Source organism: Andreprevotia chitinilytica DSM 18519 (assembly GCF_000711875.1).
Lineage (GTDB): Bacteria > Pseudomonadota > Gammaproteobacteria > Burkholderiales > Chitinibacteraceae > Andreprevotia > Andreprevotia chitinilytica.
The window spans coordinates 1-54728 of the sequence record NZ_JONM01000010.1 but is presented as its reverse complement, the minus strand read 5'-3'; the positions used below and the strand labels follow the sequence as shown (position 1 = coordinate 54728).

63 protein-coding genes (1 of these 63 running past the window's edge) are annotated in these 54728 nt (G+C 60.7%); 31 read left to right on the top strand and 32 right to left on the bottom strand.

Annotated elements, in window-relative coordinates; translation table 11 throughout:
- The 11 genes from BR41_RS14065 to BR41_RS14015 form a co-directional block, all read left to right on the top strand.
- Window positions 1-663, top strand: partial view of a KpsF/GutQ family sugar-phosphate isomerase gene (locus BR41_RS14065; RefSeq protein WP_035057876.1) — the 3' portion only. 312 nt of this gene lie to the left of the window's left edge; only the last 663 of its 975 coding nucleotides appear in the window; its start codon lies off the left edge, out of view; its stop codon occupies window positions 661-663.
- A 64-nt stretch (window positions 664-727) separates the two neighbouring features.
- Window positions 728-1243: a KdsC family phosphatase gene (locus BR41_RS14060; RefSeq protein WP_084187199.1), complete on the top strand. Its 516-nt coding sequence runs from the start codon at window positions 728-730 to the stop codon at window positions 1241-1243.
- Window positions 1244-1254: 11 nt separating this feature from the next.
- Window positions 1255-1830: an LPS export ABC transporter periplasmic protein LptC gene (gene lptC / locus BR41_RS14055; RefSeq protein ID WP_035057870.1), complete on the top strand. Its 576-nt coding sequence runs from the start codon at window positions 1255-1257 to the stop codon at window positions 1828-1830.
- A complete protein-coding gene (lptA, locus tag BR41_RS14050) occupies window positions 1805-2326 on the top strand; it encodes a lipopolysaccharide transport periplasmic protein LptA (protein WP_035057867.1) in 522 nt (173 codons plus the stop codon). The genes lptC and lptA overlap by 26 nt, the downstream gene beginning before the upstream one ends.
- The gene (gene lptB / locus BR41_RS14045) at window positions 2323-3063 is read left to right on the top strand and encodes an LPS export ABC transporter ATP-binding protein (protein ID WP_035057864.1); all 741 of its coding nucleotides are present in this window, start codon (window positions 2323-2325) and stop codon (window positions 3061-3063) included. The genes lptA and lptB overlap by 4 nt, the downstream gene beginning before the upstream one ends.
- A 165-nt stretch (window positions 3064-3228) precedes the next feature.
- A complete protein-coding gene (locus BR41_RS14040) occupies window positions 3229-4614 on the top strand; it encodes an RNA polymerase factor sigma-54 (RefSeq protein WP_245615905.1) in 1386 nt (461 codons plus the stop codon).
- A 28-nt stretch (window positions 4615-4642) separates the two neighbouring features.
- Window positions 4643-4966, top strand: a complete 324-nt coding sequence (hpf, locus tag BR41_RS14035; RefSeq protein ID WP_035057858.1) for a ribosome hibernation-promoting factor, HPF/YfiA family — start codon at window positions 4643-4645, stop codon at window positions 4964-4966.
- A 169-nt stretch (window positions 4967-5135) separates the two neighbouring features.
- Window positions 5136-5603: a PTS IIA-like nitrogen regulatory protein PtsN gene (gene ptsN, locus BR41_RS14030; protein ID WP_035058207.1), complete on the top strand. Its 468-nt coding sequence runs from the start codon at window positions 5136-5138 to the stop codon at window positions 5601-5603.
- 17 nt (window positions 5604-5620) lie between these two features.
- Window positions 5621-6565: an HPr(Ser) kinase/phosphatase gene (gene hprK, locus BR41_RS14025; RefSeq protein WP_035057853.1), complete on the top strand. Its 945-nt coding sequence runs from the start codon at window positions 5621-5623 to the stop codon at window positions 6563-6565.
- On the top strand, window positions 6566-7426 hold the full coding sequence (rapZ, locus tag BR41_RS14020; RefSeq protein ID WP_035057850.1) for an RNase adapter RapZ: 861 nt from the start codon (window positions 6566-6568) through the stop codon (window positions 7424-7426). It abuts the gene before it with no gap.
- Window positions 7427-7457: 31 nt separating this feature from the next.
- The gene (locus tag BR41_RS14015; protein WP_035057847.1) at window positions 7458-8060 is read left to right on the top strand and encodes a flavin prenyltransferase UbiX; all 603 of its coding nucleotides are present in this window, start codon (window positions 7458-7460) and stop codon (window positions 8058-8060) included.
- A gap of 161 nt (window positions 8061-8221) precedes the next feature.
- On the opposite strand, the gene BR41_RS14010 is transcribed toward BR41_RS14015, so the two are convergent.
- From BR41_RS14010 to BR41_RS13995, 4 genes are all read right to left on the bottom strand, one after another.
- Window positions 8222-9616 (bottom strand): MATE family efflux transporter, encoded by a 1395-nt coding sequence (locus tag BR41_RS14010; protein ID WP_051710983.1) that lies wholly within the window; start codon window positions 9614-9616, stop codon window positions 8222-8224.
- A complete protein-coding gene (locus tag BR41_RS14005; RefSeq protein WP_156970703.1) occupies window positions 9574-9882 on the bottom strand; it encodes a hypothetical protein in 309 nt (102 codons plus the stop codon). The genes BR41_RS14010 and BR41_RS14005 overlap by 43 nt, the downstream gene beginning before the upstream one ends.
- 317 nt (window positions 9883-10199) lie before the next feature.
- A complete protein-coding gene (dtd, locus tag BR41_RS14000) occupies window positions 10200-10652 on the bottom strand; it encodes a D-aminoacyl-tRNA deacylase (protein ID WP_035057842.1) in 453 nt (150 codons plus the stop codon).
- A 27-nt stretch (window positions 10653-10679) separates the two neighbouring features.
- Window positions 10680-11090, bottom strand: coding sequence for a hypothetical protein (locus BR41_RS13995; RefSeq protein ID WP_035057839.1), 411 nt, complete (start codon window positions 11088-11090; stop codon window positions 10680-10682).
- Window positions 11091-11239: 149 nt separating this feature from the next.
- On the opposite strand from BR41_RS13995, the gene asd reads away from it, so the two are divergent.
- From asd to BR41_RS13980, 3 genes are all read left to right on the top strand, one after another.
- Window positions 11240-12346 carry an aspartate-semialdehyde dehydrogenase gene (asd, locus tag BR41_RS13990; RefSeq protein ID WP_211251753.1) on the top strand — a complete coding sequence of 369 codons (1107 nt, stop codon included), beginning with the start codon at window positions 11240-11242 and terminating at the stop codon, window positions 12344-12346.
- A 132-nt stretch (window positions 12347-12478) separates the two neighbouring features.
- Window positions 12479-12874: a hypothetical protein gene (locus tag BR41_RS13985; RefSeq protein ID WP_051710981.1), complete on the top strand. Its 396-nt coding sequence runs from the start codon at window positions 12479-12481 to the stop codon at window positions 12872-12874.
- 31 nt (window positions 12875-12905) lie between these two features.
- Entirely contained in the window at window positions 12906-13976 is a 1071-nt protein-coding gene (locus BR41_RS13980; protein WP_051710979.1) for an HPP family protein, read from the top strand.
- A gap of 348 nt (window positions 13977-14324) precedes the next feature.
- Here the strand turns inward: BR41_RS13980 and yaaA are convergent, their stop codons facing one another.
- The 3 genes from yaaA to BR41_RS13965 all read right to left on the bottom strand — a co-directional run bounded on the left by yaaA (window position 14325) and on the right by BR41_RS13965 (window position 16629).
- Window positions 14325-15089 (bottom strand): peroxide stress protein YaaA, encoded by a 765-nt coding sequence (gene yaaA, locus BR41_RS13975; protein ID WP_035057834.1) that lies wholly within the window; start codon window positions 15087-15089, stop codon window positions 14325-14327.
- 61 nt (window positions 15090-15150) lie between these two features.
- The gene (locus tag BR41_RS13970) at window positions 15151-15984 is read right to left on the bottom strand and encodes a substrate-binding periplasmic protein (protein WP_051710977.1); all 834 of its coding nucleotides are present in this window, start codon (window positions 15982-15984) and stop codon (window positions 15151-15153) included.
- A 90-nt stretch (window positions 15985-16074) separates the two neighbouring features.
- Complete coding sequence (locus tag BR41_RS13965) at window positions 16075-16629, bottom strand: NADPH-dependent FMN reductase (RefSeq protein WP_035057831.1); 555 nt, start codon at window positions 16627-16629, stop codon at window positions 16075-16077.
- A 130-nt stretch (window positions 16630-16759) separates the two neighbouring features.
- Here BR41_RS13965 and tsaA point away from each other — a divergent pair, with 130 nt between their 5' ends.
- Window positions 16760-17458 carry a tRNA (N6-threonylcarbamoyladenosine(37)-N6)-methyltransferase TrmO gene (gene tsaA, locus BR41_RS13960; protein ID WP_035058196.1) on the top strand — a complete coding sequence of 233 codons (699 nt, stop codon included), beginning with the start codon at window positions 16760-16762 and terminating at the stop codon, window positions 17456-17458.
- A 239-nt stretch (window positions 17459-17697) separates the two neighbouring features.
- Window positions 17698-18600 (top strand): patatin-like phospholipase family protein, encoded by a 903-nt coding sequence (locus BR41_RS13955; protein WP_035057829.1) that lies wholly within the window; start codon window positions 17698-17700, stop codon window positions 18598-18600.
- Window positions 18601-18619: 19 nt separating this feature from the next.
- On the opposite strand, the gene BR41_RS13950 is transcribed toward BR41_RS13955, so the two are convergent.
- The 10 genes from BR41_RS13950 to BR41_RS13905 form a co-directional block, all read right to left on the bottom strand.
- Window positions 18620-18829, bottom strand: coding sequence for a hypothetical protein (locus BR41_RS13950; RefSeq protein ID WP_156970702.1), 210 nt, complete (start codon window positions 18827-18829; stop codon window positions 18620-18622).
- Window positions 18830-18851: 22 nt separating this feature from the next.
- A complete protein-coding gene (locus BR41_RS13945; protein ID WP_084187177.1) occupies window positions 18852-19415 on the bottom strand; it encodes a substrate-binding periplasmic protein in 564 nt (187 codons plus the stop codon).
- 8 nt (window positions 19416-19423) lie between these two features.
- On the bottom strand, window positions 19424-20995 hold the full coding sequence (locus BR41_RS13940) for a GGDEF domain-containing protein (protein ID WP_035057824.1): 1572 nt from the start codon (window positions 20993-20995) through the stop codon (window positions 19424-19426).
- Window positions 20996-21152: 157 nt separating this feature from the next.
- A complete protein-coding gene (locus BR41_RS13935) occupies window positions 21153-22322 on the bottom strand; it encodes an FAD-dependent monooxygenase (RefSeq protein WP_035057822.1) in 1170 nt (389 codons plus the stop codon).
- A complete protein-coding gene (locus BR41_RS13930) occupies window positions 22319-23620 on the bottom strand; it encodes an aminopeptidase P N-terminal domain-containing protein (RefSeq protein ID WP_035057820.1) in 1302 nt (433 codons plus the stop codon). Before BR41_RS13930 ends, BR41_RS13935 begins: the two co-directional genes overlap by 4 nt.
- Before the next feature lie 91 nt (window positions 23621-23711).
- A complete protein-coding gene (locus BR41_RS13925; RefSeq protein WP_051710974.1) occupies window positions 23712-24638 on the bottom strand; it encodes a M48 family metalloprotease in 927 nt (308 codons plus the stop codon).
- A complete protein-coding gene (locus BR41_RS13920; protein WP_156970701.1) occupies window positions 24635-25207 on the bottom strand; it encodes an SH3 domain-containing protein in 573 nt (190 codons plus the stop codon). Before BR41_RS13920 ends, BR41_RS13925 begins: the two co-directional genes overlap by 4 nt.
- Window positions 25208-25209: 2 nt before the next feature.
- Window positions 25210-27051: a CHASE2 domain-containing protein gene (locus BR41_RS13915; protein WP_169741306.1), complete on the bottom strand. Its 1842-nt coding sequence runs from the start codon at window positions 27049-27051 to the stop codon at window positions 25210-25212.
- Window positions 27052-27237: 186 nt separating this feature from the next.
- Window positions 27238-28296, bottom strand: a complete 1059-nt coding sequence (locus BR41_RS13910; protein ID WP_035057816.1) for a hypothetical protein — start codon at window positions 28294-28296, stop codon at window positions 27238-27240.
- Window positions 28297-28652: 356 nt separating this feature from the next.
- Window positions 28653-29381 (bottom strand): YebC/PmpR family DNA-binding transcriptional regulator, encoded by a 729-nt coding sequence (locus BR41_RS13905; RefSeq protein ID WP_035057814.1) that lies wholly within the window; start codon window positions 29379-29381, stop codon window positions 28653-28655.
- Between the two features lie 128 nt (window positions 29382-29509).
- Here BR41_RS13905 and BR41_RS13900 point away from each other — a divergent pair, with 128 nt between their 5' ends.
- Window positions 29510-30418 (top strand): cation diffusion facilitator family transporter, encoded by a 909-nt coding sequence (locus tag BR41_RS13900; RefSeq protein WP_035057811.1) that lies wholly within the window; start codon window positions 29510-29512, stop codon window positions 30416-30418.
- A 3-nt stretch (window positions 30419-30421) separates the two neighbouring features.
- Window positions 30422-30667, top strand: coding sequence for a hypothetical protein (locus BR41_RS13895; RefSeq protein WP_035057808.1), 246 nt, complete (start codon window positions 30422-30424; stop codon window positions 30665-30667).
- A gap of 6 nt (window positions 30668-30673) precedes the next feature.
- Here the strand turns inward: BR41_RS13895 and BR41_RS13890 are convergent, their stop codons facing one another.
- The 8 genes from BR41_RS13890 to BR41_RS13855 all read right to left on the bottom strand — a co-directional run bounded on the left by BR41_RS13890 (window position 30674) and on the right by BR41_RS13855 (window position 36584).
- Window positions 30674-31510, bottom strand: coding sequence for a hypothetical protein (locus BR41_RS13890; protein ID WP_035057806.1), 837 nt, complete (start codon window positions 31508-31510; stop codon window positions 30674-30676).
- Between the two features lie 11 nt (window positions 31511-31521).
- Entirely contained in the window at window positions 31522-32097 is a 576-nt protein-coding gene (locus BR41_RS13885) for a dual specificity protein phosphatase family protein (protein WP_035057802.1), read from the bottom strand.
- 13 nt (window positions 32098-32110) lie between these two features.
- On the bottom strand, window positions 32111-32614 hold the full coding sequence (locus BR41_RS13880) for a hypothetical protein (RefSeq protein WP_035057800.1): 504 nt from the start codon (window positions 32612-32614) through the stop codon (window positions 32111-32113).
- On the bottom strand, window positions 32614-33753 hold the full coding sequence (locus BR41_RS13875; RefSeq protein WP_035057797.1) for an MGDG synthase family glycosyltransferase: 1140 nt from the start codon (window positions 33751-33753) through the stop codon (window positions 32614-32616). The genes BR41_RS13880 and BR41_RS13875 overlap by 1 nt, the downstream gene beginning before the upstream one ends.
- A gap of 152 nt (window positions 33754-33905) precedes the next feature.
- A complete protein-coding gene (locus tag BR41_RS13870; protein ID WP_156970700.1) occupies window positions 33906-34565 on the bottom strand; it encodes a hypothetical protein in 660 nt (219 codons plus the stop codon).
- A gap of 86 nt (window positions 34566-34651) precedes the next feature.
- Window positions 34652-35521, bottom strand: coding sequence for a 4-hydroxybenzoate octaprenyltransferase (gene ubiA, locus BR41_RS13865; RefSeq protein ID WP_035057784.1), 870 nt, complete (start codon window positions 35519-35521; stop codon window positions 34652-34654).
- Window positions 35518-36105 (bottom strand): chorismate--pyruvate lyase family protein, encoded by a 588-nt coding sequence (locus BR41_RS13860; protein ID WP_051710971.1) that lies wholly within the window; start codon window positions 36103-36105, stop codon window positions 35518-35520. Before BR41_RS13860 ends, ubiA begins: the two co-directional genes overlap by 4 nt.
- Complete coding sequence (locus BR41_RS13855) at window positions 36102-36584, bottom strand: GNAT family N-acetyltransferase (RefSeq protein WP_051710969.1); 483 nt, start codon at window positions 36582-36584, stop codon at window positions 36102-36104. The genes BR41_RS13860 and BR41_RS13855 overlap by 4 nt, the downstream gene beginning before the upstream one ends.
- A gap of 141 nt (window positions 36585-36725) precedes the next feature.
- Between BR41_RS13855 and BR41_RS13850 the strand changes: the two genes are divergently transcribed.
- From BR41_RS13850 to BR41_RS13835, 4 genes are all read left to right on the top strand, one after another.
- Window positions 36726-37430, top strand: a complete 705-nt coding sequence (locus BR41_RS13850) for an AzlC family ABC transporter permease (RefSeq protein ID WP_245615903.1) — start codon at window positions 36726-36728, stop codon at window positions 37428-37430.
- Window positions 37427-37753 (top strand): AzlD domain-containing protein, encoded by a 327-nt coding sequence (locus BR41_RS13845; protein WP_035057782.1) that lies wholly within the window; start codon window positions 37427-37429, stop codon window positions 37751-37753. Before BR41_RS13850 ends, BR41_RS13845 begins: the two co-directional genes overlap by 4 nt.
- 66 nt (window positions 37754-37819) lie before the next feature.
- Window positions 37820-38035, top strand: coding sequence for a hypothetical protein (locus tag BR41_RS13840; RefSeq protein WP_035057779.1), 216 nt, complete (start codon window positions 37820-37822; stop codon window positions 38033-38035).
- 2 nt (window positions 38036-38037) lie between these two features.
- Window positions 38038-38367, top strand: coding sequence for a type II toxin-antitoxin system RelE/ParE family toxin (locus BR41_RS13835; RefSeq protein ID WP_051710967.1), 330 nt, complete (start codon window positions 38038-38040; stop codon window positions 38365-38367).
- Window positions 38368-38460: 93 nt separating this feature from the next.
- Here the strand turns inward: BR41_RS13835 and BR41_RS13830 are convergent, their stop codons facing one another.
- On the bottom strand, window positions 38461-38748 hold the full coding sequence (locus BR41_RS13830) for a hypothetical protein (RefSeq protein ID WP_035057776.1): 288 nt from the start codon (window positions 38746-38748) through the stop codon (window positions 38461-38463).
- A 452-nt stretch (window positions 38749-39200) separates the two neighbouring features.
- Between BR41_RS13830 and BR41_RS13825 the strand changes: the two genes are divergently transcribed.
- From BR41_RS13825 to BR41_RS13800, 6 genes are all read left to right on the top strand, one after another.
- Window positions 39201-40217 (top strand): TraB/GumN family protein, encoded by a 1017-nt coding sequence (locus tag BR41_RS13825; protein ID WP_169741305.1) that lies wholly within the window; start codon window positions 39201-39203, stop codon window positions 40215-40217.
- A 249-nt stretch (window positions 40218-40466) separates the two neighbouring features.
- Window positions 40467-41438, top strand: a complete 972-nt coding sequence (locus tag BR41_RS13820; protein ID WP_051710959.1) for an ABC transporter substrate-binding protein — start codon at window positions 40467-40469, stop codon at window positions 41436-41438.
- Window positions 41439-41448: 10 nt separating this feature from the next.
- Window positions 41449-42270, top strand: a complete 822-nt coding sequence (locus BR41_RS13815) for an ABC transporter permease (RefSeq protein ID WP_035057774.1) — start codon at window positions 41449-41451, stop codon at window positions 42268-42270.
- Window positions 42271-42390: 120 nt separating this feature from the next.
- Entirely contained in the window at window positions 42391-43185 is a 795-nt protein-coding gene (locus BR41_RS13810) for an ABC transporter ATP-binding protein (protein ID WP_035057772.1), read from the top strand.
- Window positions 43186-43205: 20 nt separating this feature from the next.
- Window positions 43206-45032 carry a sensor histidine kinase gene (locus BR41_RS13805; RefSeq protein ID WP_035057769.1) on the top strand — a complete coding sequence of 609 codons (1827 nt, stop codon included), beginning with the start codon at window positions 43206-43208 and terminating at the stop codon, window positions 45030-45032.
- A gap of 120 nt (window positions 45033-45152) precedes the next feature.
- Window positions 45153-46466: a sigma-54-dependent transcriptional regulator gene (locus tag BR41_RS13800; protein WP_035057767.1), complete on the top strand. Its 1314-nt coding sequence runs from the start codon at window positions 45153-45155 to the stop codon at window positions 46464-46466.
- Window positions 46467-46707: 241 nt separating this feature from the next.
- Here the strand turns inward: BR41_RS13800 and BR41_RS13795 are convergent, their stop codons facing one another.
- Window positions 46708-48105 carry a DUF1996 domain-containing protein gene (locus BR41_RS13795; protein ID WP_051710957.1) on the bottom strand — a complete coding sequence of 466 codons (1398 nt, stop codon included), beginning with the start codon at window positions 48103-48105 and terminating at the stop codon, window positions 46708-46710.
- Between the two features lie 231 nt (window positions 48106-48336).
- On the opposite strand from BR41_RS13795, the gene bioF reads away from it, so the two are divergent.
- From bioF to BR41_RS23020, 3 genes are all read left to right on the top strand, one after another.
- Window positions 48337-49554 carry an 8-amino-7-oxononanoate synthase gene (gene bioF, locus BR41_RS13790; RefSeq protein WP_245615901.1) on the top strand — a complete coding sequence of 406 codons (1218 nt, stop codon included), beginning with the start codon at window positions 48337-48339 and terminating at the stop codon, window positions 49552-49554.
- On the top strand, window positions 49551-50318 hold the full coding sequence (bioH, locus tag BR41_RS13785; protein ID WP_035057762.1) for a pimeloyl-ACP methyl ester esterase BioH: 768 nt from the start codon (window positions 49551-49553) through the stop codon (window positions 50316-50318). The genes bioF and bioH overlap by 4 nt, the downstream gene beginning before the upstream one ends.
- A 216-nt stretch (window positions 50319-50534) precedes the next feature.
- On the top strand, window positions 50535-51203 hold the full coding sequence (locus BR41_RS23020; protein ID WP_051710955.1) for a hypothetical protein: 669 nt from the start codon (window positions 50535-50537) through the stop codon (window positions 51201-51203).
- A gap of 6 nt (window positions 51204-51209) precedes the next feature.
- On the opposite strand, the gene BR41_RS13775 is transcribed toward BR41_RS23020, so the two are convergent.
- The 5 genes from BR41_RS13775 to grxC all read right to left on the bottom strand — a co-directional run bounded on the left by BR41_RS13775 (window position 51210) and on the right by grxC (window position 54242).
- Window positions 51210-51944 (bottom strand): metallophosphoesterase family protein, encoded by a 735-nt coding sequence (locus tag BR41_RS13775; RefSeq protein WP_051710952.1) that lies wholly within the window; start codon window positions 51942-51944, stop codon window positions 51210-51212.
- A gap of 72 nt (window positions 51945-52016) precedes the next feature.
- Window positions 52017-53009 (bottom strand): NAD(P)H-dependent glycerol-3-phosphate dehydrogenase, encoded by a 993-nt coding sequence (locus tag BR41_RS13770; protein WP_035057761.1) that lies wholly within the window; start codon window positions 53007-53009, stop codon window positions 52017-52019.
- The gene (locus BR41_RS13765; RefSeq protein WP_035057759.1) at window positions 53006-53452 is read right to left on the bottom strand and encodes an SH3 domain-containing protein; all 447 of its coding nucleotides are present in this window, start codon (window positions 53450-53452) and stop codon (window positions 53006-53008) included. The genes BR41_RS13770 and BR41_RS13765 overlap by 4 nt, the downstream gene beginning before the upstream one ends.
- Window positions 53433-53906 (bottom strand): protein-export chaperone SecB, encoded by a 474-nt coding sequence (gene secB, locus BR41_RS13760; protein ID WP_035057757.1) that lies wholly within the window; start codon window positions 53904-53906, stop codon window positions 53433-53435. Before secB ends, BR41_RS13765 begins: the two co-directional genes overlap by 20 nt.
- Before the next feature lie 75 nt (window positions 53907-53981).
- Window positions 53982-54242, bottom strand: coding sequence for a glutaredoxin 3 (gene grxC / locus BR41_RS13755; protein WP_035057755.1), 261 nt, complete (start codon window positions 54240-54242; stop codon window positions 53982-53984).
- Window positions 54243-54728 lie beyond the last annotated feature (486 nt).

Here is a 54728-nt window from a genome sequence, read left to right as displayed (position 1 = left end):
AGCGACGAACTGCTCACGCTGCTGCCCAGCCTGAAATTGCTCGGCGTGAAATTGATCGCCATGTGTGGTGCAGGCGATTCGACGCTCGCCAAGGAAGCTGCCATCTGGCTGGATGCCCGCGTCACGCAGGAAGCTTGCCCGCTGAACCTCGCCCCAACTGCCAGTACGACCGCTGCATTGGCGCTGGGCGATGCGCTGGCGGTGGCCCTGTTGGACGCGCGCGGCTTGAATGCTGAAGACTTCGCCCGTTCGCACCCCGGCGGCAGCCTTGGCCGCAAGTTGCTGGTTCGTGTGCGTGATCTGATGCATATCGGCGATGCGCTGCCGGTGGTGCGTGAAGATGCTGTATTGCGTGATGCCCTACTGGAAATGAGTCAGAAAGGGTTGGGCATGACGGCCGTCGTCGATGCCGCTGGCGCACTGGCCGGCGTCTTTACCGATGGCGATTTGCGCCGGGCGCTGGATCACGGCGTTGATGTGCGGGAAACGCCGGTATCGGTCGTGATGGGCAAGAAGCCTGTGACCATCGAAGCCAGCCATCTGGCCGCCGAAGCAGTCAAGATCATGGAAAATCGCCGCATCTTCGGTTTGCTGGTTGTCGATGAAGGGCGGCTGGTCGGCGCTCTCAATATGCACGACTTGTTGCGCGCCCGGGTTGTTTGAAACCAATCGGCCCCCAACTAGACCCGAACTTTCAATACAAAGGCTGTGTGAACAAAAGATGGATATGAGCGATCGAGCCCGCGCGGTGCGGATGATGATTTTCGATGTCGACGGCGTGATGACCGACGGCAGTCTGTATTACACCGACGAAGGCCAAGAGATAAAAGCCTTCAATTCGCTCGACGGACATGGTTTGCGCATGCTGCAAAACACCGGCGTGAAGATCGCAATCATCACCGGCCGCCAATCGAAGCTGGTGGCGCATCGGGCCAAGAATCTGGGCATCGATTTCATTTATCAGGGCGCGCACGACAAACGCTCCGCCTTCGAATCGCTACTGGCGGCCTCTGGCGTTACCGCTGACCAATGCGGTTATATGGGCGACGACGTGATTGATCTGCCGGTGATGATCCGCGTGGCCTTCGCCATTGCCGTACCGCGCGCCCCCGATATCGTGCGCAAGCACGCGCACTATGTCACGACGCTGCAAGGCGGCCACGGTGCCGTGCGCGAAGCGTGCGAATTCATCATGCAGGCGCAGGGCACGCTCGATGGCGTGCTGGCGCAATATCTCAAGTAGCCCCGGCCCTGATGCGCGGTTCAACCCGGATTCTCCCCGTTACCTTGCTCACCCTGCTGGGCGGGCTGGTCTGGCTGCTCAACGATGCCGCCAACTTGCCCGCGCTCGGCCGTCTGGCAAGACCGAACGACCCCGATCTGATCGTCAATACGGCCACCAGCGTGCGTTTCGGCGAGGATGGTTCGCCGCTGGCGCACCTGACCGCTGATCGCGTGCGGCATTTTCCGGAATCCGATACCGCCTGGTTCGATCAGCCGCGTCTACACTACACCGCACCGGGCGAGCCCGCGCTGGATGTGGAAAGCCCGACCGCTCGCGCCGAGCAAAAAGGCGAGCGACTCTGGTTTCCCAACGACGTAAAGCTGCATCGCGCCGCGCCGCCGGATGGCAGCCCGCTCAATATCGAAAGCAGTGGCGTGTGGCTGAACACCAAGCAGCAACTGGCATGGTCGTCAGAGGCCATGCGCTCGGACATGGGCAATTACCAGGTTTCGTCGGTTGGTTTTGAAGCCGACCTCGCGCAGCAGACGCTGCTTCTCAAATCGAAAGTGAAGGGCATTTATGAGCCATTGCCACCCCGCCGTTAAGGCGCTGTTCGCATCCTTGCTGTTGGCGGCAGGCTTGGCGCATGCCGAGAAGGCCGACCAGACCAAACCGATGACGATCGATGCCGATCAAGGCTTCGTCGACCAGAAAAACCAGACCCGCACGGCTACCGGCAACGTGATCGTCAAGCAAGGCACGATGACGCTGACCGCGACCAAGCTCATCAGCAAGGAAGACAAGGCCGGCAATCAGTCCATGAACGGCAGCGGCAATCCGGTGAAGTTTCGCCAGAAGCTCGATAGCGGCGAATGGCTGGATGCCGAGGCGCTGCGCGTCGAATACAACGCATCGACTGGCGAAATGCGCTTGCTCGACAAGGCGTGGGTCAAGCGCGGGCAAGATGAAGTATTCAGCGATGTGATCACCTACAACACGACCACCGAAATCTATCAGGCGCAAGGCGCGAAGGGCGGTAGTGGCCGGGTCAGCATCACGATTCAACCCAAGAAGACCGCTAGCCAGCCGGAGGCAAAATGAGCGGAATCGCTGCTGCCAGCGCGCTTTCGGCACGCGGGCTGATGAAGCGTTACAAGAAACGCGCTGTGGTGCGCGATGTATCGCTTGATGTTGCGGCCGGCGAAGTCGTGGGCTTGCTTGGGCCGAACGGTGCCGGCAAAACCACCAGCTTCTACATGATCGTCGGCCTCGTCGCCAAGGATGGCGGCGAGATCAGTCTGGACGGCGAAGATATTGGCCAGATGTCGATGCATCAGCGCGCGCGCTTGGGCTTGGGCTATCTGCCGCAAGAGGCGTCGATTTTCCGCAAGATGACCGTGGCGGAGAACATCCGTGCCGTGCTCGAGTTGCATGAGAAGGGCGAAGAAGCGATCGAAAAGCGGCTCGATTCGCTCTTGCATGACCTGCACGTGAGCCATCTGCGCGAAAGTGGTGCGATGAGTTTGTCGGGCGGCGAGCGCCGTCGCGTGGAAATCGCCCGCGCGCTAGCGGCCAAACCGCGCTTCATTTTGCTGGATGAGCCATTCGCCGGTGTTGACCCGATCGCGGTCATGGACATCCAGCGCATCATTGCCTTCCTCAAGAAGCGCGGCATTGGGGTCTTGATCACTGACCATAACGTGCGCGAAACGCTTGGTATTTGCGACCGTGCCTACATCATCTCTGAAGGTGCGGTGATGGCGTCCGGCCACCCGGATGAGATCGTCGCCAACGAGCAGGTGCGCAAGGTGTACCTCGGCGAGCACTTCAAGATGTAACGCCGCGATATTCCGCCGGGCGCTCGTGCCTCGGCGGATGCGCCGCTTCTACTCCCGAACCAAGCTGATTACGTGCGTTGAAATCGATGTAAGGCGTTTAGGGCACGGTTCTTGCCTGCGGCTTCGGTTATTATCGGTGTAATGAAGCAAGCACTGCAGCTGCGCATGTCGCAGCAACTCAATCTGACCCCGCAATTGCAGCAATCGATCAAATTGCTGCAACTCTCCACGCTCGACTTCCAGCAGGAAATCGACCGTTTCGTGGCCGAGAACCCGCTACTGGAAGCCGGCGAGGCACAAAGCGAACAAGACGCGCCGGCTGGCGACGAAGTGAATGTCGCCGAGCCGAGCAGCGAAGACGGCCCCGCCCCGGATACCGATTTCGGCGACGAATGGACGTGGGAATCCCGTGGCGAGCGTAGCGGCGATGACGACGATTCCTTCGACCCGGCCACGAATGTGGCGCGCGAGCTCAGCCTGCGCGAGCACCTGCTGGCACAAGCCGGTCTCTTGAGCATTCCGCAACGTGACCGTGTCGTGCTGACCGCCTTGATCGAAATGGTCGATGAAGACGGCTTCCTGCCTTACACGCTGGATGAATTGTTCGAGCAATTGCCGGTTGAACTGATCGAAGCGGCGGAGTTGGAGGTCGACGACGTCGCCATCGCGCTGGCCAGATTGCGTCAGCTCGAACCCTTGGGGGTTGGTGCATACGATATGCCCGCGGCCTTGGCCTTACAGCTTGCGGCGCTGCCAGCCGACCCCGCTCGCGATCTTGCCCTGGCGCTAGTAAAAAACTGTCTCGATTTATTGGCCGCACGGGACTACATTAAGCTTAAAAGGCAGCTGAAATGCGATGACGCCGGTCTCAAGGCCGCGCAATCGCTGATTCTTAGCCTCAACCCCCGTCCGGGGGCGCAGTGGTCGACCGAGTCCGCGCGTTATGTGGTTGCGGATGTCCTGGTCTACAAGCAGCGCAGCCGGTGGCGAGTGCGGCTCAATACAGCTGCGATACCAAAGCTCAGGGTCAACCGGATGTACGCAGAAATTTTGCAACGCAACGAGGGCGGCTCGCTCGCCCGGGAACTGCAGGAAGCCAAATGGCTGGTGAAAAGCGTGCAACAGCGCTTCGAAACCATTCTGCGAGTGGCCGAGGCCATCGTGGAAAAGCAGCGTGCGTTCTTCGAACATGGCGAAATCGCCATGCGCCCCTTGGTGTTGCGTGACATCGCTTCCGAGCTTGATCTGCACGAATCCACCGTCTCCCGCGTGACCACCCAGAAATACATGCTCACGCCGCGTGGCATCTTCGAATTCAAATATTTCTTCGGCAGTCATGTCGAAACCGAGGCCGGTGGCGAAGCGTCTGCAACCGCCATCAAAGCTCAAATCCGTCAAATGATCTCTGTGGAGGACACTCAAAAGCCGTTATCGGACAGCGCCATCGCTGACGCGTTGGCCAGGCAAGGGATCGTTGTTGCGCGACGAACCGTTGCCAAATACCGGGAGGCGATGCAAATCCCCCCCGTCAATCTGCGCAAGACCTTGTAGCAGGGCTTAACCCCGAAGGAGTAACGCCATGAACCTCAACATCAGCGGCCATCACCTCGAAGTCACCCCGGCAATCCGCGAATATGTCACCACGAAGCTGGAACGCGTTACGCGCCACTTCGATTCGGTGATCGACGTGGGCGTCATCCTGTCGGTCGAGAAGCTGAATCAGAAGATTGAGGTTACCGTGCACGTGCGCGGCAAGGATATTCATGTCGAAGCGATTGATGAAAATCTGTATGCAGCGATTGATCTACTGGCCGACAAGCTCGACCGGCAGGTCGTCAAGCACAAGGAGAAGTTGATGGATCACCGCGGCGAGGCGCTCAAGCACCAGGCCGTGGCTGAATAAGCGGGCGTCTGTCGCCGGCGACAAAACGGGAGCCTGCGGGTTCCCGTTTTCGTTTCTGGTGCATGAATACGAAACCCCTGTCAACGAAACCCAGCGGCGCTACAATGCACTCTCTTTTTCTTACATCAAGGCTTCGCGCCCCGATGACGGTGCGAAGCGGGTAGTCCGGATGAGCCTGATTTCCAAGATTCTGCCTAGCGGCAATGTATTTCTCGACCTTGAGCTTGGCAGCAAGAAACGCGTGTTCGAGCAGGTCGGCATCCTGTTCGAGAACAGTCACGGCATCGCGCGCAGCGTGATTTTCGATAGCCTCTTCGCGCGTGAGAAGCTCGGCTCGACTGGCCTTGGCCAAGGCGTGGCGATTCCGCATGGCCGTATCAAGGGGCTCAAGGACGCGACGGGCGCCTTTATCCGCCTGCAAACGCCAATCCCGTTCGATTCGCCGGATGGCAAACCGGTTTCGTTGATCTTCGCGCTGCTGGTGCCGGCCAATGCCACCGATTTGCACTTGCAGATATTGTCCGAACTGGCGCAATTGTTTTCGGACAAGACCGTGCGCGACCAGCTTGCCGTATTGACGGAGCCGGGCGAAGCCTGGAAGCTGATTTCCACCTGGGAGCCCTACGCGGGCTTCTGATTCGCCACCGAGACGTTATGCCGCAGCTCACAGTTCGCCAGCTCTTCATCGATAACGCCGAGAAACTGCGGCTCACCTGGGTCGCCGGTCAGTCTGGCGCCAACAACCTGCTCTCGAACGACGCGTCGGAGCAGAAGCCGATCCTGGCATTGGTCGGCCACCTTAACTTTATCCACCCGAACCGTATCCAGGTGCTCGGCATTGCCGAGACCAAGTACTTCCTTGGCCTATCGCCCGAGGCGCAGAAGGAATCGGTTGGTCGGCTGTTCGCCAGTGAAATGGCGGCGATGATCGTTGCCAATGGCCAGACCGTGCCGGATGCGTTGCGTGAGGGGGCGGAGCGCCACCATGTGCCGCTGCTGACCAGCCCCGAGCAGTCACCCTATTTGATGGATGTGCTGCGTTACTACCTCGCCAAGGCGTTGGCGGTTTCGACCCACTTGCACGGCGTGTTCCTGGATGTACTCGAAGTTGGCGTATTGCTGACCGGCGAGTCATCGATGGGTAAAAGCGAGTTGGCGCTGGAATTGATCTCGCGCGGCCATGGCCTGGTGGCCGATGACGTGGTCGAGGTCTACCGCACTAACCCGGAAACGCTGGAAGGCCGTTGTCCGCCGATGCTGCGGGATTTTCTGGAAGTACGCGGGATTGGTGTGCTGAACATCCGCACCATCTTCGGCGAAACAGCGGTGCGGCCCAAAAAGACCCTCAAGCTGATCGTGCATCTGGCCAAGGCCGGCGGCGATGCGCTGGCGCCGATCGATCGCCTGCAGATGCAGGCCGCTACGCAAGACATCCTTGGCGTGCCGGTGCGCAAACTGGTGCTGCCTGTGGCCGCCGGTCGCAACCTGGCCGTTCTGGTCGAAGCTGCGGTGCGGAATTACATCCTGCAGCTGCGTGGCATCGATTCGACACGCGAATTCATCGAGCGCCATCAGCGCTTCATGGAAATGGGCGAATAAATGAAGGGCAAGCGACAACAGGTCGTCCTGTTATCGGGCTTGTCCGGCGCGGGCAAGAGCGTAGCCTTGCGTGCGCTCGAAGACCTTGGCTACTTCTGTATCGACAATTTGCCGGTGCCGCTGCTGGCGCAAACCACCGCCTTGCTCGATGAAGATGGCTATCCGCGTATCGCCATCGGCATCGATATGCGCAGCTCGCACTCCTTCGGCTTGTTTCCGGCTCATTACGAGGCGCTCACCGAGCTGGATATCGATCTGCGCTTGCTGTTTCTGGAAGCCAATGACGAAACATTGATCAAGCGTTTTTCCGAGACGCGCCGGGCGCACCCGCTCGCCAACGGCAAATTGACGATTCCCGAGAGCGTGACGCTGGAGCGGGAGATGCTCGGCGATTTCGCCCACCTCGCGCACCGCATCGATAGCAGTGATCTTTCCGCGAATCAGTTGCGTTCGTGGGTGCGTGAGTTCGTCGCACTCGATCGCTCGAAGCTGACGCTGATTTTCGAATCATTCGGCTTCAAGCATGGCCTACCGCTCGACGCCGATTTCGTGTTCGACGTGCGCTGCCTGCCCAATCCGCATTACGACCCGGTGCTGCGCCCGCTGACCGGCAAGGATCAGCCGGTCATCGACTTTCTGGAGCGCGAACCCAGAGTGGGCCAGTATCTGACGCACGTGCTGGGCTTTCTGGAGCGCTGGCTGCCCGAGTTCGATCGCGACCATCGCAGCTATGTCACCGTCGCCATCGGTTGTACCGGTGGTCAGCATCGTTCGGTTTACCTGACTGAGCAGCTCGGCAAGCATTTCGCGTTGCAGCGCCAAGTCTTGGTGCGCCACCGCGAGCAGTTCCCGCATTCCTGATTCCCTGATCAACGTCTCATCGGCGACTCGCATGAAAACCATTACCGTCGCTTTCACTGGTGCGTCCGGCTTGCCCTATGGCTTGCGCACGCTCGAATGCCTGCTCGCCGCCGGTTGCAAGGTGCATGTGTTGTATACGCAGGCGGCGCAGATCGTCGCCAAGCAGGAGCTCAATCTCACCTGGCCGGGTCGGGCGGAAGAACTCGGCAAGCTGCTGCGTGCGCAGTTCAAGGTGGCGGATGAAGCGCAGCTGACTGTCTGGGGCCAACAGGAGTGGTTCGCGCCGATGGCCTCAGGCTCCAACCCCGGTGATGGCATGGTGGTGGTTCCGTGCACGATGGGGGCGCTGGCGGCGATTGCCAACGGCAACTCCGATAACTTGCTGGAGCGCGCTGCCGATGTGATGCTCAAGGAGCGAAAAACGCTGGTCCTGGTGCCGCGTGAGGCCCCGTTCTCGGCCTTGCATCTGGAGAACATGCTCAAGCTGGCCCGGCTTGGCGTGGTGATCTTGCCGCCGAATCCGGGCTTTTATCATCATCCGCAAACGATTGGTGATCTGGTCGATTTCGTGGTGGCGCGGATACTCGATCAGCTCGGCATTCCGCATGAGCTGATGAAACGCTGGGGTAGCTAAGCGGTGAGGGGATAGGCGCGAGGGGTGAGGGGTAAAACCAAGAATTCCGGTTCTTGATGGCTTATTGGTTTCAAGCGTGCAGATTTCAGGGTTTATGTAGGAGCGAGCTTGCTCGCGATGGCGCTGTGAATGAAACGATGCCATCGCGAGCAAGTTCGCTCCTACAAGGTTTGTAGTTCGCCATCGTCCGTTGCCTCATGCTTCACACGGCTGCGAATATGGAACAAGCCAACCAGCGCCGTGGCGGCAAATGCCAGGGCCAGTATCAACGCAATCCAGAAGCCGCGTGCGCCCATATCGGCGTAAAACGCCAAGGCGTAACCGAGTGGAATACCGATCAGCCAGAAGGCGGTCAGGTGGATCAGCATTGGTTGGCGGGTGATCTTGTAGCCACGTAGCACACCTGCGGCAACCACTTGCGTGGCGTCTGCCAACTGGAAGACCCCGGAAAACAGTAGCAGCGTGGCCGCCATCGTTTGTACCGCCACATCGCGGGTGTACCAGCTGGCGATCCAGTGATTCCCGAGCACCATGAACGTCGCCATCACCGCTGCGACCGCAAGGCCGATGCGCAGACCTGTCCAACCGATGAAGCGCGCATAAGCAGGATCCTTGGCTCCCAGTGCTTGACCCACGCGCACCGTCATCGCCGTGCCGAGGCCCGACGGAATCATGAAGGTGAGCGATGACATGTTCAGCGCGATCTGGTGCGAGGCGACCGATACCGTACCCAGCTCGGCGATCAGCAGCGAGATGCCGGAAAACGCGCTCACTTCCACGAAAAACATCCCGCCCATCGGTAGCCCCAGCTTCAGCAAGCGCCATTGGGCATGCCAATCGATCCGCTGCCAATGACGCAACGGATAGGTATCGCGGTAGACCGGCGATACCCGCAGCCACACCACCATCATGATCAACGTCAGCCAGATCACAAAGGACGAGGCCCAGCCGCAGCCGACCGCGCCCAGTGCCGGAAAGCCGAAATGACCGTAAATCAGGACCCAGTTGGCTGGGATGTTGAGCGCCAGACCCAGCAGTGCGATCACCATCATCGGTTTGGTGGCATTGAGGCTCGCGCTATAGCCGTACAACGTGCGATACAGGGCGAATGCCGGTAGCGCCCAGCTGATGGCCTTCAAGAATTCACGGGCTTTGTAAGTCACGGCCGGATTAAGGCCGAGGTGATCGAATACTGGCAGCGCTGCGCGAGTCACCAGCCAGGCAATCACGCCCCACACCAGACTTTGATACAGCGCCTGCTGCGTGATGCCGGGAATGACCGAATACTCCCGCGCGCCGACGGCATGGGCAATCAAGGGGCTGGCGGCCAGCGTGAGGCCGATCAAGGTCACCAGCAGCATTACCCAGATTGACGCACCGATCGAAACCGCCGCCAAGTCACCGGCCGACACATGCCCCGCCATGACGGCATCGACAAAGGCCGTGCCGGTGCTGGCGAGCTGGCCGATCATGATGGGCCAGCCCAGCTGCCAGATGGCCTTCAGTTCATCGGTCAGATGGTGTTGCTTGGGGTTGCGCGTGAGGGCGTGTGGCATAGGGGTGGGGTTTCGTAGTGGCCGATCAAGGTCGGCCAGTCTTGTTGCAAGGCCAGCGCGGTATGCACGGACAGATCAAAGATCAGCAAGCTGCCATCGGCCAAGCGCTCCAAGGCAAAGCCCAAGGCACACAGATGGCGTTCGGCGTGGCTGGTGGTATCGCTCGGCCCGGAAAAACGCAGCCATCGACGGTTGCGGGGACAATGTTCCGGCGTGCGCAGGCGGGCGGGTTGACGGGTTTCGAGTGAATCTAGGCAATCGTACATGGCGGCCTCCAGGTCAAAGAACGGCGGCCGCCCCATGCAGCCGACGCTTTAGCGGCATTTCCACACTGGCAAACCAGCATGCGCGCCCCGCAAGTTGTCGTTTAAATCAGGCGCGGCGGATGAGACGGCATCCGCAACCGGCCATCATCAGGATGGCGGCAAGAACGAAAAAACCCGCGTGCAAGACGCGGGTTTCGCTCGCACGCTTTAGCAGTATTTATTGGCAGCGCCCCGCAAGCTGGTGGATCAAATCGGCGCTGTATGGAACCCATTATGAGAAAAACTTGCTGGGCTCGTCAAATACGAAATTTCTGCTGCTATTCCGGGTCTTTGGAGTCGATCAGCAGGGTGACGGGGCCATCATTGATCAATGCCACTTTCATGTCTGCCCCAAACGCGCCAGTTGCCACCGGTTTACCCAACTGCTGTTCAAGTTGTGCGACGAAGCGTTCGAACATCGGCTGCGAAATCTCGCCTGGCGCTGCACGGCCCCATGATGGTCGATTGCCTTTCGAATAAGCACCAAACAGGGTGAATTGCGAAATGGCGAGGATATCGCCGCTAGTATCGAGCACGGATCGATTCATTACACCGGCATCGTCTTCGAATACCCGCAATTTGCTGATCTTGCTGGCAGCCCAGACAAGATCGCTTTCGTCGTCAGCCGCCTCGATACCGCATAACAGCAACAGGCCGGGCCCGATGCGACCGACTGAGTCGCCATCGACATGCACTTCGGCCTGGCTGACCCGTTGTAGCAGCACACGCATGATGAGCTCCGCGCAAAAACGGCGAGCTTACCGCAGTTTCCAATCCCGATTGGGGGCGGGGCCGCCAGGGCGGTGCAGGGCAGGTAGACGGTGCGATGGGTTGGCGATGCCCGGATCGTGGCTTGAATACAGCCGTCGCCACAGCGCACGTTCCAGATCACGATCGGCAGCGGCGAGCTTGGGCAAGTCGGTGAGCACGCTACGCACTAGCGGCGGCAATTGCTCATTCGGTACGCCGCGTTTCACCAGGCAAGCCTGTCCGCTCAGGATGGCCATTTCAACGCGCCAGACGAGGTCGCTGTAGCGTGGTGCACTGATTTTCTTGCGCTTGTTTCCGTTCCGGCGGTCATCACGGGTTTGGGTGATGGCACCGGCGTCCAGAAAAGACAAGAGACTGGTGGTCTGCAAGAATTTGCTGAGGCTGGAGAAATAACTCATGTGTCTTTCGCGAACCAAAACTTTACAAAATTTAACATTGTGCAGTGCAGCATGGCAAGTCTAGCGCAGAGTTGACGTCTGGCGCTGGCGCTCAATCGGGATTTTCACTAAGATTTCCGGTTCGGCAATTGTTTTTAAAGGAAAAGATGATGAAGCGCGTAGGTCTCGTCGGTTGGCGCGGCATGGTAGGTTCGGTCCTCATGCAGCGGATGCAGGAAGAAAAGGACTTTGACCTGATCGAGCCGATTTTCTTCACAACCTCGCAAGCAGGTCAGCCAGGCCCGAATTTCGGCAAGGCGTCCGGCCCGTTGAAGGATGCGAAGAATATCGATGACCTCAAGGCGATGGACGTCATTATTTCTTGCCAGGGCGGTGACTACACCACCGAGATTTTCCCCAAGCTGCGCGTAGCGGGCTGGACGGGTTACTGGATCGATGCGGCGTCCACGCTACGCATGGAAGATGACGCGGTCATTATTCTTGATCCGGTGAACGACAACGTAATCCGTGGCGCGCTGGCCAAGGGCGTCAAGAACTACATCGGCGGCAACTGCACCAACTCCATCCTGCTGATGGGCGTCGGCGGCCTGTTCAAGCAAGGTCTGGTCGAGTGGGTCTCGTCGATGACTTACCAGGCGGCTTCGGGCGGCGGCGCGAACCACATGCGCGAGCTCTTGAAGGGCATGGGCGTGGTCTACGGTTCGGTGGCTGATGAGCTGGCTACGCCGGCTTCCGCCATTCTCGATATCGACCGCAAGGTGGCGCAGGCCATCCGCTCCGACGTCCCGACCGAATTCTTCGGCGCACCGCTGGCGGGCGGCCTGATTCCGTGGATCGACAAGCAGCTCGACAACGGCCAATCCAAGGAAGAATGGAAGGGCCAGGCCGAAGTGAACAAGATGCTCGGCAACACTGCGCCGGTGCCGGTCGATGGCCTCTGTGTGCGGATTGGCGCCATGCGCTGCCACAGCCTCGCGCTGACTTTGAAGCTGAAGAAAGACCTGCCGCTGGCCGAAATCGAAGCCATCATCAAGGCCGGCAACCCGTGGGTGAAGTGGGTGCCGAACGATCGCGAGATCACGGTGAAGGAACTCACGCCGGCTTCGATCACTGGCGGCCTGGAAATCGGTGTTGGCCGCGTGCGCAAGCTGAACATGGGGCCGGAGTACGTTTCCGCCTTCGTGATCGGAGACCAACTGCTGTGGGGCGCTGCCGAACCGCTGCGCCGCATGCTGCGCATTCTGCTTGAAGCTTGAGCGGGCAGTAGTCAATGAAAAACCGGGCTTTGGCCCGGTTTTTTCTTGCCTGCGAGCGGCGTGTTGCCAACATCCGTTTCAAGTGGAATGACATATGACGTTAGAATCCGCTTTCCCCGAGGAGGAAACGGCATGCTGGATTGGCTTCGTCACAAATGGATTACCCGCACGGCCCCGCCGCGCAATAGCGGTCTATTTGCGCCAACCGAGCTGTTACCGGCGACGCTGGCCCGGCGTGAATCCGACGAAGCGCGTCATCACCCGCTCAAACATTCGCTCGTATACCGGATCAAGCGCGATGCGCTGCTGGTAGTCGCCGAAATGAATCGCGGTGTGGCGATGGATAACTGCGAGTTGCTTGCCCGTCAGTTGGCCTTCGTGCAAAAAGAACTGATCCAGGCGGCCTATCACGACGAAACGCTGCCGAAAGAGCAGCGGCTGGCTTTGGCCAAATATCACGCCATCAATATCCGCCAAGGCTTGGGCGAGCGGCGCACGCAGCCTTTGCGTGGTGTCGAGACCGGCTGAGCGAACTGACTAGATTGCGGATTTCCAGATCATGATTTGGCGTACTTTTCTTCATGGCTGGCTACCGGCCTTGCCACGCGTACGGCGACGCGAACGGTTGTTGTCCGCGCTCGGCGGCGCGTTTGCCTTGTTGGCGATCACCCTGATTACTCACGCGTTTGTACCCGGCTCGGCGGCTGCGATCATCGTCGGCTCGATGGGGGCAAGCGCTGTGATCGTGTTCGGACTGCCCACCAGTCCGTTGGGGCAACCTTGGTCACTGGTGGGCGGCCATTTGATTTCGGCTATTGCCGGCGTGGCCTGTCAGCAGTTGCTGCCCGGCTCCTTGTTTACGCCCGCGTTGGCAGTTGGATTGGCACTGGCGCTGATGATGGGGCTGCGTTGCGTGCATCCGCCCGGCGGTGCGACGGCGTTGACCGCGGTGATTGGCGGCCCGGCTGTTACCGCGTTGGGTTTCAGCTTCGTACTGCTGCCGGTCGCCCTCAACGTGTTCATCATGTTGCTGGCTGGTTTGGTGGCCAATAACCTGCTGCCGGGGCGGCGTTACCCGGCCGTGCCACCCAGCCCGCCGCAACACACGCGTGATCCGGCTTCTTCTGAACGAGGCGGGGTCAATACCAGCCTGCTGGAACAAGTCCTGGCGGATCAACCGCATTTACTTGATCTGGGGACGGCAGAGCTGGAAGTCGTCGTGCGCCGCGCCTTGGGGTTGGCGCGGCATCTGGATGAACTGCGCTGCGCCGATGTGATGTCGCGCGATCTGTATACCGCCAGTCCGGATGAGCCGATCGACGACGTCCGGGTTCGCATGGTGGCCAGACAGGTGCATCAAGTGCCGGTGGTGCGAGCCGATGGCCATTTCCTCGGCTTGATCCATGCTTTCGACCTGCTGCATGCCCTTCCCGATTCCCCTCGCAACGCAGGGCCATGGGCCAGACCGGTCGCCCTTACCGCTGCACCGGATACGGCCTTGATCGGGCTGTTGGAAGCGGTGATCGCCCATGCCCAGCCTTGCTTGCCGGTGTTGGCGGAGGATGGGCGGTTGGTCGGGCTGGTGTCGCAATCGGACTGGCTGGCGGCGCTCGCCAACACCCAGCCTTGATTGCTTGCGTGGCTTAGGATCTTTCAGCTATGCGCCTGCGGCGCGACCAAAAGCATTACAGCGGGAGTCCGTCCCGCGGCCGGGGAAGGGACTTTGTCTCGCCAAAGCCCCCTCCACCCCAAAGGCGACCCTGCGCCTTACGGTCCTCCGGACTACCCTCGGTCGGTCGCGAGCCTAAGGTCTCGCGACACTCCCTCGGCGCTTAGCGCGAAGGGAGAAAACCCCGCAGTGCAACCATCGCGGAAACAAAAACCGACAACTGTTTGCGCTGCCTGCGATTCGTAGGGCGCAATCCCCGCAGGGCATTGCGCCGCATCACCGACTTCTCAAAAGATCGCGAACAGGCGCTTAGGCCGCCAGCTTGCGGCGGAACAGCCACGTCTTGCTATCGCTCTCGTCGGCGACGAAACCATAGCCTTCCAGATCGAAACGCTTGAGCTTGGTCGGATCTTTGATCTTGTTCAGCGCCGCATAGCGCACCATCAGCCCGCGTGCGCGCTTGGCGTAGAAGCTGATGATCTTGTATTTGCCGTTCTTGAAGTCCTCGAATACCGGAGTGATGACCGGCGCATCGAGCAGCTTCGGTTTCACTGACTTGAAGTATTCCTCGCTGGCGAGGTTCACCACGGTTTTCGGCTGGTGGCTGTTGATCGTCTGCGTGATCGTCTCGCCCCAGAACGCATACAAATCCTTGCCGGCTGGATTGGCGAGGCGCGTACCCATTTCCAGCCGATAGGGCTGGATCAGGTCGAATGGCTTCAGCAGGCCATAAAGACCGGAGAGGATGCGCAGATGCTTTTCCACGTAGGCGTGGCCGGCCTTGTCGAGCGTGTATGCGTTCAAGCCTTCGTACACGTCACCCTTGAAGGCGAACACCGCTGCCCGCGCGTTGGCAGGGGTGAAGGGCAGCTGCCAGCTTTGATAGCGGCCGACATTGAGCACGGCCAGCTCATCCGAGATCGTCATCAACCGGGATAAGTCCACGGGCGACTTCTCGCGCAGGATGTCGATCAGTTTTTCGGAGCGGTCCAGAAATGCGGGTTCGGTGTGGTGCCGGATCGGAAGCGGGGTGTGGTAATCCAGCGTTTTGGCTGGCGAGATAAGCATGAGCATGGGCAAAGGGCGCTGTCTGGACTGACTGAGAACGGCGAATGATACCGAATGACGCCCATTCTCAATAATTCACCATCGCCGCCGCCAGCTTGGGCGGGAAGTACTTCTCGAAGATATGTAGCACAGTACCATCCGCCCGCATGGCATTGATCAATGCCCGCCATTTCTCCTGCTCGGCCGGAGCGATGGCGCGCTTGGACATGATCACGCCGTGCGGCACGCTGACCGCATCGATATCGATCAGCAGGGTCTGGTCGCGCACTTTGTATTCATCGAAGCTCGGGTAATCGAAGGGCTCGATGATCATGCCCTGGATGCGGTTGAGCGCGAGGTTCTTGAACAGCGCATCGAAGCTGCCCGTGAGGGTGATGCGGTTTTGTTCGTTCAGGTTATCGAAGAGCTGGTTGCCGCGCTCGCTGTAACGAAAGCTCGGGATCGCGCCCAGCCGCAGGCGTGATTGCGCGGCGAAGTCTTCGATGCGGGTCACGTTGGCATCGCGCCGGACCAGCAGTGCGTATTTGTCGGCGAAGTACCACGCAAAGCCGGCGAATTGATCACGCTCTGGATTGGTGATGCCGGAGAGGCTGAAATCCAGCTCGCCGGATTCGATCATCTTCCAGATCCGCACGCGCGGCATGACCGAGATATCGAACTTGCAACCACTGCGCCGGGCCATCTCAAAGGCGATGTCCTTGTCGATGCCGGTATCGGTTTGCTGCGAATACAGCAGGCCGTGGTCATGCAATGCCAGCGTGAAAGGGTGCGAGCAGTCTGGCTTGTCTTGGGGTTTGTCTTGCGCCGCTACCCCGCTGGCGGATAAAGCCGCGACCGCTAGCAGGCCAATCAGCCCGGCACGGCAGGCGTTCAGGCGGGACGGGAACGGATTCTTGGTCATATCTGATCCTGTAAGGGCGACGGATACTGCTTCATGCATAAAGGGCAAGGGGCGAGTGTCTGACGTGCTGCAGGTGATGCTAAGTATGGACTAAGGCGCCGGGTGGTTTTCAACCGCGCCCAAGAGCTTTGCCAACACCTCGCGCAATGCCTGCGCCAGTTCTGCGTCCTTGATCTGGCCATCCGCCCCGATCTTCACCCCGGCTTGCGGCACCAGCAGGCTGGCACCTTCCACCAGTGTTGCCGTCATTACCGCCAGAATCTGGCTGATGGCAGCGTGGGCCTTGTCGCCGCCGGCACTGGAGGACGAGGCACTGATCACGGCAGTGGGTTTGTGGACGAATTCGCCGGAAGAGACGACCCAGTCGAGCGCGTTCTTCATCACGCCGGGTACGCCAAACGCATATTCGGGGGTTGAAACCAGAATGGCATCCGCCGCAGCCAGCGCGGCTCGCCACGTCGCAACCGCTGGCGGTACGTCGCCACGATCAAGATCAGGGTTGAACAGCGGCAAATCGCCGATGCCATTGAAGCGGGCGACGGTGATGCCGCTCGGGGCTAGCGTGATGGCGGATTCGGCGATGGCCGTGTTGAACGAGCCGTTGCGCAAGCTGCCGGAGACGGTGAGTAGATGGATGGGCTTCATCGAGTGGCTTTGCGGGCATGCAGACGGAATGGTTGGCCGTAGCTTAACGCAAACTTTGTTTCAGACGATGACGTTTGCAAGCGGTGCCTGGCTGGCGGCGCGACCGGCATCACGGCAAAATCGGGGCGCGATGACGACCACCTACACCTGCCAGCCGATTGGCCTGCTGCAAACCCCTTTTCCAGACAAGTTCGGCATTCCGCGCCAGCCACGGCTGGCACCGCACGCTGTCGGCACTCTGCGGTTGCTGCCGCCGTTCGACCGGCCGGAGGCGGTGCGCGGGCTGGAGGCGTTCTCCCATGTCTGGCTCACCTTTGTGTTCCACGAAACCGGCGGCCAATGGCAGCCGACGGTGCGCCCGCCCCGGCTTGGTGGCAATGCGCGTGTGGGCGTGTTCGCCAGCCGCAGCCCGTTCCGTCCTAACAGCCTGGGGTTGTCGTTGGTCGAGCTGGCTGGCATCGATACCGCCGATGGTGTCGTGCTGACTTTCAACGGGGTCGATCTGGTCGACGGCACGCCCGTGCTGGATATCAAGCCCTACATTCCCTTCGTCGAGAGCCTGCCCGACGCGCGTGGTGGTTTCGTCGACGGCCCGCCGCCGCAACTGGTGGTGCAATTCAGCGCCGAGGCAGAGGCCGCTGTCGCCACCGCCAGTCTCGAATACCCGTCGCTGCGCGAGCTGATTGTCGATGTGCTGGCACAAGACCCACGCCCGGCCTATGCCGATGCACCCGAGCGCATCTATGGGGTGCGGCTGTATCGGTATGACGTGAAGTGGCGCTGCGATGGGCTGACGGCGGTGGTGGTGGCGCTGGATAGGGTTGCCTGAGGCGTTGAGGTTTCTGTAGGAGCGAGCTTGCTCGCGATGACGTCGTTTCGATTCAGCATTGCCATCGCGAGCAAGCTCGCTCCCACAAAAAGCATGTTTTGGCGCGTGAGGGACAAATCAGTATTTCCATGGCATACCGCCAAGCCCCGCAACAAGCAAGCGCGCCGCGCGGTAGATTCGCACAACCATCGCATTGCCAATTCACCTAGAATCGCCGGATTCCTTCTCAGTAGTCCGCCATGAACCGCCGCTCCTCACTGAAAGCCATTGCCGCCCTGTTTGCGCTCAGCATTGCTGCATGTACCACCACGCCGCCGGTCACGCCAACGCCGGTTCCCACGCCAGTTCCACCCAAACCACTCCGCATCGGCATCGCGCTGGGCGGTGGCGCGGCCAAGGGCTTTGCGCATATCGGCGTGATCAAGATGCTGGAAGCGAACGGCATCAAGCTGGATGTGGTGGCTGGCACCAGTGCGGGCAGCGTGGTCGGCTCGCTCTACGCCAGCGGCCTGGATGCGTTCCAGCTGCAGGAAAGCGCCTTTTCGCTCGACGAGGCGCAAATCCGCGATGTGAGTTTGATGTCCGGTGGGCTGGTCAAAGGCCAGAAATTGCAAGACTACGTCAACAAGCTGGTCGGCGGCCGGCCGATCGAGAAACTGGGCAAGCCATTCGCGGCCGTGAGTACCGAACTGGAAACCGGCAAGCGGACCGTGTTCGTGCGCGGTAACACCGGCATGGCGGTGCGAGCATCCAGCAGCATTCCGGGGGTGTTCGAGCCGGTCTCGATCAGTGGCAAACGCTATGTCGATGGCGGCATCGTCAGCCCGGTGCCGGTGGATGCGGCGCGTGAGCTGGGCGCGGATATCGTGATCGCGGTGGATATCTCGGCCAAGCCGGATGGCAAATCGCCATCCAATATGGTCGGCATCGTCAATCAGGCCATCATGATCATGGGCCAGACGCTCGGTAAGCAGGAATTGGCGCGGGCCGACGTGGTGATCCGCCCGGTGGTCGGCAAGATCGGCCCGGCCGATTTTGACCAGAAGAACGTCGCGATCCTGGAGGGAGAGAAGGCCGCACTGGCCGCTTTGCCGGCGATCCGCGCGAAGATTGCTGAGAAGCAGGCCCTCGCCAGCAAATAAGCCCGGTTTGGGGGCGGCTTCAGCCTCCGCTCCCCAAATAGTGATCAAGGATGACCTGCACCGCGCCTTGTTGTTTCAGCTTGGCCAGCGCCGTACTGAACGTGCGGGTCTGGTCCGCCAGGCGGCCCATCCTGGTGAGCGCGATGTACAGCGGCACGGTGTCGATCGGGGGCGTCAGCTGCCTGATTGCCGCTGTTTGCGGGCCCGTCATCGCCAGTGATCGGGCCATGTAGCGCACATAGGCTTCGTTCTCACACCAGCACGTCGAAGCGGTGGGCGAGAAACATCTTGAAGGTCAGGTCAGTCATGACCGACGACTCCAACCGTGCGATCTGCCCCGTTTTCCTGAGCGTATCGAAGGATTCTGAATACGATTTGCCGTCGGTGATGCCAAAACTCAGATCTTGCCGGCCGACAAACTGCGCCAGTTGGCCGTCGTAGCGGATCGGTGAATCCGTCGGCACGAAAAAGGCGAAGCGTTGCGGCATCAGCGCTTCATCTGGGTAGACCAGAAAACCTTCCCGTTCCGGGGTTTTGATCAAGGTGAAAATCGCATCGCATTCGCCGGTGCGGGCATAGGACAGCGCCCGTTGCCACGGCAGGAATTCCACCTTGATGGGCCAATGCAATTGCTCGGCCAGGCGGGTGACCACGTCAATGGCAATGCCGTTCCTGCTTTGCTCGATGGAATAGGGCGGCAGATTCTGCGTGCAGAAGCGGTAGGGGGTGGGGGCGGATGACTTGTCCGTTGGGGCGGCAAGGCAGGCTGGCATCAGCAGCGACAGGCAAAGTAGCCATGTTGTCCGCCACGCCATGATGCTGCCTAGGCCACGCAAATCCGGTTCCGCCCGCCACGTTTGGCCATATACAGCACGTCGTCAGCGGCCTTCACCAGCGCATCACCGCTGTTGAAGGTCGGGAACCCGGCGATACCGGCGCTGAAGCTGAGCTGGAAATGACCGCCGATGTGTGGATGCTTGATTTCCGCGAAGTCATGGCGGATGCGGTCAAGAATCTCCTGCCCTTCGCGCGGATTGACGCCGGGCAGCGCCACCATGAATTCTTCGCCGCCATAGCGACCGATGAGGTCGCTTTTTCTCAGCCGTTGTTTCAGCAGCCAGGCAATGCTGCGGATGATCTGATCGCCGACCGGATGGCCGTAACTATCGTTCACGCGCTTGAAGTGATCGATATCGAGCATCGCGACCGAGAGCGGCTGACCTTGACTGCGGGCGGTTTCGAGCGCTGCATCCAGCCGGGCCTTGCAACTGGTGTGGTTCAGCAGGCCGGTCAGGCTGTCGTGGTACATCGAGCGGCGCAATGCGCGGTAGCGTTCGATCTTGCTCTTGACGATGGCGTTGAGGAACAGCGGGTTGAATGGCTTGGTAAGGAAGTGGTCGCCGCCCAGCCGCAAGGCATCGATCTGCAGGCCAAGATCAGTCTCACCGGACAAATACACGATCGGGATGCTGAGAAACTGGCTGTGCTGGCGGATGACGCGTGCTGCTTCCACGCCGGTGCAATGCGGCATGTACATATCGAGCAGCAACAGGTCCGGGTTGAACTTGTGCAGCGCATCCAGCACCGCTTGTGGGTCGGCCAGCGTTTGCACGCTGATGCCGTTTTCTTCCAGTGCTTTCTTGATCACATGCCCGGCGGTGAGCGAATCATCGACCACCAGCACGCGGAAAGGCTCTTGTTCCTGGCTGTCGTTCAGATCGAGGATTTGCGACACGATGGCCGGCAGTGGCGTGCCTTCCGGAAAACAGATATCGCAGCCAGCGCGCAAGGCATTCTGCAGCAGCGCAAAGTCGGATGGGACCGATAAACAGATGATCTGACTGGCCGGGAAGTCCTGCCGGAGGCGACGCACAGCGGCTTGCCAATCCGGTAGCGCGGCGATGTCGACCAGCAGCAACGGCGCTTCACCGCTTTGCGGCGCGGCGTCCCAATGATGAGGCTCGACGGTGAGGCCGAAATAGCCGAGTTGCTCCAGCAATGGTTGCCAAGGCGCATGCTGATTGCTGATGAACCACAGCAGCTTTTGCCGGCGTGCTTCGGCTGGAATATTCGAGCGCGAGCGCCGATCCTGCGTCACGCCGGTGGTGGCACCGAGATAATCCTCGATCAGCCGGGACAGCTCGTGCAGCCGGTCATCGAGATCCTGCATGACCGGGGCGGAGATCGGGTGGGTGCTGTCGTCGCCGAATAATGCCAGCGCTTGCTGCTCCAGCTGATGCCCGGCCCGGTGCAGCCCGACCGCGTTCTTGTCACGCAGGAATTCGGTCAGGTTGTTGAGCATGACCGCGAATTCGACAAAATTGTCGAAGCGCGGCGTCTGCCGGTAGGTTTGCCAGGCGCGCAACAGATTCTGTTGCTTGAGCGGGAGGGGCATCTTGGTCTTTCAGTGCGAAGTAGCGGGATGATGCTAGGTATGCCGCTGGCAAGCAAGGCTCGCTTGGCGGATTCCTCATCAGAAGTCTTTGCAAAAGAGCGGCTTAGCGTTGCCGATGTGCCCGTTTCGTACCGTGTTGTTGGGCGTACGCATGGGCCTAGCGCGCGCCGTACACCATCCGCCGTGCAAAGCCACGGCGCAACGGCCCGACATGATCCAGCAAGGCCAGCCCCAGACTGCGGACGTGTTTCAACAACGGGTTGGGCGATTCGAACAAATGGATCAGGCTATCGGTGAAGGCGGTAACACGGCCGGCATCGCGGCTGCGCAGCTTGGCGTAGCGTGCCAGCGTGGCCGCTTCGCCAACGCGATTGCCCGGCACGCCGGCCAGCAGGTCGGCCAGGGTTTCGGCATCGCGCAGGCCCAGGTTCAGCCCTTGCCCGGCAACCGGGTGCAAGGTCTGCGCTGCGTTGCCGATCAGCGCGACGCGACGGCCGACAACCGAATCCAGCGTTTTCAAGGCCAGCGGCCAGCTGGCTCGCTCGCCCACGCGGGTGAAACCGGCCACGCGGCCGGCGAAGCGTGCCTCTACAGCAGCCAGGAAGGCTTCGTCCGACAACGCCTGGCGTTCCTGCGCTTGTTCCGGCGTTTGTGTCCACACGAGATTGAAATCGTCGCCGCTCGGCAGCAGCGCCAGCGGGCCGTCATCGGCAAAGCGCTCGTAGGCGATACCGCGATGAGGTTGGCTGGGCGTGATGCGGGCGAGAATGGCGTGCTGCTGGTAGGGCTTGACCGTCTGCGTGATGTCGTCGAGCAAGCCGACGAGTTTGCCGCCGTCAGCCAGGATGACGAGGTCGGCCGTGATTGCCGTTTCACCAGCCGGGCCAGCCAGCGTGATTTCGGCGTAGCGTTCCAGCCGACGGATATCCGTGACCGAGTAACCCAGCGCGAGCGGCACCTTGCCGGACTTCAGTTGCTCCAGCGCCAGTGCGGCGAGCTTGTCGTAGCCGACGACGAAGCCCAGCACCGGCAGGCCTAGTTCCTCGGCCGAGAGTTCGGTGCGGCCGAGCGTGCCGGCTTGCGAGACGCGGACGCGCTCGATGGCGGTCGGGGCCAAGGCATCGTCCCATAACCCGCCACGCATCAGCGTTTCGCGGCTGGCCCAAGACAGCGCCAGGGCACGCGGGTCGGTCGGGGCGGTCAGTTTGGCTTCGATGGCGAGCACCGAATGGCCCGCCGCTTGCAGCCGTTCCGCCACCAGCGCGCCCACCGGGCCGCCGCCGACGATGGCGATGCCGACATGGCTGGGGAGGTGATTCACGATCATGCGCGGGCCTCGGCGATCCAGCCTTCGATCTCTGCCACGGTGCGCGGGCAACCGGCGGAGAGCACTTCATTGCCGTTTGCCGTGATGGCGACGTCGTCCTCGATGCGGATGCCGATGTGTTCGAACTCGGCCGGCACATTGGCGGCGGGGCGGATATACAGGCCCGGTTCGATGGTGAACACCATGCCGGTCTCCAGCGTGCGCCATTCGCCCTGCAGCTTGTAGGCGCCGGCATCATGCACATCCAGCCCGAGCCAGTGGCCGGTGCGGTGCATATAGAACTGGCGGTAGGTTTCGGTTTCCAGCACCTGATCGAGACTGCCGGTCAGTAGCTTCAGATCGATCAAGCCTTGTGCCAGCACTTTCACGGCTGCGTCGTGCATGTTGTTCCACGGCTTGCCGGGCGCGGCCTCGGCTTGCGCGGCGACGTGGGCTGCCAATACCAATTCATACACGGCTTTTTGCGGGCCGCTGAACTTGCCGCTGGCCGGGAAGGTGCGGGTAATGTCGCTGGCGTAGCCGCCCAATTCGCAACCGGCGTCGATCAGGATCAGATCACCGTCGCGGATGGTGCGGTTGTTTTCGATGTAATGCAGCACGCAGGCATTCGGCCCGCTGGCGACGATGCTCGAATAGGCCGGAAAGCGACTGCCGTTGCGGTAGTACTCGTGCAGCAGCTCCGCCTCGACGGCATATTCCGCCGTGCCGGGCGTAGCAAAGCGCATGGCGCGTTTGTGGGCTTCGACATTGATGCGACCGGATTGGCGCAGCACGTCCAGCTCGTGCTCATCCTTGAACAGGCGCATTTCGGCAATCGCACCACGCGGGTCGACCACTTCATCCGGTGCGGTAAAGCCGGCGCGGCTTTGGGCGCGAACAGTATTCAACCAGCCAGTGAGGCGGGCATCCCAGCTGGCATCCATGCCGAGCGGAAAGTAGACACGAGGTTGGTTCTTGAGGAGTTCGATGATCTGGCTGTCCAGCTCGCCGATCGATGCGGCGGCGTCGAAACCGAACGTTTCGCTGGCCTTGGTCGGGCCATAGCGGTAGCCATCCCAGATTTCGCGTTCTTCGTTCTTGTCGCGGCAATACAGCAGGGATTGCGGGGTGTCGCCGATCACGATGGCCAGCACCGCTTCCGGTTCCTGAAAACCGGTCAGATAGAAAAAGCTGGAATCGAAACGGTAGGGGTAGCCGGTATCGGCGTTGCGCGCGAATTCCGGCGAGGTCGGCAGGATCAGCACGCCGGGCTGGAGTTGTCCGGCAAGGCGGGCACGGCGCGACGAATACGGTTGCATGGCTTCTCCTGCGATCCGGGTTGATGGCAGGGATTATACGGCTGCCCGCCCAGGCAGACAGCCGTACATTGCAGCGGCAGGGCGTTTCGCCTTACTTGGCGGCCTTTTCCATCTTGCCCACGATGGCATCGAACCGCGCTGTTTCTTCTATGCCCTGCGAGTAGCTATCCAGCTTGTCGCCGACGATTTCATCGATCTTGGTGAGCCGCTCGGTCGGGGTCGGGTGGGTGGCGAACATCAAGGCCACCGTGCCGTCTTGCGGGTTGAGCGCATCGAGCGTCTGCAGTACGCCAACCAGTGCGTACGGGTTGTAGCCGGCGCGGGCACACAGCACCATGCCGTTTACATCGGCCTCGAACTCGTCTTTCTTGTCGAGCCCGCGCACCTGTACTTCAGCCAGACCCTTGATCGCATTTGCGCCCAGCTGTTGCTTGGCACCGCCACCCTTATAGGCGACGACGCCCTGCAGTGCCTGGCCGAACGCGTCCTTGCCCTTGGCGGCCTGGATGGCGCGGGTGTGATGGTGCTTCAGCGTGTGGGTGATCTCGTGGCCAAGGATGCAAGCCAGTTCCGCTTCATCACGCAGCTTGAGCAGCAGGCCCTTGGTGATCAGGATCGCGCCACCCGGCGTCGAGAAACTGTTGACGTCGTTGTCGTTGGTCACGCCGAAACGCCAATCGAGCTTGGGCAATTCGCTCTGATCCGCCACCCAGCGGCCCACCAGATTCACGTAGTGTTGCAAGGGCTGGTTGGGCACTAATGGCCGACCGCCCAGCAAATTGGCGGCCAGACCGTCACCGATGGTCTTTTCTTCTTCCGGCCCGATGGTGCGGTTGGCTTCGGCGGCACTCTTGAGCGCATTGATGCCGGCGTTGATGGCGTCGGATTTATTGCTGCTGCTGTTGTCGCTGCCATTCATCTGCTTGAGCAGATTGTTGAAATCCAGCGCTGATGCGGGCTGAACGCATAACAATGGGGCGCAGAGCAGCAATGCCTGCGCGATACGGTGCTTGATCATGGCCGTCTCCTGCGCATGTCATCGACATTGTTGCCGCCTGATCCCCCGCTGTTGCTATTGCTGCTGGAGCTGGTGGGGAGCGCGATGTCCGCGACTTCCACGGCAACGAGCTTGACCTGCTTCGCGGACTTGGCGGCGTCCTGCTCGCTGACGGCGAACGTGGATAGTTTTTCCACTTCCTTGTAGTTCGGCACAGCGGTCTGGATGTCTTCCTTGGAAAGTCCCTTCACGCCCGTCGTAACCGTGGTGCCGGATGAGCCGGTCGTGACGACATTGGCAAGGGTGCCGATCCCGCTGGAGCTACTGGCTGCAGCCGTGCCGGTGCGCACGTTCAGGAGCTTGATCCAGCCGGCGCTGGGGCCCGCCTGCACTTGCATCCACGAGCCCTGGCGGCCAACGATATTGACTTGCGCGCCAGCAGCGACCTTGCCGGTGCTGGTGGCATCGAGGAAGGGTTTTTCTTTCAGATCCGCGTTACGGATCACCGTACCGCTTTCGGCCAGCGCGAGTGCGCTGGCAAGGCCAAGCGCCAATACGCTTGGCCATTTCAGCTTATGGATGGTCAACACGTTCATTGTTCCTTTTGTTGCCCAACGGACGTCGATTTGGGCTTCGGTTCGAACAACTGTACCGGTTCGGCCCGGCCTTTTACAGCATGGCTGCCGTGATCGATGAATTCAAAAGCATCAGGACAAGCGGCGCGCGTCGCCTCGGAAACCAGCACGCGGGCCACGCCCTTGGTCTGGCCTTCGATGCGGCTGGCAAGGTTCACGGTATCGCCGATCACGGTATAGCTGAGCCGGTTTTCCGGCCCGATGAAAGCGACCACCGCCCGGCCGGTGTGCAGGCCGATACCGATATCGAAATCCGCGCCGAGGTCGGTCAGCTCCTTTTTGAATTCCTCCAGCTCCTGACCCATTTCAATGGCGGCGGCGACGGCGTGCTTGGCGTGCTCCGGGTCATGTACCGGCGCGCCCCAGAACGCCATGACCGCATCGCCGATCAATTTGTCCAGCGTGCCGCCGTGGCGGAAGACTACCGCAACCTGCCGGCTGAAGTAGCGATTGAGCAGATTGACGATGTATTCAGGCGTGCGCGTCTCGGAGAGGGTGGTAAAGCCGCGGATATCGGAGAACAGCACGGTGATTTCCAGCGACTGCACGCGTTTGGCATCGTCGACCTGACCACTGGCGACGAGGTCTTTCACCACGCGCGGGTCGAGGAAGCGTCCGAACAGGTTGACCGCCTGCTCGCGCCGCAATCTTTCCGCCAGGTAGGCCATCAACGCCGCCAGCCAGAAATACACCCAGCCCCAGATCAGTACACTGCCCACCGGCCAATACAGATTGTGGCTGAGCAGCGTGGCGCTGGCGGTCACGATGACCACCGATACCACGATCATCCCCAGCCCCATCCACAGCGTATTCAGGCCGCGCCGGAAGCCGAACCACAAGCCAATGGCAATCAGCACACTGACCACTGGCGAGACCCAGCGTGGCGCATCGCGCAGCCAGTCGCCGGCTTGCAGGTTATCGATGGCGGTGGCGAGAATTTCGATGCCCGGAAAGTTGCTGGACAGCGGCGTCGGGCGCAAATCCTGCAAGCCCGGCGCGGCAGTGCCGATGAGGACGATCTTGTTCTTGAACTCATCGGGCGGGCGCTTGGGATGCTCGATGTTGAGGTCGGTATAGATGTCCGAGAAACTCACGTGCCGATGCTGCTGCTGCCAGTTGAGGCGGATGCGGTGCTGATCCGGCACGGTCCAGCCCAGGTCGGTCGCAATGCGTGCCGACAGCGATTGCATCTGCCAGCCGGGGGCGAGCGTCTCTTTCACCAGATAGTGGCGACCGATGCCGTCATCTTCATGGCTGAAATTGATCAGCCCGCCACGCCATGCATCGCGTGGCAGCAAGGTAGGCAGCAGCAACGGGGAACGTGCGTTGGGCAGCGCACCCGGCAGGGTGATCAGTTTCAGCACGGGGGGGAGATCGCGCAGTGCCGGGCCTTGGCCATCCGTCAGGAGTACCGAGGAGAAATAGGAGCGGGCATGGCGCTGTACCGCCTCGCGGAATGCCACATCGCTATCCGGGCGAAACGTATCGAATTCGTTGAACAGGATATCGAACACCACCGCACGTGGCGCCTGGGCATCGATGCCTTCCAGCATCTCGGCGAACGCCACCCGTGGCCAGGGCCAGTTGCCGAGCTCCCCCATCAGCTTGGTGAGCGAATTCTGGTCTACGTCGACGATCACGATGTCGTCGCTGGCGGGGCGTGACGGCGCACGCTGGGCGAGCAAGGTGTCACCCAGCTTGGCATCGATCGAGCGGGTGAAGTGCAGCCAGCTGGCATCCAGCACGATCAGTGCAATGACCAGGCCGAGGATGGCGGTGTAGGAAAGAAAACGGGACATGAACATTCGCAGGCGCGTGGGGCTGACCGGGTTATAGCAGTGGCAGCGAGCGCGCGGCAAATGAGCCTGCCTTCAAGGGGGAGGCAGTCCGTAGCAACAGGCGCAATGGAAAAAGGGGGCGAGATGCCCCCTTGATCCGATATGACCCGCCAGGCCCCCAGCGCGAGGCGGGTCGCTGGCCGGCGATCAGGCGTTGGCGGCCAGATCCGTCCATGTGGTGGTCGTGGTGCTGATTGGCGTGGTGCCGCCGGCCGCATACGTGCTGATTTGCACATTCGTGGCATCGAGTACGGTCAGCACCAGATAGCTGCCGTCACTGGCGACGACCTTCAAGCCCCCTTGCGACGGGAATGCGCCCGGCACACCCACGAAGTCCTTGGTGGTCGTCACCGTAAACGAACCGGTGCCCAGGGTCGGCGAGCGGGTGGCGACAGCGTAATTGGCGCTGTAGTCATACTGCGTGCTGGTGATGGCGGTCGCAAAGGCGTAGTTGCTCAGCGTATTGGAGGTCGTGCCTAGCTTGCTGATGCTGGTGAAAGACAGCGTCGAGCCGGAGATTTGTGCGGACGAGCTGCTGGCGTTGGTCTGCGCCCAAGCCACGGTCATGTTGCCGTCGACCTGGCTGCCATAGCCGGATGCATTCAGCACGCTGAATTTCGTATAGGCCAGCGTGATGGAACCATTCCACGCCTGCTGGTTGGTGTAGGACGTGAGCGAATTGACGGTGAAGACGAACGCCCCGTTCATCGTCACACCGTTTAGGACGCAGCTATTGGCCACGATCGATACGCTGTCGCCGGACGAGAGCTTGGTGGCATTGGCCAACTGGACGGTGGTGGTGAGCGAGCCGCCGCCCGAGCACTGGCTGGCTTGCAGCGTGGTCTGCAGGACGGCTGCACCGGCCGCCGGGTTTTGCTGTTGTGCCGCGTTCAGTGCCTGATAAACCAGCCCCACGCTGTTCGTCAGCAACGCTGGCGAGGCTTGGCCGGTAGGTGCCGAGCCGAGCGCACTGCTATAGGCGCTGGCCGACGTGGCCTGGCTGTTCAGCCCGTTGGTCGCGGTATAGGCCGTCGCTGCCACCGACTTGGCATTGGTCGACGTGACCCCAGTGGTGCTTGTGGTCGATGTGACGGTCGTCGTCGAGCTGGTGGCGCTGCTGGATGAACCGCCACCGCCGCAGGCGCTCAGGACGAACATCGAGGTGGTCATTGCCGTAACGGTTGCTTTGCGCAGCAGGGTCGTCATGTCTTTTCCTACGTGTTCAGATTGAGTTTGTAAGGATTTAAGCATCGTTGGCAAGCACGGGGGAGGTCTACAACGCTTGTGTTTGCTGGATTGTCTTACATGGAACGGCATTTAATTACAAAATAATCAGTTATTTGTAATGTTTAAAATGCAGTCTGCGCGAATATTACGATGACATTTTGCGGGGAGGCAATCCCTGTTTCCGGGAATGGTGCCGAGAACGTACGAGATTGTGTCGGCAGTCACAGGCCGTGATCAGAAGCGGTCTGGGCAAGTAGGTCGAGGTACGGATGCGTATGCGGTACGCCAATAAAAAACGGGGCCAGTTGGCCCCGTATTTTTCGTGTACGAAGTGATTATTCTTCGTCCATCAGCGCGGTGGTGTACACCTCTTGCACATCATCGAGGCTTTCCAGCGCGTCCAGCAGCTTTTGCATTTTCAATACATCGTCACCGGTCAGTTCGGTTTCGGCTTGCGGCTTCATGGTCACTTCACCCATTTCGGCCTTGAAGCCGGCAGCTTCCAGCGTTTCCTTGATGCCGACGTATTCATACGGCGGGGTGATGACTTCGATGCTGCCGTCTTCGTTGGTCACCACATCATCGGCGCCGGCTTCCAGCGCAGCTTCCATCAGCGCGTCTTCGTTGGTGCCGGGGGCGAAGATCAGATAGCCACAGTGCTTGAACTGGAAGCTCACGCAGCCGTCGGTGCCCATATTGCCGCCGTACTTGTTGAAGGCATGGCGCACATCGGCCACGGTGCGGGTCTTGTTGTCGGTCAGGCAATCGACCATCACCGCCGCGCCGCCGATGCCATAGCCTTCGTAACGGCATTCGGAGTAATCCACGCCTTCCAGATTGCCGGTGCCGCGGTCGATGGCGCGGGTGATGTTGTCCTTCGGCATGTTGGCGGCGAGACCCTTGTCCACGGCGAGGCGCAGACGCGGGTTCATGTTGAGGTCACCGCCGCCCATCTTGGCCGCTACGGTGATTTCCTTGATGAGGCGCGTGAAGACCTGGCCGCGCTTGGCGTCCTGACGGCCTTTACGGTGTTGGATGTTCGCCCATTTGCTATGGCCGGCCATGATTGCAATCCTGCAGGAAAATCGGAAACGCGGATTCTAACATGCTGTCCTGCGCGGTTTCATGCTGCGCTTGCTGGGCGGAGCGTCGCCTTCAATAATGCGGGCGACGCTAAAACCAAGAGATTCATATGTCCCACGGTGCCGACTCGGTCAAATCCATTCTGTATGCGCTCGCCGCCAATCTGGCGATTGCCCTCTCCAAGCTCGCCGCTGCCATGGCCACCGGTTCCGGCTCGATGCTGGCCGAAGCGGTGCATAGCTTTGCCGATTGCGGCAATCAAGGCTTGCTGCTGTGGGGGCTGAAAACTGCCGGCAAGCCGCCCTCCAAGGATTACCCGCTGGGTCACGGCAAGGAGATTTACTTCTGGAGCTTCATCGTCGCGCTGATGCTGTTTTCGATTGGCGGCGTGTTCTCGATCTACGAAGGGCTGCACAAACTGGCCCACCCGGAACCATTGGCCTGGCCGTGGGTGGCCGTTGGTGTGCTGGCGTTCGGTGTGGTGGCGGAAAGTATCTCGATGTGGGGTGTGCTGAAAGAGATCAACAAAACGCGCGGCGGCAAATCGCTGTGGCGCTGGGTGCGCGAGTCGCGCCAGTCCGAACTGGTGGTCGTGCTCGGCGAAGATGCCGCTGCGTTACTGGGCCTGACTTTCGCCCTCGTCGCCATCCTGCTCGCCATCGCCACCGGCAACCCGATGTGGGATGCGCTGGGCAGCGTCGCCATCGGCGTGCTGTTGGTGGTGGTCGCCGCCTTCATTGGCACCCAGATCAAGGGGCTGCTGATCGGCAAGAGCGTCGAGCCGGACGTCGATCAAGCCATGCGCTCTTGGCTCACCGCCCGGCCGGAAATCACCCGCGTGTTCAATCTGATTACGTTGCAGATGGGCAGTGATGTGATGTTGTCGCTCAAGGCTGAATTCGCCGAGCAAGGTAGCCAGACCGGGCTGATCGATGCGATCAATCGGGTCGAGGACGAATTGCAGGCGGCGTTTCCGCAGCTGACGTGGGTGTTTGTAGAGCCGGATAACAAGGATTAGGTCGTGAAGACGCTATGGATTGATGGGGTGGAGTACAAGTTTTTGAGGGCGAGCGATGTGATCCGGGACTCCTTGGCGCTGGAGTGTTACCGGATTGAAGAGCGAAATGAAAAGTTGGTGTGCGAAGCATTTCGGAGTGATGCGCTTCACCAATACCTGTTCTCGCAATTCGAACCCGAATTGCCGCTCGCATTGATTGAACATATAGGTAATGTGGCTCGGGAGTTACTAGGGGACTTCGTTGATTAAAGCGTACTAAACCACATGCCCCAGCCGGCCGAGCGCAAATGCGATCAACCCAGCCAGCAAAACAAGGCCGCCGCTCAGGCGGCCTTTGCATTGGGCGGTTACTAGTGCCACAGCAGCAACCCCCACTGGCAAGCCGAACGGCGCGGGCAGAAAGGACAAGCCCAGCGCCACCGGTAGCGTGCCAGCCAGCCAGCCGCTGGCTCCCAGCACAAACCGCGGCGCGGCGGTGGGGGCGGGCGGGGCGAGTTCAGGCCATTGGGGCAACAGCGCCGGCCATGCTGCTGCCGCATCAGCGCGCAGGGCGACAACGAGTCGCAGGGCTTCCGTTGGCGGGACATCTGCCGCAAGCAATTGTCCGGCCAAGCCGACACTGGCCTCCGGCCCAGGGGCTTCTTCTTCATCGGTGACGATGCGTGGTGATGGCGCGGTGCGAGAAAAGCGCCAGCCTTGCCAGATGCAACCAAACAGCGCCAGCAGCCAGACCAGAAACGCTTGCAAGGCCGGGAGGCGGCCGAAACCAGCCAGTAGCGCCGGGAGCGCAGCTGCGCAGAGTGCGCCGTCACCGGTGATCTCAGCCGCGCGCCGCCATACCGGTCGCAGCACGCGTTCATACAGGCCGATGCCGGGCAGCGCCTGCCGCTGCAACCAAGGCCAGCTCAATGTGAAGCCAACGTGGCCGAGCAGTTTTTCCGTGAATCGCACCTTGCCGGAAGTCGTGGTAACCGCAGGCAAGGCATCGGCGATCTCCAGCCAATACCACTGGCGCGGTGTGCCGGCTTCGAGATCGGACAGCAGCAGAGCCAGTGTTTTCGGGGCAAGGGTGAACCGGCGTTGTTCAGGCATGGGGGAGACGGTCAGGCGTTGACTTCCCGACGCAGCTTTTCCACATCGACCTGTTCCAGATACCGCTTGATGTTCTGCCAGATCGCATGAAAACCGTAGCCGCCGTTTTGCAGCTCATCCAGCGCTTGCTGCTTGCTCCAGCCTTGGTAGACGACACGGTATAGCGCCGACACCAGCCCGGTGCGATCCGCGCCGTGTTGGCAGTGGATCAGGATCGGACCCTCGCGGTCGACATTCCGCAACGCTTTCAGCGCCGTGATCATGTCTTCGTCGCGAATGTTCCAGGTGTTGATGGGGATGCGCTGCATGGCGATCTTGCTGCCGGCCAGGATCTCATCATCGGAATGGAAGGCGCGGAAGCTGATGACCTTCTTGATGCCGAGCTTTTGCAGCTGCGCGACATCGGTCTTCGACAACTGCGCACTGCGATATAGCTTTGGCGTGATCCGGTGCAGGTTGTTGACGGGCGCATCGGGCACGGCTTGCGCCCATTGCGCCGGGCGAGTGTCGGTGGCGTTCTGGGCGCTTGTCGGGGCGGCGAGGCCGGCCAGCAAGAGCAGTGAGGCGGCGAAAGAAGAAACGCGCATGGGTATTCTCAACTCAAGTGGCGCTTGGGGATGCGGCCGAACGTGGCCGGGATGCGAAGAACAGTACGCAAGCGACGGCGCTCATGGTCCAGTAATCCGTTGGGGCAAAAGCCAGCCAGTGCTTGTGCCACGGCACAAACGCCGGGCTGAACTTGGCGACACCGTAGGCCGGGTTGAGCACGAACCAGAGAAAGTCTTCGCTGAGCCAGAACGTCATGATGCAGGCGATGATGCGGCCCTCGATACGCCACGACCATTGGGCGGAGAAGAAGATCGGCAGGTGAAAGAACAGCCCGACAAAGGGGAAGACCCACGCGTGGTAGCCGGTCATCGCCCGACCACCCCAGAAAATATCCAGCAGCCAGTGTTTTTCGATGCGCCAGGTTGGCAAGTTGGCGGCCCAGCCGGCGCTGCCTTCGATCTGGATTTCGACGTTGGCAAAGAAGAAACCCAGCAGTAGCACCCAAGCCAGCAAGGCGATGGTCTGCCAGCGTGGAATGAAGATTGAGCGCGCCATCATGTTGCCGCCAAGGCCGGTACGGTGCCCAGCACCCGATCCAGCACGAACTGCGCCGCGTGCGGCCGGCCCAATGGCACGATCTTGCGCTGCATCGCCGTCAGTCGCTCCGGCTCGTCCAGCAACATGCGGATGCGGAATTCCAGCGCGGTGGCGTCAATGGCTTTCAGCGCTACGCCTTGCTCCAGCAGGAAGTCGGCGTTGCGTTCTTCCTGCCCCGGAATCGGCGAGTTGACGATCATCGGCAAGCCCATCGCCATGCACTCGGAGGTGGTCAGGCCGCCCGGCTTGGTAATCACCAGATCAGCGCAAGCCATCAGGCGCTCCACGTGGTTGGTAAAGCCCTGCGGGAACAGGCGGCCGGGGTAGGCCTCGGCGACCTTGTTCAGCGCTTCGAGCATGGGCTGGTTCTTGCCGGCCAAGGCGATCAGCTGGAAATCCCCACCCATGCCCAGCAACCGCTTTGCCAGAACATCCTGCCCGCCAAGACCGGCACCGCCCGACATCAGCATGAAGGTCTTGCGCTTGGGATCGAGGCCGAATTCAGCGGCGCAGGTGGCGCGATCCAGCGGCGCGGAAAATGCCGGCATGATCGGAATGCCACTGACGTGCACCGCATCTGCCGGCAGGCCGCGTTCACGCATGCGATAAGCGATCTCTTCGTTGGCGGCAAAGTAGCCGCTCATATGCGGCACGATCCACATGCTGTGCAGATCGAAATCGGTCACTTGCACCCACACTGGCACGGTGACGCGGCCCTTGCCCAGCTCGCGCGCGAGGATTTCAGCCGGCAGGAAATGGGTGCAGATGATGGCATCCGGCTTCAACCGCTTGATCTCGGCCACCAGACTGCGGCAATTGAGGCGCTCGACGGCGCGGCGGAGTTTCTGGCTCAAGCCGCTTTGCGAGGCTTCATCGGTCTTCTGATAGAGATAGCCCCACAGCGCCGGATGGTTGCTGACCAGCTTGATGTAGAAGTCGGTGTAGAGCTTGCGAAAGCTGGTGGACACGTAGTCCATCACATCCAGATGCGTGGCCTGGATGTCTTGCGGATGCGCATCGGCACAGACACGGATCGCCTCGGCAGCACGCATGTGCCCGGCACCGGCACTCACGCTCAAAAGCAGGATTTTTTTCATCGTGGGTTCGCGGTTTATCACTTGGCGTCAGATTGAAGCGAGACTGCGAAGTGATTTTTGTAATGGAGAGGCTCGGTTTCTACCAGAAAGCGCCGTGTGCGGCCATTGGGGCGGCGTTGCGCTGTGAAGGGGGTAACACGGTGAAATAGAGGCTATTCGCTCCCCATCGCCGGTAATGTCCCCAGCAAGATATTCAGTTGATCCGCATCCAGCGTGATGGTGTTGTCGGGCTGGCTGACATGGATGAATGGGCCTTTCTTGAAAACCGAAAACGGCTGCTCCGAGCGGGCCATGACCATGGGGGTCAGCTGTTCCAGCATGGTATTGCTGCCGATCAGCAGCGAATTCGTCTGTTTGAGATTGGTGACGTAGCGATTGAGATGGATATCGAACTTGCCGGGGTCGGCGGGCGGCATGTTTTCCAGTTCGATCAGCATGGCCGAGTTCTTTTCAATTTGCTGCGCGTTGTGCCGTTTGGCCTCGTCCAGCGTTTTGAGGAGTTCCTTGTTCTCCTCGATCAGCTTGGCGAGCTTGTCCTCCAGCGTTTTGAGGTCTTCGTCACGAATCTTTTTCGCTTGATCGCTCCCGAAGTCACGCTGTGCCTTGAGTGTTTCGTTCTGCGCCCGCAATGCTGCAACTTCGCCGGCATGCGATTCCTTCAACGCGGCGATGGTTTCGTCCTTGACCGCTTTGGTTGCATTCGCCGCGGCGATCTGCTCGCGGAAGGCTTTCCAGATCATGCCGCCGACCGCCACGATGGCGGCAGATTGCAGCACCTTGAGTACTGAATCCACGATCTGTACGAAATCCATGGGCTTCACCATTCCACAATGCGCACTGGGGCGGTGCTTCAGTGTAGATGGTTGGCGGCAAGGCTTTGGCTTGTCGGTGAGCCGGTTTACGGCTTGATCAGATAGTCCGCCACCAACGCCAGAAAAATCACCGCACCGATGCGATTGTTGGCGAGGAAAGCATGAAAACACGGCATCCGTTCGCGGTTCTTGATGCGGGGGTATTGGTCGAACACCACCAGCCCCACGGCGGCGACCAAGCCGGCCAGATAGACCACGCCGCGCCCTTCTGCGATGCCGATCCACGCCATCATGGTCAGGAACACCACGTAGCAAAACAGCACGGCCGCGATATCGAAGCGCCCGAAGGTGATGGCCGAGGTCTTGATGCCGATCTTCAGATCGTCCGGCCGGTCGCACATGGCGTATTCGGTGTCATAGGCCAACGTCCAGAACACGTTGGCGACCAGCAGCAACCACGCTTGCAGCGGTACGTGGCCGGAGAGTGCCGCGTACGCCATCGGGATGCCGAAGCCGAACGCGATGCCAAGGTAAGCCTGCGGAATGGCAAGGAAGCGCTTGGTAAACGGATAGCTACCGGCAAGGAAGGCGGCCGGAATCGCCAGCAACAGCGCCAGCCCGTTCAGCGGCAGCGCGATCAGCAGCGACACCAGTGTCAGGCCGGCAGCCAGCAGCAGCGCCTCTTTCTTGCTCACCAGCCCGGCCGCCAGCGGGCGATTTTTGGTCCGCTCCACGTGGCCGTCGAAATCGCGGTCGGCGTAGTCATTGATCACGCAGCCGGCCGAGCGCATCAGCACCGTGCCGAGCACGAAAATCGCCACGATCAGCCAGTCCGGCCGGCCGTTGCCGGCGAACCAAAGCCCCCAGAGTGTCGGCCACATCAGCAACAGGATGCCGATGGGTTTGTCGAGGCGGGTCAGTCGCCAATAGAGGGGGAGTTGCGTGGCGAGTTTCATGTTGATTGCTTCATTGATGAGCGCTGACTGGTGGAGGGCAGCGTTGTGAAATACGGCGGCAAAAACACTTCGGTCACCATCAGCGCATCACGCCCGGCGTAAAACAGCGAGCGACGCGCCCAGAGTTGCTTGGGCAACTGACCGACGACTTGTCGCGCTGCTTTTTGCCATAGCGGATGGCGTCGGTCGATCTTGCACCAGCTTAATGGCGCACGCTGGATGGTCGGCGTGGCGAACAGGAAGGAGCCGAGTGACTGGTTGCCGAGTTTGCCGACGGCGCGAAAGCCGCGTCGCAGGGCGGCCGGGGTAGCGATGCTGTGGGCGAACACCAGCGGCGTATTGCCACTCAGCAGCAAGACTTCGCGTGTTTCGACGCGCGCGTGGGCTGAGTTCGATCCCAATTGTTTGAGTTCGTCACGGTGCGGTCGGGCCAGCTGTTGGGCGACCACGCGCACACTGAATTGTGGGTAATGCGCGATCAGTCGCGCAGTCAGCGAGCCGGTGGCGGTGAGCCATGGCCGCAGGGCGCGCGGGGCGAGCAGGATGGGGTGTCGCCAGCGGGGCTTGGTCGAGTGTTGGCTCATGCGGGATTCAACACCCGCCGCATCGGCACATAGCGGAGACCAAACCGCGTTTGCGCCACATCCGTCGCGACAAAGCCGAAGTGCTCATACGCATGTACGGCGTTCAGGCTGGCGTTGACCGTGATCTCGGTCAGGCTGGGGGTGTACTCGACGGCACGCACGACGATGGCATCGGCCAGCCTTCCGCCAAGACCAAGCCGCTGCAGCGACGGGGCGACGAACAGCATGCACAGGTGGCCGGGAGGCTTGAGCTGGGCCAGGCCGGCGAGCTGCCCATCCACTTCGACCACCTGCGTCAGATAGCCATCGCGATGGCGATCGCTGAGTGCGTCAGGCAGCACATAGGCATAGAACGTGGCACAGCCTTCCGGGCTCAGCGTCGGCGCGACGGCGGCATCGAAAGCATGTCGCGCCAGTGCGGCGGCGGCGCTGATGTCGTCGTTTCGCAGTGGGCGAATGGCGATGGCAGGAGAAATCATGGCCGCAATTATGCCACGCACGCCGTGCCGTTCTTCATGGCGCACCCCATGTTCGCCGCAGATTGGGGGTAACTGTAATGGTCATGTTTCGGGCCGGATCGTTATGCTGTTTGGATGAATGCACCTGCGCCAAATCCAACAGTGCTAGAAACAACGCCCCAACCTTCCGGCTTTCTGGCCGGTCTGCGCGACATGCTGCCGATGCTGATCGGTGCCGCGCCGTTCGGGCTGATTTTCGGCACGCTCGCCGGCCCGGCTGGTCTTGCACCGTGGGCCGCAGTGGCAATGTCGTTAGCGGTGTTTGCCGGCTCTGCCCAGTTCATCGCCGTCACGTTACTGACTGGCGGCGCGAGCATTCCGGTGATCATTGCGACGACCTTTGTCGTCAACCTGCGCCACGCGCTATATGGCGCATCCCTGCAACCGCACGTGGCTGACCTGCCGTTGCGCTGGCGGGCGCTGCTGGCGTATTTCCTCACCGATGAAGCGTTTGCCGTCGTTTATCACCGCCTGCAGGAGCCAGCCCCGGTCGACGTGCGCCGCTATTTCCTCGGCGCGGCGCTGGCGATGTATATCAATTGGTCAGCGTGGACGGTGGTCGGCATCGCCATTGGCCGCAACGTGCCGGGCATCGAGCATTGGGGGCTGGAGTTCGCCATGGTCGCGACCTTCGTCGGCATCGTCGTGCCGCTCTTGAAAAACCGTGCCCAAGTCGCCGCCGCGCTCTGTGCCGGCTTGACCGCCTTGGCCGCCAACGGCCTGCCGTACAAATTGGGCTTGATGGTGGCTGCGCTGGTCGGGGTCGCAGTCGGCATGGCGCTGGAGAAACGGGAGGTCCGCTCATGATCCAAGCCCCGCTCGATACCATCCTGATGCTCGCCGGCATGGCCGTTGTGACTTACAGCGTACGCATCGGCTTCTGGCTCGGCGCAAGCCACGGTTTTCCACCCCGCCTGCGTCGTGCGCTGGAATACGTGCCGGTGGCCGTCTTGTCCGCCATCATCTTCCCGACCGTGCTACTGCCGGGCGGTGTGCTGTCTGTGTCGATCCACAATGCACAGCTGGCTGGCGCGTTGGCGACCGGGCTGATTGTCTGGCGCTTCAAGCACCTGCTGGCGGGGATTGGCGGCGGGTTGGTGGTGTTTGTGGTTTGGCGATTGGTGATGTGATTACAAGCTCAGGGACGTGAAGAGGACGCCTTGATGGGTGCGCACTGCATACCATCAGGCGTTACAATGATTTCCATGCCAGCCCTCAATCTCCAAGCCCTTGATCCGGCCGACCTGATGCCGATCCCCGATGTTCCGGAAAGCTACGGCCCCCGGAACGAGGAAGACCAACGCGTGTATGAATTGGTGACAGCCGGTATCGAGAGCGGCGAGCCAATCCCCGTGGACGAGTCTTTCTTCGCCCGCCTGCGCGCCCGCATCCTTGCTCACAAATCTGTGTAGTTGTGCTGCACGTCTTTATCCAGCCAGAGGCCGCTCAGGGGCTCGAGGCGGCGGTCGACTACTATGCGCAGGCTGCATCACCGGCATTGGCTGAGCGTTTCCTCATCGAGTTTGAAACGACTTGTGCCAACTTGGCCGAACGACCCGGCATTGGTTCTTTGCGCTTCGCCCACCTGTTGGAAGGTGCTGAGTTGCGCACTTGGTCGCTGACTCGTTTCCCGTTTCGCCTGTTCTACTTCGTTGAAGGCGACACCCTCAACATTCTGGGTGTCGAGCACGAACGCCGGAATATCGCCCCGGTGCCATTCCGTTCTAGCAAAAAGCCGGATTAGGCGGACGGTGCGCCGCATCTTCGGTAGATACGATTAGCTTAACCGCCGATTTGAGATGCGGCGGAACGCCCTTCGGGTGTTCCGCCCTACGTTTTACTTCCTGTCTTTCTCTCTGAACTCCCTGAATGCCTTTTCATTGACCCGCGCCATGTCGATGGCGCTGCGTCGCTCCTGAGCCAGCGAGATACCCGTTTGTGTCAGCTGGTACGCAGCGGAGCCGGGATCGACGATGCGGGCGAGGATTTGGAACAGCCGGCCGAGTTCGTCGATGCATTCGATGCCATAACGGGCAAAGTCGTCGGCGGTACGGCCGATCGAGCGAGGTGTAGAGGCGTAGCGGGGGAGTGGTGGTGCGGGCGTACCTTGAGGTGCATTGGGCATGAGAGCCTCCTACATTTGCGGGTTTTTACCCGCCGCTTCGCTCTCAAACGAAGGTGGCGGGCGCAAGGAAGGGTTGAGAGACCGGAATGTAGGAACCGGCAGCCCGAAGGCTCCCCACCCTGCTCCGCCATTGAGGACGTACCAAGGGTGTTGACGGACGAAAAAATAAACCGCTGTGCAGCGGTTGTCCGCCTACATTAACCGGGCTCTCAAACCCGATCGCGCTATTGAACGCGACGGTGAAAAGTATCCCAGCCAATCCTGCATGGTCAAGCAGCGCGAAACCTGTAGCCCGGAGATGGCGCATGTTAGGGAGCCCCGGCCGCAAAATGCCTTTGGGCTACGTGAACTGATCTTGGTGTTAGGTTTTTTGCATGGTTGGTATAAGGTATCGGCCGATGTAGAACCAATCCGCAGGCCGAACTCGAATGCCTGCATCAAGGAGATACCCGTTGCATCACTTCACTGCCCTGTTTAGGAAACTAGCGCTTGGTCTGGCGGCTTGCCTGGCACTGGCCGGCACTGCTCAGTATGTCGTTGCCGCAGACTGTCCCCCACCCGTGCAGATGCCCACCGCTGAGCAATTCCAGAAGCTTCAGGCGGAAGCAGTGGATCGTGGTTTTTTGTGGAAGATCAGCAAGGGCGGGCATGATTCCTGGCTGTATGGCACGGTGCATGTGGGCAAAGCAGACTGGATCATGCCCGGCCCGCAAGTAAAGGCAGCCTTGCTATCGAGCCAAACCATCGCGCTGGAAATGGACCCGCTGGATCCTGAAATCCAGAAAAAAATAGCGAGCCTGGTCACGAAAAGTGCCGGGAAAATCCCCGAGTCGCTCAAACCACGCGTGAAAAAACAAATGGATGCGGTATGCATGCCAGAGGCCGCGATGAGCAAAATTCATCCGGCAATGTTGATGGTCACGCTCGAATTGCTGAGCGTGCGGCCAGATGGGTTGGAAGGGGACTACGCCGTGGAGGGCATGCTGTCCGGCGTTGGTCACAATACGGGCAAGGAAGTGAAGTCCATGGAAACCCCCGAGCTTCAGATGCAAGCGTTGTTTGGTCTTGATGGCGTCGTAAAACCAAAGATGATCACGGATGCGTTGGAGTCGCTTGAAAGCGGCAAGGGCCGCAGGATAGCCAATCGGCTGGCCCAGGCATGGGCGCAATCGAAAATCGATGAAATGGAGAGCTACGCTAGCTGGTGCGATTGTCTGAATACCGCTGATGAGCGAGCAGAAATGAAGCGCATGCTGGACGATCGCAATCCCGGTCTGGCCGATTCCATCGATGCCTTACACCGTCAAGGCAATATGGTGTTCGCCGCTGTTGGCAGTTTGCATATGGTTGGCAAGATCGGTCTGCCTGCATTGCTGAAACAACGTGGCTACGAAGTGACGGCCATTCCATTCAATCCGTCGATTCAGAATCAGGCGAAGGCAACACCGCCAGCAACAGCAGTTCAATAAAACGCAAACTCTCTGGCGGATTTCCGCCGCCAACCAACCAGTCAATTCCGTAGTTTCGCCATAATGCCTACAGGGCGGGAGCATGCTCCCGCCCTTTTTCTCGTTTGTTGCCAAGGGTTTGCGATGTAGTCACCACTTGGCACGGTGCTGGCAGGCTTATTGCATAAGATAAGGTTGAATCCGCAGCCGTCGGCCTTTGCCGCGTCCGGTTTTGCGTAGTGCTCACCACTCGATTACGGAGTCGCAACGATGAAACTGATTTCCCTCCTGCTCGCCAGCCCATTGGCCGTTACCGCTTTGTCCGCCCACGCTGAAGACGACGTGATCCGCTTGGGCAACCTCAAGTTCGCGCATTACGGCGCGGTGTCGTACATCAAGGAGATCGCACCCAAGTGCGGCATCAAGGTGCAGGAGCGGATGTTCGCCAAGGGTTTGGACATCATGCCGGCCGTTATCGCTGGTGAGATCGATGTGGCGGCCAGTGCCGCGGATGCGGCGATTGCCGGCCGGGCCGGGGGCGTGCCGGTGTACGCCGTGGCCGGTTTTGCCAAGGGCGGTGCACGTATCGTGGTGCAGCCCAATTCGCCGATCAAGAAAGTGGCGGACTTCAAGGGCAAATCTGTCGGCGTGGCCCGTGGCGGCGCGCAAGATTTGCTGCTGATGGCCGAGCTCGCCAAGGCCAACCTCACCTGGTCGGAAAAACCCGGCAAGGATGTGCAGATCGTCTATTTGCCTTTTGCCGATCTGAATCAGGCGTTGATGCAAAAGCAAATCGACGGCATGGCGCAATCCGAGCCGCAGGCATCGCAAGCCATCAACAAAGGCTTCGGCGTGGAGCTGCTCAAGCCTTATGACACAGCGATCGGCGAGCCGATCCGCACGCTGGTGATGACCGAGAAGATGTACAACACCCAGCGCCCGCTGGCCGAGAAGTTCATGAAGTGTTTCGTACAAGCCACCAAGGCCTTCATGGATGACCCCAAACTGGCCGAGAACTACGTGCGCACCACGATGTTCAAGGGCCAGATCACGCCGGAGGACTACAAGGACGCCATCGGCAATTCGCCCTTCTATTACAACCTGAGCATCGAACACATGCAGATCACCACCGATCTGATGGCCAAGTACGGCGTCGGCAAGATGGCCAAGCCGCCGGTGGCCAAGGATTGGGTGAAGCTCGATCTGCTGGAACAGGCCAAAAAATCGTTGAATGTTCAGTAAGGGGATAAGGATGAACAAGGGGACATTGAGCCGCGCCGCGCGTGGCTTGTGGGTGCCGCTGCTGATCGTCGCGCTGTGGCAGGGCGCGGCGGTGGCGGGGTGGCTCAATCCGCAAATCCTGCCCTCGCCGTGGCAGGTGCTGCAGCGCTGGTATGCCTATCTGATGCCGATGGAAGCCTACGATCCGGCGCAGGGCAGTTACGCCAAGTGGCTGGTATCGGGCGAGTTGATTCATGATGCGATCGGCACGCTGTATCGGGTGATCGTCGGCTTCCTCGTGGGGGCGGTGCTGGCTCTGCCGCTGGGGCTGTTGATGGGGGCGAGCAAGCGGGTTTACGGCTGGTTCAATCCGCTGATCCAGGTGCTGCGGCCGATTCCGCCGATTGCATTTATCCCGCTGTCGATTCTGTGGTTTGGTCTGGGTAATGCCCCAGCCATTTTCCTGATTGCGCTCGGCGCGTTCTTTCCGGTGTTGATGAATACCATCGCCGGGGTGCGGCAGGTCGATTCGATCTATCTGCGGGCGGCGCGCAACCTGGGTGCCGGGCAATCCACCCTGTTCGTGAAGGTGATCCTGCCGGCCGCAACGCCCTACATCTTTTCCGGCGCGCGTATCGGCGTTGGCACCGCTTTTATCGTGGTGATCGTGTCCGAAATGATTGCGGTCAATAACGGTCTGGGATTCCGCATTCTGGAGGCGCGCGAGTATTTCTGGTCCGACAAGATCATCGCCGGCATGTTGACGATCGGCATTTTGGGCTTGGCGATCGATACGGCGATGAATGCGCTGAATAACCATCTGCTGCGCTGGCATCGCGGTTTGGAACACTGATTTCCGACCGCATTCAGCCGATGGCTTTGTCGACGTCGCTGGCCGTACCACTTGTACTGTCTGCGCTCCGTCTTCGCGCCCTCGACTGAATGCGGCCGGAAATAACGGAGATTCGAAATAATGACTGCACAAATCAAAGTCGAACACGTCAGCAAAGTGTTCAAAACGCCGGGCGACGATGTGGTGGCGCTGCGTGATATCAATCTGGAGATTCCGCGCGGGCAATTCGTCTGTCTGCTCGGGCCATCCGGTTGCGGTAAATCGACGCTGCTCAATGCCGTGGCGGGTTTCTCGCTGCCATCGAGCGGCCGGATCATGGTGGATGGTGCGACCATCACCGATACCGGGCCGGATCGTGGCATGGTGTTTCAGGAGTACGCGCTGTTCCCGTGGATGACGGTAGCGCAGAACATTGCCTTCGGCCTCAAGATCAAGAACGCGCCCAAGGCGCAGATCGATGCCAAGGTGGCCGAGCTGCTGGAAACGCTCAAGCTGACCGAATTCCGCGACCGCTATCCGAAGGATTTGTCAGGTGGCATGCGGCAGCGGGTGGCCATTGCGCGCATTCTGGCGCTCGATTCACCCATCATGCTGATGGATGAGCCCTTCGGCGCGCTCGATGCGCTCACCCGCCGCAGCTTGCAAGATGAGTTGCTGAAAATATGGGAAGAGCATAAAAAGACCATCCTGTTCGTCACCCACAGCATCGAGGAGTCGATCTATCTTGCCGACCGCATCATCGTGCTCACCTATCGTCCCGGCACCGTCAAACGTGACGTTCTGGTCGATATTCCGCGCCCGCGCGATCCGAGTGCGGCCGGGTTCAATGCCCTCAAGCGCGAACTGGCGGAATTGGTGATGGAAGAACAGCAACGCCACCAACAGGCCGAGTTACGCGGCCTGACCACCGACTGATCCCCCTCGCCAATCCCACAATGAGCACAGGCAGGCCGGCGCGCATTCTTCTGACCTTCGCAGGTATCTGCATCGCAGCCGGCCTGTTGTGGCTGGCTGCGGCGTGGAGCGAACGCAATGAACTGGAACGCCTGCGTGATGCCGGCCGCCATCGGCTCGATGTCTACACCGGCAGCCTGCGCAACGCGGTCGACCGCTTCACCTGGCTGCCCTTTGTCGTGTCGACCCAACCCGGGTTGGTGGCATTGCTGCGCGCACCGCAGGATGCCGTGCAGCGCGACAAGGTCAACCGCTACCTCGCGACGGTCAACAAGGCCGCGCAATCGAATTCGCTCTATCTGCTGGATGCCAACGGCCTCGCGCTGGCGTCGAGCAATTGGGATACCCCGCTGAGCTACATCGGCAACAACTACGCGTTCCGGCCTTACTTCCTGCAAGCCCGCGAAGGCCATGCCGGGCGTTTTTACGGCGTCGGTTTCACCACGCTGCAACCGGGCTATTTTCTGTCTTACCCGGTGCGCGATGGCGAGCGGATTGTCGGCGTGGTCGTCGCCAAGGTCAGTCTGGATGCGCTGGAACACAACTGGCGGCTGGGTGGCGAGCACATGCTGGTGGCCGATCGCGATGGCGTGGCCTTTCTCGCGACCGACGTCGATTGGAAATGGCGCACGCTGGCGCCGCTGCCGGCCGAAACGCTGCGCTATATCGAAGACAGCCGCCAATACGGTCGCAATGTCTTTCCGGAACTGGGACTCGTGGGGCGGCAAACCATCGATCACGATACCGAGCGGGCGTTTTTGCAGAGCGAGGCACGCCGGATCGACGTATTGATGCAAACCATCAAGCTGCCTGATCTCGATTGGCAGATCGTGCTGCTGACCGATCTCGCACCCGTGCGGCAGGTGGTGGCAAGAGCTGTGGTGGGCACTGCGCTGGGCTTGCTGGCGCTGCTGTCATGGTGGCTGTTCTGGCGGCAACGGCGGCGGCGCATTCGCGACAACCTGCGCGCCAGCGCCGCACTTAGGCAGGCGCATGATGAGCTGGAGCAGAAGGTGGCTGAACGCACGCATGAGCTGGTCGATGCCAACGACCAGCTGCAGCGCGAAATCGCCGAACGCATCCGCACCGAAGCCAATCTGCGGGCCGCGCAAAACGAACTGGTCCAAGCCGGCAAACTCGCCGTGCTCGGCCAGATGGCAGCAGGCGTGACCCATGAGCTGAACCAGCCATTGACGGCGATGCGCGCACTGGCCGACAACGCCAAGCTGTTGCTGGAGCGTGGCAACACCGCAGCGGTTGGCGACAATCTGCTGCACATCAGCCAACTCACTGCACGCATGGGCAAGATCACCGGCCAATTGCGCGCCTTCGCCCGCAAGAGCGACAGCGTGGCCGAGCCGGTATTGGTGAAGCAAGCCATCGCCAACGCACAACTATTGCTGGAGCAGCGTCTACGCCAGCAGCAGGTGGTGCTGGATATCCGCCAGTCAGATGAAAGCGTGCAGGTGTCCTGCAACCCGGTGCGACTGGAGCAAGTACTGATCAATCTGCTGCGCAATGCGCTCGATGCGGTGCGCGATCAGCCCGACGCGGCGATCTCGGTGAATGTGCTTCGTGATGATGGCAAAGTGCGCATCACGGTCACGGACAACGGCCCCGGCATTTCGCCCGAGCATCTGCCGAGCTTGTTCGATCCCTTCTTCACCACCAAGGGCGATAGCGAAGGGCTTGGACTGGGGCTGGCGATTTCGCTCTCTATCGTGCGTGATTTTGGTGGCAACTTGCTTGCCAGCAATGGCCCGAATGGCGGCGCATGTTTTGAAGTGGCGCTGTTGGCTGCGTTGTAGAGGATCAAGACGTGTAGGTTGGTGTTGAGCGTAGCGAAGCCCAGCACTCGTGGGGCACGGTCAACGTTGGGCTTCATTTCATTCAACCCAACCTACGAATTGTTTGGGAGTCCTGAGATTGTGAAAGTCCTGCTGATCGACGACGAAGCCATGATCCGCCATGCCGGCAGCCAGACGCTGGAGCTGGCCGGTTTCGACGTCGAAGTCTTTGCCGATGCCGAATCGGCGCTGCCACTGTTGCGGCCGGATTTTCCCGGTGTCGTGGTGTGCGATGTGCGCTTGCCGGGGCTGGACGGGTTGCAGCTGTTGGCGAAAAGCGTCGCCAACGATGCGGAGCTGCCCGTGGTGCTGGTGACCGGCCACGGCGATGTGGCGATGGCGGTGCAGGCGATGCGCGATGGCGCGTACGACTTCATCGAGAAGCCGTTTTCGTCCGAGCAACTGGTCGAGGTGGTACGGCGGGCGCAGGAAAAGCGGGCGCTGGTGCTGGAAAACCGCCAGCTGCGCCGCGAGTTGCAGCGTCGCTCCGGCATCGAGGGGCGTTTGCTGGGGCGCGGGCCGGGCATCGAGCAAATCCGCCGCCGCATTACCGATGTGGCCGATACCGATGCCGATGTGTTGATCCTCGGCGAAACCGGCACCGGCAAGGAGCTGGTGGCGCGGTGCCTGCACGAATACAGCAGCCGTTCCGACAAACCTTTCGTGGCGCTCAATTGCGGCGCGTTGCCGGAGCAGCTGTTCGAAAGCGAAATCTTCGGCCACGAAGCTGGCGCATTCACCGGCGCAGCCAAGCGCCGCATCGGCAAGATCGAGTATGCCAATGGCGGCACGCTGTTTCTGGATGAGCTGGAAAGCATGCCGATCACGCTGCAGGTGAAACTGTTGCGGGTGCTGCAGGAGCGCGAGCTGGAACGGCTCGGCGGCAATGTCGCCATCCCGGTCAATTGCCGCATGGTGGCCGCCACCAAGAGCGATCTCAAGCAGCTGAGCGATCAGCAGCAGTTTCGTCTTGATCTCTATTACCGGCTCAACGTCGTCACCCTCAACCTGCCGGCCTTGCGCGAGCGGCGCGAAGATATCCCGCTGTTGTTCGAACACTTCGTGCTGCAGGCGGCTTTGCGTTACCACCGGCCCGCGCCGATCGTGCCGCAGAGCCGCTTGCGTGAATTGATGTTGCATCCTTGGCCGGGCAATGTGCGCGAGCTACGCAATATGGCGGATCGCTTCGTGCTGGGCTTGCTGGACGACGCGCCGGCCAGCGAGTTGTCGCTTGATCTGCCGGCGCTGGTCGAGCGCTTCGAGAAGAATCTGATCGAGGATGCCTTGCTGCATGCCGCGGGTCAGGTGACTGCCGCCAGCGTCTCACTCGGCCTGCCGCGAAAGACGCTGTACGACAAGATCAAGAAGTATGGGTTGGGGCGGGAGTCTGAATAATGGAGCGCGTCCGCGCTCTTTGCTTGGCTATTCCAACGCCTGTTCAGAATCTCTTCTGGCAACGAGTGACATTGCTATTCCCCCCTTTTTGAAGGGGGGGTAGGGGGGATTTCTGCGGCATCTCAACATCTACCGGCGTCGAAATCCCCCTCAATCCCCCTTCGAGAAGGGGGAAAAGTAAAACCCTGAAGCGCTTCAAGCTGGCAATTTGCGAGACTTTGAACAGCCTCTGAACAACCGCTTACTTGTAAAACAGCATCGGCGGATTGGCTGTCTCGCGCGTATCAAACCAATACCTGGCCCCGCTCATGCCACCACCGGGGCCGACAACGCAGAAGGAAATCTCCTTCTTGCCATCCGCCAGCGCTTGTTTCACCAAGGCCGTGACGTCCGCCGACCGGTATTGCTCGTTGGTGCCGGTGTAGATGGCGGCCAGGTTGGACGCCCCACAGGTAGGCTGGTTGTTCCAGCTGGTACTGCTTTCTGACCAGTTATCCGGTGCCGAGCGGAGGAAGAGATTGCCGTTCTCTGTGCCCGCACCATACAGGCGGACGAGGATATTGCTGTAGTCGCTCGGGCTCAGCCTGTCGTTCAGCGGGAAATGAATCAAACCGATCCGGCGGTCACTGCTCAGGTCACGCGCCTCGCCACGGTTTTCGCTGCCGTGCGCAGTGATCGGCTCGGCGACATTGACGAAGGTATCGCGGTCGGCCAGTTGGTAGTCCACCGGAATGTCCTTGTTGCACGAGCGGCCGTGGTTGAGGCAGTACTCCACGGCGTATTGCATGCCACGCGGGCTCCAGCCGTTGTAGAAGTCGGCGTGAGCGGTATACATGCTGCCCCAGCGCTCGACCGGCTTGCCGTCGATCATCTGCGGGTCGAGTGACAACTGCGCGCCATTCAGATCGCCGTTTTCGCCAATGTCATACCAGAGTTGCATCCACAAACGCGGGATGCGCACCGGATACGCGGCCGGGCAGGCATCGTCGCCCGCCCACGCCACGTTGTTGTGGTCCTTTGTTGGCGAGAGGTTCTTGCCGTCCCAGCAGTTGGGGAATAGCAGCGAAATCGCGAAGGTATTGCGCTGCCCGACCTTGATCGGGCAGGCGTTCATCTTGGCCGTGCCCCACGAGCCAGGGTAACCGAGGCAGCCGAAGGTGATCAGCCCATTCGGATCGGGCGCGGAGCCCATGTGGTTGCCGGTGATGGAGCGGAAGCCGGCCGGGAAAGGGTGCACCGGGTACTCGGGATAGTTCGGGCTGCTGTTGTAATAGGTTTTCTGGGCATAGGGGCGAATGATTTCGCCGTCGGCACGGCGCAATGCCGGCGCCCAGTAGCTGGATCGGTCGGCCGGGACATCGCAGGTGATGTTGGGCTGGGCGCGCAGGCTGTCGAAGGTGACGTTGGCATCGGCGGTCACGCTGCCGAAGAAGTCGTGAATCATCGAATGCCCCGGTTTGCCGAACAGAAAGATCGCATCGTCCGGCAAGGTGTGTGAATACCGGCATTCCACGTTGAACTGGCCGCCGGTCGCAATGGCCGCTTTGAGTTTTCCACCGGTATCCAGCGCAGCGCCGGTCAATAGCTTGCCGGCGCTGTCCAGCTGCGGTTTGCCGGCGATCACGGTCGGGGGCGGCATGTTATCTGCTGCAGATGCAGTGCCGCAAAGGAGTGCGAAGAGGGCAATCCCTGCCACCGTATGCAGGGTTGATGGACGTATCCGTGGCATGGTCGGGATTCCTGTTCTCGTCGTTGATTTCGCGCGAATGTCGTGGGAGTTCGGGCAATACCTGAACGTATCACCCGGTTTTTCAGGGGGAAAAGTTCATGAACGATTTCTGGGTTGGCGCTGGCTGGGTCATCGAGTCCGTTGCGCACGCTACAATCGGCCTCTTTATCGCCCACTGCCGCCGCCATGCCCTTTGACCGTCTTGCCGCAGAACTCGATGCCCGCCGTGCCGCTCACCTGTATCGGCAGCATTCGCTGCTCGATAGCCCGCAAGGTGCGCGTGTCACGGTCGATGGCCGGGAGCTGCTCAATTTCTGCAGCAACGATTACCTCGGCCTCGCCAATCACCCGGATATCGTCGCGGCGGCGCAGGCAGGGGCGAAGCGCTGGGGCGTAGGCAGCGGCTCAGCACCACTGGTTGCGGGCCACTTCTCGGTGCATGAAGCGTTTGAGGCGCGTGCGGCGGCCTTCGTCGGCAAGCCAGCCGCGCTGTCGTTCGTGACTGGCTACATGGCGAATCTGGCGGTGATCACCGCTTTGGCAGGGCATGGCGATGCGGTGTTTGGCGACAAGCTCAATCACGCCTCGCTTAACGATGCCTGCCAGCTCAGCCGGGCAACCTTTCGCCGCTTTCCGCATAACGACCTCGCTGTGCTGGAACGGCTGCTGACGATCACCCCGGCGCGCAACAAGCTGATCGTGGTGGACGGCGTGTTCAGCATGGATGGCGATGCCGCGCCGCTGGCCGAATTGCTGCGGCTGGCGGAGCGCTTCGACGCCTGGGTGTATGTGGATGATGCGCATGGCTTCGGTGTGCTAGGTGATGGGCGCGGCAGCCTCGTCGCGGCTGGCCTCGATTCCCCACGGCTGATTTATATGGCCACGCTCGGCAAGGCCGCTGGCGTGGCTGGCGCGTTCGTGGCGGCTGAGCAGTTGGTGATCGATTACCTGATCAATTTCTCCCGCCCCTATATCTACACCACCGCCGCGCCGCCGCTGTTGGCCGAAGCGTTGCTGGTGAGCCTGGATCTGATCGAGCGTGAATCCTGGCGACGTGAACGCATCCTTGAGCACGTCGCCAGCTTGCAGGGCAGCTTGGCAGGGCGGGGGCTGATGGCCTCGATGACATCGATTCAGCCGCTCGAAGTCGATAGCAATAAAGTGGCGCTCGGGCTATCTGCCGCGCTGCGCGAGCATGGTTATTGGGTGGCGGCGATTCGCCCACCGACGGTGCCGACGCCACGCTTGCGCATCATCTTGTCGGCCGCGCATTCGGCAGGGGATGTGGCGAAACTGGGAGCCGATTTGCGCCAACTGTTGGATCGCCCGTTGGATCAATCGCCGGAGCAACCGGCATGAGCGTGTATTTCGATTCGATTGGTCATGGTGAAGATGTGGTCTGGCTGCACGGCTGGGCCATGAATGGCACCGTGTGGCGGCCGGTGGCCGAGGCGATGGCGGGCGACTACTGCAATCATCTGGTCGATTTGCCGGGTCATGGTCGCAGTACCGCGATTGCGCCGTTGACGGTGGACGCCATCGTCGCTGAGTTGGAAGCGACGTTTCCGTTGCCGGTGCACGTGGTTGGCTGGTCGCTTGGCGGGGCGGTGGCAACTGCTTGGGCGCTCAAGCGGCCCGAGCAGGTGCGCTCGCTCTCGCTGATCTCATCCAGCCCGTGCTTTGCCCAACGCGATGATTGGCGACCCGCGATGCCGATGGAAACGCTGCGCCAGTTCGCTGCCAATCTGGGTAATGACTGGCAAGGCACCTTGAAGCGCTTCATCAGTCTGCAAACGCTCGGCAGCCCGACGGCGCGCGAGGTGGCCAAGACCTTGCTGGCCGATCTGTTGCTGCATGGCGAGCCTGATCAGCAAGCGTTGCGGGAGGGGCTCGACATCCTGCGCGATACCGACCTGCGATCACGCATTGCCGAGCTGGATTTGCCATTGCTGCTGCAATTCGGCGACCGCGATACGCTCAGTCCGCTGGGCGCGGGAGAGTGGCTGGCGGCTCAGCAGCCGAAAGCGACCTTTGTCGTGCATCGTGGTGCGGCGCATGTGCCGTTCTTGTCGCATCTGGATGACTTCGTCGTGGTGCAGAAGCGGTTTCTCGCGGGCGTTTGAATCGGGGAGGCGACCGGTTGTCGGCCGGCTGGCGCGATGAGCTGATTTATTCCACCCGGCTGCCGATGTGAGGGATTGGAGGGTCGGTTTCCGGTGCGCTGTGATATGCCGAAGTATGAACACCGGACAAAGCGCTGGCCCAGCCCGTTTGGCCGTGTCGCCTTGGCGACATAGCGGCTGTGCCGGTTCAACGCCCGGCGCGCAGGAGCAATCATCATGGCATCCAGCATTTCAGGCCTGACCGTGCAGGCCCAAGTCACGCAGATATCCGGCAAGATCGTCGATACGACCGACCCGGCAACGGGCGCAGTCACCGAGACCGGCCAAGTCTCGATTCAGCAGGAGTCGGTGTCGATTTCCGGCTCGCTCAATGATCTGCTGACGTATGCCGATCCACGCAAGGCGCAAAGCAGCGACCAGAGTAAACCGCCCGATTTGGCTAGCATGCTTGAGGCATCGGATCAGAAAGTGCAGCAATTCATTGGCCTGCTCGGTGACCTGATCAAGCAGCAAGGTTTGAACTGGTCCAAGGTCGTGAGCGGCGAGCAGCATCTCAATGCCGATCCGACGACCATTGCGGATGCCAAGCAGGCGATTTCGGAAGACGGTGAATTTGGCGTCAAGAAAACTGCACAGCGCATCCTGAGTTTTGCCCAAACCGCCATGGGCGGCGATGCGAGCAAGCTCGATACCATCCGGGCGGCAGTGCAGAAAGGCTTCGACGAGGCCAAGCAGATGTTTGGCGGCACGCTGCCGGATATCAGCAATCAGACCTACGACAGCATCATGAGTACGCTGGATCACTGGAAGGCGAACGGCATTCCGACGGGGGACGCGGCGGCTGCGCCTTCTCCAGCCGCGGCTCCATCGCCTGCATCGGCCTGACGGGTGCTAGGCAAACCCGCTGCCCAGCCACGCGGCCCAGTCGATCCGGTTGCGATCACACGCTTGATCGGCGGCGACGATGTGGTCATATGGCACGCTGCGCAGATCGACCAGCCAGCCGCGATCGGTCGCTTCCAGCCGGGCATAGCGTGCGTGTGGGCTGCCGGTCTGCATGGCATGCGGCGGATCGTAGTCGCGATAGCTGGGCAGACCGACGCTGCCGGGGTTCACGATAATGCGGTTGTCCGGCAGGCCGACCAAGCGGGGCATGTGGCTGTGGCCGCATAGCAGCACCTCCGCATCGATATGCCCGGCGATGTCGACGATTTCCACCAACGGGCGCAAGCCGTTATCCCAGTCTTCCAGCCAGTAAGTCAGATCATCGCCCGGTTTGCCGTGGCAGGCATAGATCAGTGCGTCGACCAGCATGGTGGTCGGCCGGTCTTTCAACCAAGCGATACCGGCGGGGCCGAGCTCCTCGCGCACGAACTGCATCGTCGGCCCGTTATCGTTGTCTTCCCACACGTCGCGATCATGGTTGCCGTTGATGTGTAGCACGCGCCGCGTTTCCCCTTCGGCAACCAGGCGTTGCCACGTGCCGCGCGGATCGAGCGGGCCGTAGAGGGTGTCGCCTAGCTCAAGCAGGGTGGCGTCGGGCCAGCTCTCGAGGTCGGCGAGTACTGCCTCAAGCGCAGTCAGGTTGCCGTGGATATCAGAGAGGATTGCGTAGCGCAGATTCATGAAAAAAGGCCGGTGGTGGACCGGCCTTTAGTTTAGTGCGAACGATGGTCCATGACAGATCTGCGTAACAAATCAGACTTCAGATTCCATTCGTGGCGCGCGCCCCATCAGGGTGTTGATGATGTCGGCGACAACCTTGCCGTCGAACAAAAGCTGGCAGACCGCACGGGTGATCGGCATGTCGACATTGAGCGCTTCGGCTTGGCGCAATACCTCACGCGCGGTCGGCACACCTTCCGCCACGTGGCCGAGATTGGTCAGAATGTCCTCGAGCTTGAGTCCTTGCGCCAGCATCAGGCCGACACGGCGGTTGCGGCTTAAATCACCGGTGGCGGTGAGCATCAGATCACCAATACCGGCGAGGCCCATGAAGGTTTCCGGCTTGGCACCGAGCGCTGCGCCAAAGCGACTCATTTCCGCGAGTCCGCGGGTCAACAGCGCTGCGCGGGCATTCAGACCCAGTTGCAGACCGTCGCAAACACCGGCCGCAATCGCCAGCACGTTTTTCACGGCGGCACCGATCTCGACGCCGATCAGGTCGTCGCTGGCATACAGGCGCAGTACGGGCGTATTCAATGCCTCGACAGTACTGCGGGCAAATTCGGCATCGCTGGCGGCAATGGTAACGGCGGCTGGCTTGCCGGCGGCGACTTCCTGCGCAAAGCTCGGGCCGGACAGCATGCCGCGGGCAATCCCGGTTGCCAGTTCTTCGTCGGCGACTTGATGCGGAAATTTCATCGTGCCAGCCTCAAGGCCTTTGCAGGCCCAGAGTACCGGGGCTTGATTGCCGAGCGCGGTCAGTGCACGCAAGGTCGGGCGTAGGCCTGCCATCGGCGTGACGATCAGGATGGCATCGACATTGGCGATGGCAAGACCAAGATCGGCGGTGACGGACAATTGTTCGGGGAAGGGTACATCGGCGAGGTAGCGGCGATTTTGCTGCTCGCGCGCCATTTCGGCGGTTTGTTCGGTGTCGCGACACCAGAGGGTAACGGGGCCCTGGTCGGCAAAACGGATCGCCAGCGCAGTCCCCCAGGCGCCAGCGCCCAGGACGGCGAGTTTCATGCGCCCCAGACCTCTTCAATGCGGATATAGCCGATCAGCCCGTCGCGGTGTTTAACCTTGAGCCAACCGGTGCGGGTGTTGTCTTGCAGCTCCAGCAGCAGATCCTTGCCGGCCTTGTAGACAGCAGGCGAGCCAGCATCGGCTTTCTGGTATACGGTCGTCGGCTTGAGCACGGCAATGTAGCGTTTGCTGCTGGCATCCGCTTTCTTCAGCCAAGCCAGGGTGCCATCGCGATCACGTACGCGCAGCCAGGTGCCGTCTTCCGAGAGCACCTCGACCGGCATCCCGCGGCTGCCGACGAACAGCTTTTTGGCGCTATCTTTCGGCGCTTCATACAGCACCGCGCCATGGCGGGCGATCGAGCGGAATTCGAGGGCGTGGCACGCGCCGGCGACAAGCGCCAGCGCGGCTAGCAATGCAAGCTTAGTGCGTGGTTTGCGCATCGGCCGGTTGCGCGGCTTGCTGCGCACGTTGTTGCAGATAGATGGCTTCGAAATTGATCGGCTGCAGCAACAGCGGCGGGAAGCCGGCGCGGGTGGTGAGGTCGGATACGGTTTCGCGCAGGTAGGGGAACAGGATGCTCGGTGCACCGATGCCCAAGAGCGGGTCCATTTCTTCAGTCGGTACGTGTTCGATCTGGAACAGGCCGGCTTGGGTTACTTCCACCAGGAACACGGTGCGGTCTTCCGCTTTGGCTTCGGCGGTGACGGTCAGGCTGACTTCATAGAAGCCATTGTCGAAACCACGTGCCGAGTTGCGGAACTGAATGTTGAATTCGGGTTGTTCTTGTTCAAGGAAGGCTTGCGGGGTGTTGGGCGCTTCCAGCGATACGTCGTTCACGTAGATCTTCTGGATGGCAAAAACCGGCTGTTGCGCCTCTTGGTTCTGTTCGCTCATGGCGAGTCCTTCAAAGGAATAGGGTTATTGAAAGTGCGGCGGGAATCATCGCACGATTCGATGACACCCGCTATATCACTCGTCTGCGAGCAGCGGTACTAGTTCGCCAGCATGATCAAGCGCGGCTAGATCGTCATAGCCGCCGACATGGGTTTCGCCAATATAGATTTGCGGTACGGTACGGCGACCGGTGCGCGCCATCATTTCTTCGCGGCGGGCTGGTTCCAGATCGACACGAATCTTCTCGATCTCGGTCACGCCGCGCCGCAGCAGCAACTGCTCGGCCCGAACGCAATATGGGCACATGCCTGTGCTGTACATCAATACTTTGCTCATCACTGTTTCAACTCAAATCGCCAACGGAAAGATCATGGAGGCAGTGATTGCCTTCTGCAAGAGCCAGAAGCCTGCTTTGCATATGTATAACGCGCGCGAGGGTGCGTAAATTGAATTTCGAGTGTTTGCGATGCTTGGTTTGGATATTGAATGAAGGAATTGTGCTGGATATGAACGGAAGTGCGACCCAAGTTGCAGAATTGTTGCGTTGCCGATCAAGCACTTAGGGGGATGTTTGGGTGATTTTTGTTGGAGGGTGTTGACGGGGTTTGGGTAGGGCCGTATAGTTCGGTTTCTCCGCTGCAGACACAGCGGGAAACGAAGCGAAACGAAGAGTTTAGCAGGTTTCCCGAGTGGCGCAGCAAGCGATCTTTAACAAATTACAGCCGATGAGTGTGGGTGCTTGATGAAGACATCAAGTGCTCGCACTAATAGATGGAAAGAAACGAAGTACATACTTTGTTGATTTCTTGAGTTTTGTGAGCG

Excerpts from the sequence above, each read along its gene's own strand:
- BR41_RS13955 (WP_035057829.1), top strand. The coding sequence starts at position 17,698 with ATGAACCGCCGCTCCTCACTGAAAGCCATTGCCGCCCTGTTTGCGCTC.
- BR41_RS14010 (WP_051710983.1), bottom strand. The coding sequence starts at position 9,616 with ATGCCACACGCCCTCACGCGCAACCCCAAGCAACACCATCTGACCGAT.
- hprK (WP_035057853.1), top strand. The coding sequence starts at position 5,621 with ATGCCGCAGCTCACAGTTCGCCAGCTCTTCATCGATAACGCCGAGAAA.
- BR41_RS13840 (WP_035057779.1), top strand. The coding sequence starts at position 37,820 with ATGATTTCCATGCCAGCCCTCAATCTCCAAGCCCTTGATCCGGCCGAC.
- secB (WP_035057757.1), bottom strand. The coding sequence starts at position 53,906 with ATGAGCGAACAGAACCAAGAGGCGCAACAGCCGGTTTTTGCCATCCAG.
- hpf (WP_035057858.1), top strand. The coding sequence starts at position 4,643 with ATGAACCTCAACATCAGCGGCCATCACCTCGAAGTCACCCCGGCAATC.
- BR41_RS13950 (WP_156970702.1), bottom strand. The coding sequence starts at position 18,829 with ATGGCCCGATCACTGGCGATGACGGGCCCGCAAACAGCGGCAATCAGG.
- BR41_RS13900 (WP_035057811.1), top strand. The coding sequence starts at position 29,510 with ATGTCCCACGGTGCCGACTCGGTCAAATCCATTCTGTATGCGCTCGCC.
- ubiA (WP_035057784.1), bottom strand. The coding sequence starts at position 35,521 with ATGAAACTCGCCACGCAACTCCCCCTCTATTGGCGACTGACCCGCCTC.
- yaaA (WP_035057834.1), bottom strand. The coding sequence starts at position 15,089 with ATGCTCATGCTTATCTCGCCAGCCAAAACGCTGGATTACCACACCCCG.
- BR41_RS13870 (WP_156970700.1), bottom strand. The coding sequence starts at position 34,565 with ATGGATTTCGTACAGATCGTGGATTCAGTACTCAAGGTGCTGCAATCT.
- grxC (WP_035057755.1), bottom strand. The coding sequence starts at position 54,242 with ATGAGCAAAGTATTGATGTACAGCACAGGCATGTGCCCATATTGCGTT.
- BR41_RS13935 (WP_035057822.1), bottom strand. The coding sequence starts at position 22,322 with ATGATCGTGAATCACCTCCCCAGCCATGTCGGCATCGCCATCGTCGGC.
- BR41_RS13925 (WP_051710974.1), bottom strand. The coding sequence starts at position 24,638 with ATGATCAAGCACCGTATCGCGCAGGCATTGCTGCTCTGCGCCCCATTG.
- BR41_RS14040 (WP_245615905.1), top strand. The coding sequence starts at position 3,229 with ATGTCGCAGCAACTCAATCTGACCCCGCAATTGCAGCAATCGATCAAA.
- asd (WP_211251753.1), top strand. The coding sequence starts at position 11,240 with ATGAAGCGCGTAGGTCTCGTCGGTTGGCGCGGCATGGTAGGTTCGGTC.
- lptB (WP_035057864.1), top strand. The coding sequence starts at position 2,323 with ATGAGCGGAATCGCTGCTGCCAGCGCGCTTTCGGCACGCGGGCTGATG.
- dtd (WP_035057842.1), bottom strand. The coding sequence starts at position 10,652 with ATGCGTGTGCTGCTACAACGGGTCAGCCAGGCCGAAGTGCATGTCGAT.
- BR41_RS13940 (WP_035057824.1), bottom strand. The coding sequence starts at position 20,995 with ATGCCCCTCCCGCTCAAGCAACAGAATCTGTTGCGCGCCTGGCAAACC.
- BR41_RS13880 (WP_035057800.1), bottom strand. The coding sequence starts at position 32,614 with ATGGCGCGCTCAATCTTCATTCCACGCTGGCAGACCATCGCCTTGCTG.
- BR41_RS13805 (WP_035057769.1), top strand. The coding sequence starts at position 43,206 with ATGAGCACAGGCAGGCCGGCGCGCATTCTTCTGACCTTCGCAGGTATC.
- BR41_RS13930 (WP_035057820.1), bottom strand. The coding sequence starts at position 23,620 with ATGCAACCGTATTCGTCGCGCCGTGCCCGCCTTGCCGGACAACTCCAG.
- BR41_RS13890 (WP_035057806.1), bottom strand. The coding sequence starts at position 31,510 with ATGCCTGAACAACGCCGGTTCACCCTTGCCCCGAAAACACTGGCTCTG.
- BR41_RS13810 (WP_035057772.1), top strand. The coding sequence starts at position 42,391 with ATGACTGCACAAATCAAAGTCGAACACGTCAGCAAAGTGTTCAAAACG.
- BR41_RS13860 (WP_051710971.1), bottom strand. The coding sequence starts at position 36,105 with ATGAGCCAACACTCGACCAAGCCCCGCTGGCGACACCCCATCCTGCTC.
- BR41_RS14005 (WP_156970703.1), bottom strand. The coding sequence starts at position 9,882 with ATGTACGATTGCCTAGATTCACTCGAAACCCGTCAACCCGCCCGCCTG.
- BR41_RS13830 (WP_035057776.1), bottom strand. The coding sequence starts at position 38,748 with ATGCCCAATGCACCTCAAGGTACGCCCGCACCACCACTCCCCCGCTAC.
- BR41_RS23020 (WP_051710955.1), top strand. The coding sequence starts at position 50,535 with ATGGCATCCAGCATTTCAGGCCTGACCGTGCAGGCCCAAGTCACGCAG.
- tsaA (WP_035058196.1), top strand. The coding sequence starts at position 16,760 with ATGACGACCACCTACACCTGCCAGCCGATTGGCCTGCTGCAAACCCCT.
- BR41_RS14060 (WP_084187199.1), top strand. The coding sequence starts at position 728 with ATGAGCGATCGAGCCCGCGCGGTGCGGATGATGATTTTCGATGTCGAC.
- BR41_RS13905 (WP_035057814.1), bottom strand. The coding sequence starts at position 29,381 with ATGGCCGGCCATAGCAAATGGGCGAACATCCAACACCGTAAAGGCCGT.
- ptsN (WP_035058207.1), top strand. The coding sequence starts at position 5,136 with ATGAGCCTGATTTCCAAGATTCTGCCTAGCGGCAATGTATTTCTCGAC.
- BR41_RS13995 (WP_035057839.1), bottom strand. The coding sequence starts at position 11,090 with ATGAGTTATTTCTCCAGCCTCAGCAAATTCTTGCAGACCACCAGTCTC.
- BR41_RS13770 (WP_035057761.1), bottom strand. The coding sequence starts at position 53,009 with ATGAAACTCGCCGTCCTGGGCGCTGGCGCCTGGGGGACTGCGCTGGCG.
- BR41_RS13910 (WP_035057816.1), bottom strand. The coding sequence starts at position 28,296 with ATGACGACCCTGCTGCGCAAAGCAACCGTTACGGCAATGACCACCTCG.
- lptA (WP_035057867.1), top strand. The coding sequence starts at position 1,805 with ATGAGCCATTGCCACCCCGCCGTTAAGGCGCTGTTCGCATCCTTGCTG.
- bioH (WP_035057762.1), top strand. The coding sequence starts at position 49,551 with ATGAGCGTGTATTTCGATTCGATTGGTCATGGTGAAGATGTGGTCTGG.
- BR41_RS13970 (WP_051710977.1), bottom strand. The coding sequence starts at position 15,984 with ATGACCAAGAATCCGTTCCCGTCCCGCCTGAACGCCTGCCGTGCCGGG.
- BR41_RS13965 (WP_035057831.1), bottom strand. The coding sequence starts at position 16,629 with ATGAAGCCCATCCATCTACTCACCGTCTCCGGCAGCTTGCGCAACGGC.
- BR41_RS13980 (WP_051710979.1), top strand. The coding sequence starts at position 12,906 with ATGATTTGGCGTACTTTTCTTCATGGCTGGCTACCGGCCTTGCCACGC.
- BR41_RS13945 (WP_084187177.1), bottom strand. The coding sequence starts at position 19,415 with ATGGCGTGGCGGACAACATGGCTACTTTGCCTGTCGCTGCTGATGCCA.
- BR41_RS13845 (WP_035057782.1), top strand. The coding sequence starts at position 37,427 with ATGATCCAAGCCCCGCTCGATACCATCCTGATGCTCGCCGGCATGGCC.
- BR41_RS13820 (WP_051710959.1), top strand. The coding sequence starts at position 40,467 with ATGAAACTGATTTCCCTCCTGCTCGCCAGCCCATTGGCCGTTACCGCT.
- BR41_RS14015 (WP_035057847.1), top strand. The coding sequence starts at position 7,458 with ATGAAAACCATTACCGTCGCTTTCACTGGTGCGTCCGGCTTGCCCTAT.
- BR41_RS13795 (WP_051710957.1), bottom strand. The coding sequence starts at position 48,105 with ATGCCGCCCCCGACCGTGATCGCCGGCAAACCGCAGCTGGACAGCGCC.
- BR41_RS13855 (WP_051710969.1), bottom strand. The coding sequence starts at position 36,584 with ATGATTTCTCCTGCCATCGCCATTCGCCCACTGCGAAACGACGACATC.
- BR41_RS13765 (WP_035057759.1), bottom strand. The coding sequence starts at position 53,452 with ATGCGCAAACCACGCACTAAGCTTGCATTGCTAGCCGCGCTGGCGCTT.
- BR41_RS13815 (WP_035057774.1), top strand. The coding sequence starts at position 41,449 with ATGAACAAGGGGACATTGAGCCGCGCCGCGCGTGGCTTGTGGGTGCCG.
- lptC (WP_035057870.1), top strand. The coding sequence starts at position 1,255 with ATGCGCGGTTCAACCCGGATTCTCCCCGTTACCTTGCTCACCCTGCTG.
- rapZ (WP_035057850.1), top strand. The coding sequence starts at position 6,566 with ATGAAGGGCAAGCGACAACAGGTCGTCCTGTTATCGGGCTTGTCCGGC.
- BR41_RS13915 (WP_169741306.1), bottom strand. The coding sequence starts at position 27,051 with ATGTCCCGTTTTCTTTCCTACACCGCCATCCTCGGCCTGGTCATTGCA.
- BR41_RS13875 (WP_035057797.1), bottom strand. The coding sequence starts at position 33,753 with ATGAAAAAAATCCTGCTTTTGAGCGTGAGTGCCGGTGCCGGGCACATG.
- BR41_RS13885 (WP_035057802.1), bottom strand. The coding sequence starts at position 32,097 with ATGCGCGTTTCTTCTTTCGCCGCCTCACTGCTCTTGCTGGCCGGCCTC.
- BR41_RS13985 (WP_051710981.1), top strand. The coding sequence starts at position 12,479 with ATGCTGGATTGGCTTCGTCACAAATGGATTACCCGCACGGCCCCGCCG.
- BR41_RS13775 (WP_051710952.1), bottom strand. The coding sequence starts at position 51,944 with ATGAATCTGCGCTACGCAATCCTCTCTGATATCCACGGCAACCTGACT.